The following is a 57,671-nucleotide window of genomic DNA, read 5'->3' as shown; positions in this document are numbered from 1 at the left end:
TGATGATTATTTGAAAAAGCCATTTGAGCTTTTAGAGCTTAAATATCGGATAGATACATTACTGAAACGTTCATTTTCACACACGCAGCAAGATTATATAACTTTGCCTAATGGTTTTAAATTTGGCATTCTCACGCAATTGCTCTATGATAGCACGGGTGCGATTATACCTCTTACACAAAAGGAGATTCTCCTTTTGTCTCTGCTATTACAACATAAAGGGCAGTATGTGAGTCAAGATATTATTTTTGAGACATTATGGGAGTTTAATCAAGAGCCCAGCGAGATGAGTTTGCGTGCTTATGTAAAAAACTTGCGAAAACTTTTTGGTAAAGAGAGCATTATGAATCAACGCGGATATGGCTATTGCTACAATGCAAATTAGACTTGTACATTTGGGGTAAATGATGGAAAATTCAAAAAAAGCAATTCTTAAAATTTTATGCCTTTATCTTGGCACAACAGGAATATTTTTGTGTGTTTTTTTTGGGTTTTTTTATATGAAAGAAAAGCGTCATCTTTTCGTGCAGCAGGTGAGTAATTTACGTGAGGTGAGCCTTGAAGTTTATGATATTTTGTATATGAATAAAGATGATTTGCCCACTGCACTAGAGCAAATTGAGACACATATCACCCACCCTTTGAGAATCTACAATCGTAAGGGGCAGGTTGTGTATGATACGCTTAGCACTACGCTTAGTGAGGAGGAGATAAAAAGAGGTATCGCATTTCGCGGAGATAAGGTGATTATAGAACCAGCAATGCACGAGCATTTTCCAAAATTTCAATCAAATAAAGAGGAGAAGGCACAACAAAAAAGTGAATATGACACACCTTTATCAAAGATTCACAAAAAGCCTCGCTATCAAGTATTTATACAAGATACTAGCTTAGATTCTCAATTTTTCTTTGTGCGAGTCAAACTTATTTCGTATTTTCTTTTGTCTCTTTTTGGTATAGGAATTGTCGCGTATTTTTTGGTGCGCCTTTCACTTAAGCCTATGCAAGAAAAAATCAATTCACTTAATAGTTTTATTAAAGATTCTACACACGAGATTAACACACCTTTAAGCATTATTTTAATGAGCATTGAGACTTTACAAACTGATAATCTTACCCCAAATCAGCTACAAAAAATAGAACGTATTAAACTTGCCTCAAAGAATTTGAATCGTTTGTATAGGGATTTGGTAACCTATAACTTTCCTCACGCTATAAGTGATAAAAATGAGAACCTTGCTCTTCATTCTCTTTTGCGGGAGCGTTTAGGGTATTTTACACCTTTTTTTGAGCAAAAATGTATTCAAGTTCAAAGTGAGATAGAATCTAGCCATATTGTCGCAAGTGCAGAAAAAATGAGTTGTGTGATTGATAATCTTTTAAGCAACGCAATTAAGTATAATAAAAAAGGTGGCAAGATTTGTATTGTCTTAAAAGAGGGTTATTTATGTATAAGTGATAGCGGTTGTGGTATGTCTATGGAAGAGAGCAAAAAGATTTTTGGACGTTATGTGCGGTGTAATGACTTTCAGGGTGGCTTTGGTATAGGATTGACACTTGTTAAGCGTATTTGTGATGAATATCATATTAGAATTGAAGTGAAAACTCAAGTGGGGCAGGGTAGTAGTTTTACGCTTTTATGGAATTAAAGTTTTCAAATTTAAGTGTAAGGATAATAAAAAAAAGTAAAATAGCACTTTGATTTGAAGGAGTGTGATATGCAAGAGCCTATTATTATGATTGAAAAAATTGTTCTTTCATCAATTTTTTTCTCTCCGGAAAAATTTGAAGAAATTGCCGCAGAAATTAAAGCCGATGATTTTCTCCTCCCCTCTCATCGTGATATTTTTGAAATGTGTGTTTATTTGAGTAAAAATAATCTCCCTATTGAAAGTGAGATATTATTAAGCAAAAAACCTCCACACAAAAAAATCACACAAGAAGAATTGCTTGAGATTCTCGCACTTAATCCAATCGCAAATATTGAAGCATATATAGCTGAAATTAAAGAGGCAAGCATAAAACGCGAGTTGCAGACTTTAGCAAACTTTTTGCGTGAAAAATCACTTGATAATAATCAAAATGCTACAGAAATTATTGATGAAGTGGCACGCAAACTTTCTGATGTGTCGCTTGGTAAGGCAGAAAGTAATGTGTATGGCGCAGAACAAATTGCAAGTGGTGTTATCGATTATCTCATCGAACTTAAAAATCGTGGTAATAATGTTGTGGTGGGGCTTGATACAGGTTTTAGGGAGCTTAATCGATTGACGACAGGGTTTAATAATGGGGATTTAATCATTATTGGTGCTCGACCATCAATGGGAAAAACGACTTTTGTTTTGAATCTTGCGCAGCATATTTTAGACTCACATAAGGGTGTGGTGATTTTTAGTCTTGAAATGCCTTATTTACAGCTTGGTATGAGAATGTTAAGCGCGAAAGCTTCTATTGCTTTGCAGAATTTGCGCACTGCAAATCTCACAAATGAAGAGTTAAGCAAACTTACTGAAGTAGCGGACAAAATGGCACTCCAACCACTTCATATTGTTGATGCGTCTTCTTTAAGTATTGCACAACTCAAAGGAAGTTTGCGCCGATTAAAAAGACAGCACCCTGAAATTAGTATAGCTATTATTGATTATTTGCAGTTGATGAATGGGGGCAAGGGTGAGCAGAGCAAGCAATTAGAGATTGCTGAAATTTCACGTGGGCTTAAGATGTTAGCGCGTGAGCTTGAAATGCCTATTGTTGCACTTTCCCAACTTAATCGTCTTTTGGAAAGCAGAGATGATAAACGTCCTACTCTTTCGGATTTACGAGATTCTGGGGCGATAGAGCAAGATGCCGATGTAATTTTATTTTTATATCGTGAGGATATTTATAAGAAACGTGAAGATAAAGAGCGATATGCAAGGTTAAAAAAAGAAGGCAAGGAAAAAGATTTTAAACCTGAACATCAAGAGCGTGAAATTGAACCTACTGAAGTTATTGTTGCAAAAAATCGTAATGGTGAAGTAAAAACTATTGAGATTCAATTTAATAAACGTTATACGCGTTTTGAGGATAAACCAAAAGAAGCAGAGTATGATATGAGGGAGACAAGCATTGATGGTGAGGTTTTTATGCAGCAAATGCAACAAAATAGAGAATCTGATCCACAAGTTGAAATGCCAAATATTTTTTAAATCGTGCAAGATTCTCTTAAACCCAACCATTCCCCCTTTAATGTGGAGCTTTTTAGTTCTAGGGGGCAGTGGGCTATTTTTATATGTATTTGTGCTTTTGTATTTGCAGTGAGTATTTTGCAAGAATATCGCTCTTATACGCATTTTACTGCTCCACAAAATACACAAGAGATTTACGCACAAGTGCTTGCACAATACACGAAATACAAAAATGGCAAATCTTATCAGGTGTTAAAACTTAAAACAGAGCAAGGTGAGATTTTTTACACAACAAGCAAGGAGGATATCAAAGATCTCTCTCATCGTTTTGTAAGAATCTATGGTAAGAGATTAGAATGTTCTTTTGTGAGTTATTTGCAGCATTGTTTTTTTACCTCTTATTATATGTCTTTGCTGTCAAAGCGCGATTATAGGGATTTTTTACGCAAATGGATAGAGTCTCAACATACTGAACCTTTGATTGCTTCTTTGTATAAAACACTTTTTATGGCTGATTTTCTTCCAAAGCAGTGGAGAGATTTAAGCAATAAACTAGGAATTGCACATTTAATTGCTATTAGTGGATTCCATTTAGGGATTTTAAGCTTTGCACTTGGTGGGATTTTTACCCTCATATACAGAATCTTTCATCAAAAACTAAGTTATCGCAATAAATACTTTGATATAGGATTTGTTGTGTTAGCGTGTCTTTTTGTGTATCTTTTAGTGCTTGATTTTTCACCTTCTTTTTTGCGTTCGTTTGTGATGGCAGTATGTGGATTTTTAGTCGTGTATAGCGGGATTAATCTTGTGAGCTTTCGATTGCTTTTTGTTGTTGTATGTGTATGTTTGGCACTTTTTCCACGTTTAGTTTTTAGTATAGGCTTTGGGCTTTCTGTAAGTGGCGTGTTTTTTATTTATCTTTTTGTGCGCTATATCCCTTTATATCGTGGATTTTGGCAAAAAATGGGATATGCACTTTTATTTAATACACTAATTTTTGTAGATATGCTGCCACTTGTGCATTGGTTTTTTCCTTATTTTACGCCATTGTCTGCATTAAGTATTTTGCTTAGTTTGCTTTTTGTAATATTTTTCCCTGCTATGCTTATAGCACATATTGTAGGGCTTGGTGCTTTGTGTGATAGCTTTTTACAATGGGCTATGAATCTTAATTTGCATTCCATAGAATTTTATACGCCGTGGTGGTTTCTCTGTCTTTTTGCTTTATGTGCGATTGGGGCAATTTATATAAAAAAGTTGTATTATATGCTCCATATCTTGGGGTTTGGATTTTTTACTTATATGGCAATTCTATAAAAGTGTATGTGGAGTAAGTGTGTAGTAGATGTGCTGTTCTTTGGCAAAATCTGTGCGTTTAAGCGAGAGAAATGGAGTGTGTGGCACAGCAAGAAAAATGGCATCAAATTGCTTTGCAGGTAGAGATTTGATAAGTGAAATTTGATAATGTTTTTGCACTTGTTCATAGTTAGCAATAGGGTCATAAATATTTACTTTTGCACCAAATTCTTCAAGTTCTTTTTTTACAAGCGGGACTTTAGAATTGCGTATATCAGGGCAATTTTGTTTAAAAGTTATACCAAGTATGAGTATTCGCGCATTAAGCACTTGGATATGAGATTTTATCATTAGCTTAATGATTTTTTGTGCGATAAAATGAGGCATAGTATCATTAATAAGACGCCCAGAACTAATTACTTGCGGAATGTAACCAATAGCATTCATTTTATGCGTAAGATAGTATGGATCAACGCTTATGCAATGCCCACCAACTAAGCCCGGAGTAAAGGGAAGAAAATTCCATTTTGTTTTTGCTGCCTCAAGCACTTCAAGTGCATCAATATCTAAATAATCGCAAATCATACACATTTCATTGATAAAGGCTATATTTAAATCGCGTTGTGCGTTTTCGATGATTTTTGTCATTTCTGCAGTTTTTATTGAAGAAACACAATGCGTTCCTGCGGTAATAATTGAGGCATAGAGAGAATCTACAAAATGTGCTGCCTCTAGTGTGCTACCTGAAGTAATTTTACAAATCTGTGTGAGTGTGTGTGAGTTGTCGCTAGGATTTATACGCTCGGGTGAGTAACCAAGATAAAAATCTTGATTGCAGTAGAGTGATGAGGCATTTTCAAGTATATTTTTACATTCATTTTCTGTGCAGGTAGGGTAGGTTGTAGATTCATAAATAACAACATTCCCTTTTTGCAGCACTTTACCAACAATTTCACTTGCATAAAGGAGTGCAGATAAATCAGGGACTTTATATTCATCAATGGGTGTTGGCACACAAATGATATAGACATTTGCTTCTGCAATATCACAAAGTGTGCTACTTAAAAGACATTGAGATTCTAAAATTTCATTTTTTTGGACTTGCTGTGTTTCATCAATACCATCTTTGAGGGATTCTATACGTGTGGGATTAATGTCAAAGCCAATTGTGCGGTAATGTTTGCTTAATGCTATAAGCAGAGGCAATCCAACATAACCTAAGCCAATGACGGCAATATGTGCAGATTCTAATGTGGGAAGTGATGCTATCATACTATAACTTTAGAATCTTGTTATCACATAGACGATATGTGCTGTTATCATAGCTATCATAAGCAATGTGTGAGCTATCAAATACTAAGCGATTTCCTGCTTTATCTACCCAACCTATCTGCCGAGCAGGGTTTCCTATGCAGAGGGCAAAGTCAGGGATATTCTTTGTAACTACACTTCCTGCACCAATAAAGGCATATTCACCAATTTCTACACCGCATATAATTGTGCTATTTGCCCCAATAGACGCACCGCGTTTAATGAGTGTGGGTTTGAATTCATTTTTACGTGATATGAAAGAGCGAGGATTCATTACATTTGTAAAAACAACGCTTGGTCCAAGAAAAACATCATCGCAAATTGTTACACCTTCATAAATACTGATATTATTTTGAGCTTTGAGATTATTACCAATAGTAACATTTGAGCCTACCATACAATTTTGTCCAAAAGAGCAATTCGCACCTATAATACTTCCACTAAGAATATGACAAAAATGCCAAATTTTGCTTCCTTCTCCTATGATGACATTTTCATCAATAATACTTGTTGGGTGAATGAAATATGCCATTAACATAAACCTGCATTCAGTGGATGATAATCACCTTTTACGCCAATGGGCTTAATATGGCGAATGTGATAAACAAGCTCGATTGCTGCTTTAGATTCGGTGCATTCAAAACCATTGCCACAGAGAATTTCTTTGTAGCTTTTTGTATGCAAGTCATTAAAACCATCACTAAAACTAAATTCTTCATTTTCTAAAGTAAGGGAGCGATATACTCTTTTGCCCTGTGCTTTGCACTCATCAGGCAAAAGTGTTTCATCAATAGATAGAAACCACCGCACCTTAGCGTGTTCTAGAATAAGAAGACCGCTCACACTTCTTTCATTACGGATATGAATAATACTTTCTTTACAAGCACCAAATATCCAAAGCAGCATATCAAAAAAATGTATACCAATATTTGTGGCAACTCCACCACTTTTGCTTTCATCACCCTTCCACGAATGAAAATACCATTTACCTCTAGCCGTGATATAGCTTAAATCTATATCAAAAATTTTATGAGGTTCTTTATTAAGTTGGGCTTTTACACGCTCTTTAAGGGCAATGATACTCGGGTGGAGTCGGAGTTGTAAAATCGTATATATTTTATATCCACTTTCTTCTTGTGCCTGTATGAGGGCATCAAGATTCCACGGATTAAGAACGATTGGTTTTTCACAAATTGCGCAAGAGCCATTGCGTAAGGCAAGGCGAATATGTGTATCGTGGAGGTAATTAGGAGAACAAATACTTATAAAATCAAGTGGTTTATTATTACGCTTTAATTTATCAAGGTATCGCTCAAAACGCTCAGATTCTGTAAAAAAATCAGCATTTGGAAAATAACTATCTAAAATTCCCACAGAATCGTGTTTATCGATAGCACAAATCAACTTACCATAATTATGTTTAATGGCTTGAAGGTGTCTAGGGGCAACAAAGCCACCTACGCCGATAAGTCCAAAAGTTTTATCCATAACAAGATGTTATTTTACCTCAAAATGCACAGGGTCAGCGACTAGGGTTTTGAAATTTGGTAAGTCTCTACTTGCTTCAGTGCGTGAAGAATAAGGACCAATGAGATACTTTGTAGTGGGTTGTCCATTAGATGTGCCCTCATATACGCGATAGCTATAATTGCTGATCTTCTTTAAAAATTCCTCATTTGGCTTATTTGTAAAAGAACCAACTTGCAAATAGAATCCTTTTTCTGCAATATTTCCATTTTTTGAAGTATCCATACGAGGAGTGCTAACATCTTCAAACATATTTGCAATATTATTTGTGGCTGTTGCTGGCGCAGTAGGTTTATTTGCAGATGTTGTTTTAACTGGTGGAGTATTTTCTGCTGGTTTTGTTGGATTCTGCTTTACTGGCGTAGTAGATTTGGCTGGTTGTGTAACAGGTGTGCTAGGTTTAGCTGGAAGCACGGGCTGTGTAGCAGGTTTTTTACTATCTGCGGTTGGTTGTGTAGGTTGAGCTGGTTTAGAGGTGGCTGGTGGATTTTGCACAGGTGGCATTACAGGTGGCGGCGTAGTTGTTTGTGCTACTTGAGTATTTGTATTATTTTGTTGCTCACGCTTACGAATATCGTCAAGAATCTGCTGAAAAGGGTCAGCCTCTTCATTTGCATTATCATTAAGTGGAACATTTACAAACTCATTTGGACTTTCGATGGGTGTTAAACCATTATTTGCTGCTACTTCACGCTCACCAAGCTCCTCTTCACCACGTGTGATAATAAAAATGACTGCAATTAAAATAGATAAAAAAACTAATGCCATTGCAATCATCATCATAAGTTTTTTGGTTCTGTTTTGCTTTTGTAAATCATCATCATTAATTAAAATATCATTTAACTCTCGTTTTGTTTCCATTTTTACTCCTTATTAAAGATAAGTTATAATTACATATGTCTTGCCCAAGCTGCACCACGTTCTTTTGCATAAACATCATAAGGTAAAGCTAAGATGTTAAAGTTTGGTGGCATTTCATCACTTGGAAACACTTTCCATTCTTTAGGGCAATGCTGTGCTAGTTTCAGGGAAAGAGTTTTGGCTAAACGTTTGCCTTCGTTGATTTCAGTATGTCCTTTATGTATGTAAAGATGGAGATGACCAGGTGTTTTAGAGCAAAATGCTGTAAAGTTCAAAAAACCCTCTTCACGCAAAAGGAGTTGCGCACGATGATAAAATCTCTCTGGGTTGCGCCCATTATAGTCAAATACGATATTTTCTACTTTTGCTCCTTTGGCAAGTAAAAGTGAGTGTGCAATCACAATTTCTTTGCGAAAGTGTTTGCCAATAAGCATAGAAGTAAGCATAGCATCTACTTTTTCATATTTATCATAAAGAATCCTTCCCATATGATTGATTTTTGTCCCCAATCCATTGACGCGTTTATAATAATGTGATGTATCCATTTTGATTAGCTTCAAATCCATTTCTGTCACGATTGTTCCTCCCCCTAGAAAATTGCTCTATCGTAAATCTTGAAATCTTGAGAAAAATTTTTGATTTGGGCTTTAATTTTAGCTTGCAAGTCGATATTTTGAATATCATCAAGTATATCCGCAATTCTCTCTGCAATCCATTCAAATTCCTTTTCTTTCATACCACGTGCAGTTAAGGCTGGCGAACCAATTCTAATACCGCTTGTAACAAAAGGCGAACGAGTTTCACCTGGCACTGTATTTTTATTCACTGTAATTCCTGCATTGCCCAAAGCTAAATCTGCATCTTTACCACTAAAGTTATTATTTAAGAAACTCATAAGCACAAGGTGATTATCGCTTCCACCACTTACAAGGTCATAATTTCGCTTTGTAAGCACTTTTGCAAGAGCTTGAATATTTGCTTTTATTTGTTTAGCATATAATTTCCATTCTGGTTTGAGATTCTCTTTGAATCCTATCGCTTTTCCTGCAATAACGTGCATAAGTGGTCCGCCTTGAATGCCCGGAAAAACCGCTTTGTTGATTTTGGTATATAGTTCTTCATCATTAGTAAGAATTATACCACCTCGAGGTCCGCGGAGTGTTTTATGTGTTGTGGTTGTAACAATATGACAATGTGGAAAAGGATTTGGATATTCTTCTGCGACAACAAGTCCAGCTACGTGAGCAATATCTCCCATAAGATATGCCCCTACAGAATCTGCAATTTCACGTAATCTCTTAAAATCAAGTTCTCTTGTATAGGCTGAAAAACCACATACTAAGATATTAGGTTTCACAACTTGTGCTTGTAAGGCAAGTTTATCATAATCAATGTAACCATTGAGTTCTACCCCGTAGAAAAAACTTTGGTATAATTGCCCAGAAGTGCTAACTTTAGCCCCGTGTGTGAGATGTCCACCGTGGCTTAAATCCATACCTAAAATTTTGTCATAAGGTTTAAGAAGTGCTGCATAAACAGCAGCATTGGCTTGTGAGCCTGAATGTGGCTGCACATTGGCAAAAGATGCACCAAAGAGTTTTTTTGCTCTTTCGATTGCAATTTCTTCAATTTGATCAACAAACTCACAGCCTCCATAATATCTTTTATAAGGATAACCTTCAGCATATTTGTTTGTTAAAATGCTTCCCATAGCTTCCATAACACTAGGAAATGTAAAGTTTTCACTTGCAATCATTTCAAGATGGTCATTTTGCCGCTCAAGTTCTTTTTCTATGAGTTGAAATATCTCAATATCTTGTTCTTTCATTGAGTAATTCATTAGTTCTCCTTGCTTGTTTGAGCATTAGATAATGTATCTTTAGAAAGTATTATATCAAAATTTGTTTTAGTTGGCTTTAATGCAGGAAAGAAAATTATATCTTTAATCGTTTTTGTATGAGTTAAGAGCATAACTAACCTATCAATACCTATACCTTCACCTGCTGTAGGGGGCATACCGTGGGCAAGTGCCCATACATAGTCTTCGTCCATATATTGTGCTTCTTCATCACCTGCATCTTTTGCTTTAACTTGCTCTTTAAATCGTTCAAGTTGGTCGATGGGATCGTTAAGTTCGCTAAAACCATTTGCAATCTCTTTTCCACCAATAAAGAGCTCAAATCTATCAGCAATGTTAGGATTCTCATCGTTGCGTCTAGCCAAAGGGCTAATTTCAATAGGATATTGCGTAATAAAAGTCGGATTGATGAGTTTATGCTCAACAAATTCATCAAATGCCTCACCTAAAAGCTTGCCATAGGACATTGTTTCATCTATTTTAAGATGTTTATCTTTAAGAAAAGTAAAGAGTTTGTTTTTGTCCTCAATTATATTTTTTTCTAAACCACCAATTTGAATTAATGCGTCTTGGTAACTTATAATGCACCATTGTGAGAAGTCAATATCTTGATCGTTGTGTTTTAAAATATGTGGTAGATTTAGCTTATTAAGCAGAAAAGTAAAAAGTTCCTGTGTGAGAGTGATAAGATCTTCATAAGTTTTGTAAGCCCAATAAAATTCAATCATACTAAATTCTGGATTATGTGAGTGGTCTATGCCCTCATTGCGAAAATTACGATTAAGTTCAAAAACAGCTTCAAATCCTCCCACAATAAGACGTTTAAGGTAAAGTTCTGGAGCAATACGCAAATATCTCTCTACATCGAGTGCATTATGATGAGTGATAAAAGGACGAGCATTTGCACCACCAGGGATTGGGTGAAGCATAGGTGTTTCTACTTCTAAGAATCCTTTTTGTTCAAAAAATTGCCGTATGCACGAAACAATTTGACTACGAAGTTTAAAAGTTTCTTTTACTTGCTCATTTACAATTAAATCTACATAACGTTGGCGATAACGTAGCTCAATATCGCTTAATCCGTGGAATTTCTCGGGTAGTGGCACAATGCTTTTGGTGAGAATTTGAAACTCAAGTGCGTGGATACTTAATTCTCCTGTTTTTGTTACAAAGGCATAACCTTTGACATTGATAATATCTCCAACTTCAAGTATTTTTTTGATAAGGGAAAAATCTTCTCCAATATCATTTTTTGACACATATGCTTGGAGGATACCACTTTCATCTTGAATTTTAATGAAACAAGCTTTTCCCATTAGACGGATAAAACGCACACGTCCTACAATAGATTCCATTTCTTTGTTTTGGGCAGGTGTTTCTTGTGTGGAATCTGTCGCACAATTTACAGATTCTGTTTTAAGATGATGATACTTGCTTAAAAAATCGCAATTAGTAATAGTGCGTGTAGTTTTATTTGAGTAGGGATTAAGCCCCTCTTCCCGCATAAGCTCCATTTTTTTGATACGTTGTTGAACATAAAAGTTTGAAAACATAGGATTTTACCTTATTGGTCATTTTTTTCTGGAGGAGTAAGTTGTTTTTGAATTTCTTTAGCACCGTCATCATAAAGATTCTCTACGCTGTTTGCAATTTCTTGCACTTGTTTAAAATTCATAATATGCACAGCAAGATTTTTCATCATCGGAAAAATTAAGCTATTTTGCTCAATATTTTGTGAAAAACTTTTAAGCCATCCAATTTGTGAAATACCAAATACAATAATAGAGATAAGTAAGAATGCCTTACAGAATCCAAATATTAACCCTAGTGCTCCATCAAGCACAGCAAGAGGTGAAAATTTGACTACACGCGAGATAATCTCACCAACAAGTAAAAAACTTGCCCAAATAAGTGTAATTGCAATAAGAAAGCCTACAAGTGCATTAAGGTCAGATGAATTGAAATCATAAATACTTTGTGCAAACCAATTTCCAACCTCATTGTAGTATCTTGAAGCAAAAAAAATCCCAAGTAATATTCCTAAAAAACTTGCTAAACCTCGAATAATACCTTGCCAAATGCCTTTAAGTGAAAGTAAAATAAGTAGTATCAATATCCCTATATCTATATAGCTCAATTTATCCATTTGGCTTTATCCTTTAAGACCTTTATTAAAAAATTCCCTTTTTAAGAATCTATAATATTTTTTGTAGAGAAACTTAAATCCATTTTTAGAATCGCAATATATTAAACGATTTTGCCTTATTTTGCAAGAATTTTAGCTTATTTTTTGGTAAGGTAGTCTAAAATCTTACTTTTTTACCTTAAATTTGCCTTATTAAAAGAATCAAAAATAAGGAAAGATTTAATAAAATTTTAAAACAAAAAAGGAATGGGATAAATTGATGGTTATGTTTCGATCATTGCGTAGGCAGATAAGAAATTTTAGCGACCTTGTCGCTTTTGAGCATACAATTTTTTCAAGTAGCTTTATTCTTATTGCAATAGTTGTAGCAAGTATGCAAAAATATGAGATTCCGTGGTGTGGGTGGGAGACCTTTATTCTTTGTGTGTTGGCACTTATAAGTGCGAGAAATTTTGCTATGGGCTTTAATCGTCTTAAGGATAGAGATATTGATGCCCGAAATTTACGCACAAATAAACGCCCAAGTGTCGATGGGCGCATTAGTCTAGCTGCGCTTATTGTGTTTAATGTATTTAATGCCCTTATTTTTGTGTGTGTTTCTTATTTTATTAACACACTTGCGTTTTATCTTTGCGTGCCATTTTTGATAATTTTAGCATTTTATTCCTATACAAAACGTTTTAGTGCTATGGCGCATTGGGTGCTTGGTGTATGTTTAGGATTAGCTCCTATTGCTGGAGTTATTGCTGTTATGGGCGAGATTACTTTGTGGAGTGTATTTTTGTCTGTAGGAGTGTTATTTTGGGTAGCAGGATTTGATTTATTGTATTCCATTCAAGATATAGAGTTTGACAAGGATAATCATCTGCATTCTATTCCTGCATATTTTGGGATAAACGCTACATTATGGATTTCTCGATTATGCCACTTGCTTGCAGTAGGATTTTGGGTGGGTTTTGTATATGAAGCACATTTGGGATTTGCTGCACAAATAGGTGTTGCATTAGCTGCTTGTATGTTATGTTATGAACAATATTTAGTAGGCGCGCATTTAAAAAATATACCTAAAGCTTTCTTTGTTACTAATGGTTATTTGGGTATGATATTTTTTATTTGTATTTTAGTAGATTCAATAGGGGTTATGTATGGAGATTAAAGGCATACTTGAGCAGTGTGGTATTTATACGCGTATTGTTCCTTGTGAGCTTGAGGTAGCATTTTCAAAACTCAATGAGAATAATCAAGCGGCTTTTAACAAGGAATTTGTTGCTCTATCGCATCATCGTTATGGATCTATTACGCAATGGCTTAATAAAAATAAATCAAGAAATCGCATGGAAGAAACTGACGAGGTGCTATTAGAGCTACTTGTGGAGCTTTATCGTAAAGTAGAGACTATTGAGCAAATGTTGCGTAATAAAACAACACAATACATTCCTTTAGAATCTGAAAGTATAGCAGATTTTGTAGGGCATAGTGTGCTGTGTATGCCTTCGAATGTCTTTGAAGTAGGGGAAGAATATTATTTACGCATTTTCTTACCTATTTTTCCAGAACGTTATGTTAGTATTTTTGCTTCAGCAATCCATCAAAGAATCGTCAAATTTGAACGTATGCACCATAATGATGTGGGGGATTTTGATAATTTTGTAGTTCAAATGGAACGTTTAGCAATTGTCAATGCTAAAAATTTACATAAAATAGAGGAGTAGGAGATGTTTGGGGTTTCAATGAGTAGTTTAAGTATGATTCTAGGACTCATATCTATTGGTATTGTATGTCTTGTTGCATTTTTTAATTATACCCGCAATTTTGAGATAAATAAGCGCATAAGACGTTTTGAAAAGGGTATGGAGGATATTAATAATGAGATTTTTAAGATTCACAAATGGATTAAAGATAGTGAGCTTGAAAACCAATTAAGCACGACAGCACTTCATAATAAAATCAAGACAGAAAGCATTGATGCAGTGAATAATGCACTCGTTAAAGTATATCGTCAGATAGAGATTCTTGAAGCTCAAGTCAATAAAGAGCGAGATTATATAGAGGAGAAAATTGTAAGTATAGAGGAAAAAATCCGTGAGTTTGGCTATTTTCCAAGCTCAAATACAAATATTGATGAAAAACGCATCATCGGTATGTTCCGTGATGGTTGGAGCATTGATGCGATTGCGAAAGAAATGCGTTTAAGTAAAGGTGAGATAGAATTTACACTTAAACTTGCAGATATTAAAGAATAACCCAAAATAAGGAGAAAAAATGAAAAAGACTTATGCAAAACGTGTAGAACTCTTACAAGAATCCACAACAATTGCTATTAGTTCTCTTGCACGGGAATTAAAGGCGGCAGGACAAGATATTCTTAGTTTTTCAGCTGGTGAGCCTGATTTTGATACACCTGAAATTATCAAAGATGAAGCAATTAGGGCTTTAAAGAGTGGTTTTACTAAATACACTGCAGTAGCAGGGATTCCAGACTTGCTTGATGCAATTAAGGGTAAGCTTTTGCGTGAAAATAATCTTTCTTATGAAAGCAGTGAGATACTTGTAAGTAATGGTGCAAAGCACTCACTTTTTAATGCTTTTCAAGCATTGGTAGATTCAGATGATGAGGTGATTATTCCTTCTCCTTATTGGGTTACTTATCCGGAACTTGTAACTTTTAGTGGTGGGAAATCTATTATCGTGCAGACAACACAATCAAATGATTTTAAAATTACGCCCAAACAATTAAGTAAGGCTATTACCTCTAAAACAAAGATATTTGTGCTTAATACTCCATCTAACCCTACAGGTATGGTTTATACAAAAGAAGAGCTAGAGGGACTAGCTGAAGTGCTGAAAGACACAGATATTTGGGTTATAAGTGATGAAATGTATGAAAAACTTGTCTATGGTGTGAAATTTGTATCTGTAGCGGCTATAAATGATGATATGATGCAGCGAACAATCACAATCAATGGTTTGAGTAAATCTGTGGCAATGACAGGGTGGCGCATAGGTTATCTTGCCTGCAAAGACAAAAAACTTGTTAAACTAATGAATAACCTTCAAAGTCAATGCACTTCCAATATTAATTCTATTACACAAAAGGCTTCTATTTTGCCACTAAAAGGTGAAGCGGATAATGATATAGAAGAAATGCGAAAGGCATTTGAAGAGCGTATGAATTTTGCTTGTGATGCGATTAATAATATACAGAATCTTAGTGTAAATAAACCTCAAGGTGCATTTTATTTGTTTGTTAATATTTCCGCATTGCCTCAATATGGTGCAGATTCTATGGCATTTTGCCAAGCATTGCTTAAGGAGCAGGGTGTGGCTCTTGTCCCTGGAGTAGCTTTTGGTATGGAGGGCTTTGTGCGCCTTTCTTTTGCGTGCTCATTGGAGCAGCTTAAAGAAGGTATTGGACGCATTTCACAATTTGTTAAAACACTTTTGAAGTAGAATAAATTTGCTAAAAAATGCTATTGAGACAAGTATTTTTATCGTTATACTTTGTTTAAGTGTTTGGTGGTGTCTTAAGACTGATGAGACACCCTCTACCTATCTTGATCTTTCAAAGCAGACTTTGGTGTTTCCAAAGAACAGCTACCGCCCGTTCCCCTCGTTCAATTTAGAATCTATCATCTATTTTGATGTCCCTAATTCTCAAGCTCAAGCACACGCAAGCGCGATTGTTAATGTCTCAAATGTGAGTGATAAGGATTTTATGCTGCTTTATTTTGCAGGAAGCAGAGAGGGTGCAAGAGATGTAGGGATTTATCAAAGCTTTTTTACTTTTGAGAGAGATTTTAAGAATGAAAGGCAGATTCAAAGCGTAGATTCTAATAAAATCGGGCATTGGAGTGAGCCAACGCTTCTTTTAGATGCACCAATGCTTTCAAGTTTAAGTGGCAAGTTTATTAAAAAGTTAGGGAATCCTATTACTTTTGTAGATATGCAGGGCAGAGTGCATTTGTTTGTAGTAGGCGTAAGTATGGGTGGTTGGGCTACAAGTAAAATCTATTGGCTTTTGTTAGAATCTACTTACCAAAAAGATAGCACAGATTCATACAAACAAGACAATCAAGAGCGTAATCTTCAATCTTTGCATTATATCAAAGAATTGCATTTGAGCCCTTTGCTTAATTTTTCTCATCTTGTGCGCACTCCTGCCCTGCTTAAAGATGATGGTGGATTTATTTTGCCAATTTATCACGAACTTGCGCATAAATATCCGCTTTTGCTTGATTTTAATTCATCACTTAGCCTTACTTCCATTTTACGTCCTACACAGCTTAAATCTCAACTTCAGCCAAGTTTTGTGCCTTTGGATAAGCATTCAGTGTTAGGAATTTATCGCAATCATAAAGCCTATGAAAATACGCTTTTTGTAAGTGAATGTAGCACAATATGTGCAGATTCAAAACCAAGCAATCTTAAGAATTATGATTCCTCTTCGGTGCTTTTTAATGTGCTAAATTCTATTTTTTTACTTCATAATCAAGGCAGGGAGCAGGGCAATAGACGAGAAGAATTGTGGATTTATAAACTTTTAACACAAAGTCTTGATGAGCAAGAGGTGCATTTTTCTCCCATTATGCGTGTTGATATGCTTCTTAACGATGAGGTATCCTATCCTAGCGTAGCAGAGAGTGAGGATTTCGTGCATATTGCCTATACTTATGGGCGTAAATATATTAGGACTGCTCTTGTGCCAAAATCGCTTCTTATAGAATCTGCGCAATCTCTACAAAAAGAGAATAAGTAAGGGCAGGATAATGAGTATAGCTGTATGTGTAATGATAAACCTTATCTTTTTGAGTGTTTGTGTATTTGTGTTGCAAAATCTTGCATTGCGTTATCTTGTTCCTTGTGTCTTTTTGTGCCTCTTTGCTTTTAATTTGCCTTGGTTTGGGTGGAGCACGTGTGCATATATATATGCGCTTTTTGATGTGCCAAGTTTAATACTTGTTTTTATATGTTTATGGTGGTTTGTGCGCTTTGTTTCTATAAAGATAATGAAGAAGCACAATAAATATATTGCATCAGATTCTGTATTTTTGAAGGTTCTATATTACATACAATCTCATTACTTTTTTCCATCAAATATACAATATATATGGATTATATTGGGAGTATTCATTTATATAAGTTTTTTAGGCTATGGTTTTATAGATATTTACCATTTAGAGTTTAAAATTCAAGTTTTTTTATATTTCATTCTATCTCTTGTTTCCTATTATTTTTGTAAGTTAGTAGGTTATGGATTAATCTTATCTCTTTTAGGCTATCAGTTGGGGATTCTAGGGCAGATAAGTATTATAAACTATATCATTGACCCATTTTTATGGGTGGGTTGTATTATTGCGTTGTTGTGGCGGTTTAGTGGAATATTAATAAAAATATATTGTAGAGGAATGGGGAAAAATGGAAAGAAAATGGTTTGAAAAATTACTTGTTAAATCAATTGTTTTTACTTTCTTTTTGTTTGTATTGTTTTTTGTTATCAAGCTTTGCTTTGTGCTTTATAGTGGGGTATATCATAATGCTATCGGTGAAGTAAAAAGCTTTGGTGAGTATATTGATACTTTTATTGATGGATTACGCTATGATTCTCGCAGTGTTGCAGTTTTTAGTATCCTCTATTTTCTCATTGGTTTAATATTCTTTTGGACACAATTTCGATGGACTATTTTATGGATTTATGCCTTTTTTGTAGTGCTTTTAACGCTGTTTATAGGGATTTCGGAGATTGTATTTTATGAAATTTTTGATGATGTCTTTAACGCAAATCTTTTAGGATTACTTTTTGATGACCAAAAGGCAATTTTTAAAACAGGCATAAGTGGGCAATATGGTATAAGCACAAAAGTCGTGCTATGGCTTGGGTTAAGCATTGTCTTTATGTGGTTTTACACGAGAATCTTTGGCAGAATTACGCGTGAATATGGCTATGATTCACTAAGCTCAATTCGTTCTCGCTCTACAGGCAAAGAATCGCTCATTGCTTCTGTCTTTTTTCTTGTTGTTTTTATTCTTTTAATGACATTTTCTATCAATTCCGCATTTAGCTTTCAAGGTGTAAGTTTAGACCAAATTGCTAAGCCTATAGACAATACTTTTTTGCGTAAGGTTTCTACAGGTGCTTTTAGGAATCTTTACCTTATTTATCGGGGATACACAAAAATTTCAAATTCTACATTTAGTGATTATAGTGAGCAGACACCGCTTGAAGTTGTGAAAGAATATTTTGAGCTTGAAACAGAGCAAACGCATTATGATTTACGAGAGTTACTTGCAAAAAAAGTCAGTAATATGAGTGAAAAAAAGATTGATTATATATTTTATATTGTTGCTGAATCTTTGAGTGAATGGCATTTTGATAAAGAATTTGATGAGATTGGTTTGACTTCAGGATTAAAATCTTTGCTTGAAGATGCGCACGGTGCAAAAATTGGTGTATTTTTGCAAAATGGGTCTTCAACAATCAAAAGCCTAGATGTGCAGCTGACAGGATTATTCCAAACAGAAATCCCTGTTAATTCGCTCCTTGGGGTGTTGCAACCTTTTGTTACAGCACCGGGTGTAATTATGAAAGATTTAGGCTATCAAACAAATTTTTATTATGGTGGAAGTGGGATTTGGCAAAAACTTGACAGATATACTGCAACACAAGGTTTTGACAATATGTATTATAATGTGCATATTATCGATCACGCAAAGCTTAATGGCTACCCCTCTCCATTTGAGGGCTTATGGGGAGCATACGATCATTATTTATATAGCCTTGTGCGAGATAATGTTTTTAAACACAGAAATACACCAAGCTTTAATATGATACTCACTACTTCTAATCACCCACCTTATGATGTGCCTTTAGAGCAGTTTAAAGTGCCGCTTGATGAGATTAAGAAATTTCTTGTAGATGGTAAGTATAGAAAGCAAGATGAGCAACTTTTAGGACATATATGGTATCAAGATAAGATGATAACGCGCTTTATCCAAGAAATCTCTCAAGTGCTTCCAGATTCTCTTTTTGTCATTACAGGCGACCATTATGATAGAGAATATATAAGAAATAAAGATTCCTTGAAAGTGAGAAATACGATTCCATTGATTATTTATTCTCCTGCGCTTGAGATTAAAAAACACACGAATATCGGCTCACATATTGACATTGTGCCAAGTATTGTAGAACTTGTTGCGCCTAAAGACTATGTGTATCGTAGCTTTGGCTTCCCACTTGTAGGTAATGATAGTGTCATCGCACTTAGTGAAAAAGATAGCGCATTTGGATATTTTGCTGTGGCTACTGATAGATTTATTTATACTCAAGATAATGGGATTGAATATTTTCATCAGGCTATGACTTATCATAATGATAATGAACTTGCACAATCTCTTTATAAGCGATTGCAGCAAGGTAAAGCTTTAAGCTGGTGGATTCTAAAAAATGGTTATGAGATAACAAATGATGAGACACATTGAAAGTGAAATCTAATGATTGGTTAAGGCAAAGTAGTGATGGAAGTCTAAGTGCTTATAATAAAGCATTTGATGAATGCTACCATAGTTTAAAAGATGGTGCATTGAGTGAGACACTCTATAAACATATTTATCCATCTTTAGCACATTTAGAATATGTTTTTAAATCTTTGCCAACAACAATAAACGTGCTTGATATATGCTTTGGGCTAGGTTATAATAGCTTCACTCTTCTTGCAATGTTATGCAAAAAAGGCTATGAGGGAACATTAAGAATTTATTCTCCCGAGCAAGATGAGGCGATTTTTTACGCATTACTTGACTTTGACTATCCACCTTTCTTTGCTCCTTATAAAGTATATATGGAAGAGATTCTGTTATTTTTTGCAAATGCACCAGTTTGCACAATAAATGTGTATCGTATTACTATTAATAAAATGATATGTGAGTTTTATATTTATAAGGGTGATGCGCTTGAAATGCTTAATATATTGCCACAGGAGAGTTTTGATATTATTTACCAAGATGCTTTTAGTCCAAAGAAAAATCCTGCCTTATGGAGTGAGGCATATTTTTCACTCCTTGTGTCTCTTTTGCGCTCACAAGGTATTGTTACGACATATTCTCAAAGTAGATCTATCGTGCAAAATGCGCTTAGAGCAGGGCTAAAGGTGTATAATTATGAGAGTGGCATAGTGCGGGGAGGAAGCCTAATGAGTAAGGATACGCTCAATTTCACAAGGCTTAAAGCACGATTAGCTTAACCATTTTTGCGCAATTTTAGTGAGCATAGCAGGATTCTCACTTGCATAAAATTGCAGTGATTTTAAATTGTGCCTTGATGTGAGAGAGAGGTGGGATTCTAAATATTCTACAATTGCTTCACCTGAATGGATAAGGATACTTTGGTCTTTAAAATACGCACCAAGGGCTTTAGCAATAAGTGGGAAATGTGTGCAACCCAAAATAATTGCTTTTGGTGGTGTGCTAATGGAATGAAAGTAATGTTCAAATGTGCTCTCAAGCACTGCACCTTCTAGTATTCCCTCTTCTACCATAGGCACAAAAAGCCCTGTCGCTAGACTTTTAAGATTCCAAAAGCCAATTTTACGTAATCTCATTTCATACTCGCCGGAGTTAATAGTTGCGCGTGTAGCAATGATGAGGATTTGAGAATCTGTATTTTTTAGTTTATTTTGCACAGCTAAAACACCTGGTTCAATCACGCCAACAATGGGAATCTTACTCTTTGCTTGCATTTCTTTGAGGGCATAAGCACTCACGGTATTGCACGCAACGATGAGAATATCAATATTGTGTGGTGCGAAAAAATCAAGGGCTTCAAGTGAAAAACGCACGATAGTTTGCTTGTCTTTCACACCATAAGGCACACGCGCGGTATCGCCATAATAAATAATTTCTTCAAAAAACTTCGCATTAATGAGACTTTTAAGCACACTTAATCCACCAACACCACTATCAAAAACACCTGCTCGCATTATAAACCCTTGCTTATTCTTGCATCATATTTAAAAATTCTTCATTGTTCTTTGTTTGCTTCATTTTAGAATAAATGAAGGTTAATGCCTCGACATCGTCCATTGTGTGCATTACATTGCGAAGCATCCATACTTTGGTAAGATTGTTTTTACCAAGCAAAAGGTCATCTTTGCGTGTTCCACTTTTAAGCACATCAAATGCAGGATAGATTCTGCGGTCGGCGATTGAACGTGCAAGGACAATTTCACTATTGCCTGTGCCTTTAAATTCTTCAAAAATCACTTCGTCCATTCGTGAGCCTGTCTCAATTAAAGCAGTAGCGATAATAGTAAGACTTCCACCTTGCTCAATATTGCGTGCTGCACCAAAGAAACGTTTAGGCTTGTGTAAGGCATTTGCATCAACTCCTCCGCTTAGGACTTTACCACTTGAAGGTGTAGCAGCGTTATATGCACGCGCTAAACGCGTAATAGAATCAAGGAGTATGACCACATCTTTACCCATTTCTACTTTGCGTTTTGCGCTTTCTATAACCAAATCAGCTACGCGGATATGGTTTGTCGCAGGCATATCAAAAGTAGAGCTAAATACTTGCCCTTTAACGCTACGCTCCATATCAGTTACTTCTTCTGGACGTTCATCGACTAAAAGCACCATAAGTTCTACTTCTGGGTGATTGTGTGCGATACCGTGTGCTAATTCTTTCATAAGTTCTGTTTTTCCTGTGCGTGGAGGAGCGACAATGAGTGCGCGTTGTCCCTTGCCGATAGGGCTAAATAAATCTAGCATTCTGCCAGTTACTTTGTTTTGGTCGTATTCTAGTTTAAGCTGTGTTTGTGGAAAAAGAGGAGTGAGGTTATCAAAAAGTGGGCGATTTTTTATTTCCTCAAGCGACATATAGTTAATTGCTTCAATCCTTAGCAAAGCATAATAACGTTCTTGGTCTTTTGGTGCGCGCACTTGCCCGGTTACAATATCGCCATTACGCAAAGCAAAGCGGCGAATTTGTGATTGTGAGATGTAAGTATCATTTTGACTATCAGCGAGACTTTCTGTGAGTGCGCGTAAGAATCCGTGTCCTTCATTCGTGATTTCTAAAATACCTGAAAAGAGTATGTAACCACCTTGATTGACTTGAGCTTTGAGAATCTCAAAAATAAGATCTTGTCTGCGATAATCGCTAGGGTTTTCTACCCCTACTTCTTCAGCAATACCAATAAGTTGTTTGATGCTTTTTGTGCGTAATTCTTCTAGCTGATAACCTTCTACGGGAGTATGAGTTCGTTTATTGTCTGCCATAAGATTCCTTAGTGAAGTTTAAGAAGTATAGAGTATTTAAGTCTCTTAAATACTCTAAATGAAGTCTCTTTGCAAAGAGATAAAATAAAATGCTGATTTTATATAAAACTTTCTTGCGTGTCAAGAGTTTGCACACTTTTAGGGTGTATCCTTTTTGATGTTTTTGCTTAAATCGGGGTGGATTTTATAGACTTTATTCTTGATTTTGATAAGAATCCCTGTATCAATAAGTTGCTTGAAAGTTTTAACAATGGTGGGTTTGCTGACATTTAAATGCTCAATAATATTTTCATAAGAGCCATAGAAAATATTGTCTTCATCGCAATGCTCTAAAAGAAATTGAATAATTGCAATTTTTTTACCACCTACAAAGGTAGCAATCGCATTAATAAGAAGATTTTTTGAAGCAATTTCATCAGCTTGCAAAAAGGGTAATATTGCTTTGTGTAATATATGAAATAATTCCTCGATATTAATTGGTTTTAAGATGTAGCCATCTACACGTAATCTAATTGCATCAAGGAGGTATTTTGTCTCTGTGTGTGCAGTGGTAATCACTACGGGAACATCGGGGTGTATGCTTGAATGACGTATTGCATCAATGAGTTCAATACCATTCATTTTAGGCATAAGAATATCTGTAAGGACTAAATCAACTTTATGAAGCCTAAAAAGATTGAGTGCTTCTTGTCCGTTTTTTGCAACAAGCAAACGTCCTACGTAATCTCCAAGCACCATAGTTGTGAGATTTGCCGTATCAATGTCATCTTCAGCATACAAAATAGTGAGTTTATCTAATGTCTCAGGCGGTGTCATTATTTCTCCTTGTATATTGGTATATGGATTGTAAATTCTGCTCCAAAATATGAATCTCCCCATTGTGTGTTTGATACGCTGATATCACCATTGAATTGACGTTCAATGATTTGCTCTGCCATATAGAGTCCAATGCCTGTGCCTACAGATTTGTGCTTAGTAGTAAAATAAGGCTCAAACACTTTTGATTTATCCTCTAAAGCAATTCCGCCAGCATTATCTCTCACACAAATGACAATATTATATCCTACCTTGCTTAATAAGATTTCTATACGTGGATCTGTAAAATTTTCTTCATTTTGTGCTTTGAGTTTGAGCGCATCAATAGCATTGTTGATAAGGACTAAAATCACTTGCTTAAACGAGTTTTGGTAGCTATCAATACTTAAACCTTTCTTTTTAATCACCACATCAATATGAATTGAATTTTCCTTTAAACGTTCTTTGAGAAGGATAATAGCATCTTCAATACTTTCAGCAAAGGCAAAGGATTCTGTATTTGTCTCTGGGAGAAAGAAATTGCGAAAATTTTCAATCACATTTGACATTTCTGTGGCGATTTTCATACCATATTCTGTTTGCTGTAGCACAAAGTCATTATCAAGCTTGTTTTGCATAGCTTTGCTTTTAAAGCTTTGTATGAGCATTGTCAAGGAATTAAGCGGTTGTCGCCATTGATGAGCAATATTTTGTATCATTTCACCCATAGAGGCAAGTCTTGCTTGTTGATACATTACCAAGTCCTTTTTACGATTCTGCTCGACTTCGTAATGAATTGATTCTTGCAGTTTTGCATTAATCTCTTGTAATTGTTTTGTTTTAGAATCTACAAGTCGCTCTAAAAGGAGATGGTTTGCATCAATTGAGCGGCGAATGGATAGTGTTAGCATCATAATTGTTGCAATTACAATAAATATAAAAATTGTGAGAATAATAAAAGTATGATGATAAAGAGAATCTGTAATTTTTTTGTCATAAAAGGCAATATCAAAAGAAAGGATAAGCTGCTCTTTTAGCAAAGAGGAAATAGTGAATGTGTCATTTTGTGCAAAAGCTTTATCAATAGATTCTCCAATAAAATGTTCTCTATGGAGTAAATTCCGAATTTGATTGTATTGTTCAAGCATAAAAGTTTGTGCATACCAATCACGCAAATGTATGCTTAAAGAATCAACATTTTTATTTGTATTATAAAGTGCGTATTGCTCCCATATATGTCGGAGATTTGGGAGCTCATTTTCATTATATGTATCACTTTTAGCTAAAGGCATTAGCATATGAATATTGTGATTTTGAAACGAGCTTATGTCAAATTCACTTTTTAATCCAATAAGCGCGAGTAGTCCTACACCTATGATAAGTGCAAAACCTATGCTGATAATCCACATTAAAATGGTTGTTTTTGTTTGAAAGGAGATTTTATCAATAAATAAAAGCACAATATTTTTCATACAAGTTCCTTTCCATTAGCGATAGCATCAGCTAAAGCGCGTAAGAGTAAATCATATTGCAAGAAGCAATCTTTATTTTTTTTGAGCGCATAACTTACTTGTTCTTGTAGTTTTTCTTGCGATGAGAGATATGTGATATGTTCTTCATTGAGGGCATTGATATTCTTTTGTAATTTTTCAATATCTGTAAGTATTTGAGATTTATCAAGTATGATTGTATTAATTTCTTTACTCAAAGTGTCAATTTTATCTTTTGGGGATTTTTTATCCACGAGCAAACGCAATGTTTTGTTTTTAGCTTCTAAGCTATTGTTACAAGATTCTAATTTTGTTGTATTGAGTTTAAGTGCGATTTCATCTTGAGTCATAGTGCTTGAGATATGATGAATGCGTTGCTGGAGATTATCAATTTGTTTTTGTATATTTTGTATGTCAAATTCTACATTTCTCTTATGATAAAGTATTTCTTGAATATTAGGCAAAGTCCAAGGATTTCCATTTTTATCGATAATAAGCGGTTTTGTATAAACATTCCCACCAAGCTCGATTGAGCTACCATTGTAAAAATGAATAAAAGCAATCGCATTTTTATCTTCTTGCATACATAGGTCTAAAAGCTCTTTTGCTACAACTTCAAATATAACCCACGCATATTGCTGTATTAAGTTCATACAATACATTGTTTTTGAAGCAGAATCGATATGTTCTAATGGCAAAGTTTCAAGAAAAACTCGTAATTTTCTTACTGAAAAAAAATAAAATTGCTGATTAAATTGAATATTATCAATCTGTGTTAAATGAATATCATCTTGCAAAATCTGTAAGGTGTTTTGCATAATAAGAGATTGAATATTGATAGATTCAAGTGCCTTATCAATGCGTTTTTTGCCCTCAACGCTTAAGACATTCATATGCATTTTGTTATTCATATCGCGTATTTCGTGATTGGTTTGCACCATTTCATAGTCAAATTTTTTAAGTGTAATATTGCCATCTTTAAAAAACAAACCATCTCGTGGTTGTATCCTAAAAACATTTCTTATAGCAACTTTAATAATATCTTTTTTAGTGTTTTGGCATTGTATATCAAGTGTAGAATCTACAAAATCAAAAAAATTTTTCAAATCCTCTTTTGATGGTTCTTTTTCATAAAGTGTATTTTTATGTTTTTTGAGAAAATTACAAATTCTCTGCACATAAATGTTGTATGTATGGTTTTTGATACGCGTAATGATTTGAAGTTGATTTTTATCATAATGCACAAAACAGCCTAAACCACATTGGTCGTAAAAATGCAAAATTGCAAGGCGAATATCATTTTCTGAATCTGGATTTGATTGTAAAAGTGTAAATAACGCATTTTGACTTTGTTCTTTTGCATTTTTAAGCGATTCATTTTTGGCGAAGCACTCTTGTAGAATCTGTAAAGCCTTATCATAAAGAGAATGTGAATTCATATAGATTCTTTAGGTGTGGATTGTTTTTTAAGCACGGCATTAATCTCCTCTTGCGGAGCATTTTGGAGATTACTAAAAGAGCCAAAATATTCTAAAAGTCGTTTAATTTGTGCTTTGCTATATTGATTGTTTCCCATAATTTGCACTTTATTTGTGTCTTTTGTTTTTTTATGGCGATGGTAACTAATCGCATATCGATGTGCTTCATCGCGTAATTTTTGGCATAATTGTAGTCTTTTATCATTTGTTTTTAGTTTAAATTCTGATTCTTTAGTGCGTAATATATCAAGTGCCTTACCCTTTGCACGATAAGCTTTTGCATTATGTTTCATTTTGGCAATGGCTATGACATCGACATTTGCTCCCACACTTTGAAGAATCTCAAGTGCAATATGAATCTGTGCGCTCCCGCCATCAAGTAACCATAAATCAGGCGGAGGATTAGATTCAAATTTTGCTGCCCTACGCTCAAGCATTTCCCTCATTTGTGTATATTCATCGCTTCCACTTAATTCATATCGGCGATATTGCGAAGAGCAAAAGGTATTATCTTCATACACAATCATACCGCCCACATTATGCACACCGCTATGATGAGAAGTATCAAAAACCTCGATTCTATAAGGTATTCTTGTAAGAGTGCATAACTCTTTAAGTGCAAAAAGTGTAGAATCTTCATTTTGTTCTTGCTTGTGAAGACGCAAGATTTCAAGAGCATTTTTTAGTCCAAGTGTAAGCACATCTTTTTTCTTGCCTTTTTGTGGCTGAATGATTTTTACATTGCTTTGTGTTTGGACTTGTAGGAGGGTTTCTAAAGAAGATAAATCCGTAAAAGGAAAATAAGGTATAAGAATCTCTTTGGGCATAAGAGGCAAAGCGGTTTTATAAGTGTTTAAAAGTGCCTGTGTGTAAAGGTTAGGCAGACTTTCATCTTGTATGTCATCGTGTAAAAGCGAAAAATCACTTGAAACAATGCGTCCGTTTCGTATAAAAAGTGTCATTAAAATATGTGTATGAGAGTTATCTTGTGTATCTTTTGCAAGGACAAAGGCATCATAATCTCCACTTCGCATATCGATAATAGATTGATTTTTCATTTGTGAAATTTTACGGATTCTATCACGCATTTTGGCAGCTTCTTCAAATTGCAATGATTGGGAGAGGGTATGCATTTTAGATTCTAGAATCTGTATAAGTTCTTTTTTGTTTTCAAGTAAAGCAATACCTTGTGTGATAAGCTTGGCATATTCTTGCTTAGAAATTTTAGATTCACATGGGGCTAGACATTTATGAATCTCAAAAAATAAACACGCTTTTTTGCCTTTAACACAGGATTTTTTCTGCACAAGCGGTAGCACATCATAGAGGCTTTCTAGCAAATCTCTTGCACCATTAACAAAAGGTCCAAAATACTGAATCTTTGGTGATTTAAGCACTTGACGCGTTGTTTCAAATCGTGGAAATGGCAAAGAAGTATCGATATAGATATAGGGATAAGTTTTATCATCACGTAGGAGAATGTTGTATTTTGGCTTAAGACTTTTAATGAGTGAATTTTCAAGAATAAGTGCATCTTGCTCACTATCTGTCAAAAGTGTATGAATCTGTGCAATTTGGGATACCATAAGTGTGATTCTTGGGCTTAAGTTTGACTTTGGTGCAATACATTCATTTTGGATACTAAAATAGCTTCTAATGCGATTTTTAAGATTCTTTGCTTTACCTACATAGAGGAGATTTCCCGCATTGTCAAAATACTGATAGATACCTGATTGTGTAGGCAAGTGAGTGAGGGTAAAAAGCAAGTTTGGGTTATGCGTATTTGTATTATGTGGCATTTTGGGCTTCCCATATTCGTTTAATGCTTAAACGAAGAGATTCAAATTTATCATAGATGTATTTATTTTTGGCTCGATTTTCAAATTCTCCATCAGAATGTTCATAAAAGCGGATAGGTGGAGATGGTGGGAGTGGCGGAGTGAGAATATGGTTTGGCACATAAGCGTATATTTTTTGAATAGAGCTCAATGTAGGGAAGAGTTCTTTGTGTTGTTTTAAACTCTCTATTATGTGTTTATGCTTATAATGATTAAATTCTATGCACAGAGATTTATGTTTGAAGGCAAAGAGAAGCTGGTCATTTTTAGGAAAAATAAAGAGAATCTGTTCTCTTTCAAGAGGTGTAAGAAAGATATTTTTGAAGCGCGCAATATCGCTTTGTTGCTGTAATTTGTGAGCAAGAGCAGGGGATTCCTGCTTGAGATTGGAGAGTATATGACGCATAGTAATTATTTTCATAAAGTAATTTTAGCACAATTAGCATTTATTTTTGTGTTGATGTGCGCTGGTTGTGGTTATAAAACAAAACCATTTTATAAGCAAGATTCCAAAAATGAAAGCTTTATTGCCCCAAAATCACAAACAAATGAGCAAAGAATGCTGTTTCAGGGTATAGATTCTAAGCCATCACCAAGCTATGAAGAATATGAGGAATAATATTATGGGACAATATGATGTGATTATTATTGGTGCAGGAGTAGCAGGGCTATATTGTGCTGCTGCCCTTCCTCCTCACCTTAAGGTATTGATTTTATGTAAGGCACAGCCGTGGGAATGCAATACTTTTTATGCACAAGGCGGTATAAGCATAGCAAAAGATAAAAATGATGTGCCTTTACATACACAAGATACACTTTCAGCAGGGGCAAATCTCAATAATATAGAATGTGTAGAGTTGCTTACAAATAATAGTCTAGTTGTGCTTGATGAGCTTATACAAAGCGATTTTATGTTTGATAAAGATGAAAATGGTGCATTGCTCTATGCACAGGAGGGAGGGCATAGCAAGGCGCGTATTGTGCATTCAGGAGGTGATGCTACTGGGCGGAATCTCCATACTCATCTTATTGGCAGACTTCGTGCAACATTATGGAAAAATGCAGAAGTGGTAGATCTACTTATTGAAGAGGATAAATGCTATGGTGTATGTGTGCAGACAAAATCTGGATTGCATAATCTCTATGCACATCATATAGTTATTGCAAGTGGGGGTGTTGGGGGATTATTTAAATATCATACAAATGCCTATACAATCAGTAGCGACATACACGGCATTATTTTAGAGCATAATCTTGCTTTGCAAGATATGGAGATGCTCCAATTTCACCCAACTGCATATGTGCAGAATCCTCAAGCAAGAAAATATCTTATTTCTGAAGCAGTGCGAGGTGAGGGTGGAGTGATTATAGATAGGGAAGGTAAAAGATTCTTATTTGATTATGACAAGCGAGGGGAGCTTGCTCCACGTGATATTGTAGCACGAGGGATTATGGATTATTGTTTAAAGCATAGCCAAGAAGCTTTTTTGGATTTAAGTGCATTTACTTTTGAGGGTTTTAAAGCGCGTTTTCCTAATATATATCGTGATTTAAGCACCTTTTTAGATATTCCACATAAGCCTATTCCTATTTCTCCTGCCTTTCATTACTCAATGGGAGGCATTGCGGTAGATTCAAATGGGCAGCTCAAAGGTATGAGTAATCTGTATGCAGTGGGAGAATGTGCGTGTAATGGACTGCACGGAGCTAATCGTCTAGCTTCAAACTCGCTTCTTGAGGGACTTGTCTTTGGTAAGAGGGTTGCTCAACATATTGTAGAGAATCCTACACGCACGCGTATCGCACATTTTCCACTTTGTAATGAGGTGCTTGAAAAAGAAGGCGATAGTAAGCTTAAAAATGTTTTGCGTAATATTATGTGGGATAAAGTAGGAATTATCCGCTCTCAAAGTGGATTAGATTCTGCACTTGGTGGGATTGAAGTGATGTTAGAATCTCATATCGGGCGTATGTTGCGATTGCGATTGCTTGTAGCAAAAAAGATTGTGCAATCTGCATTAAAACGCAAACAAAGTCTAGGAGCTCACTTTAGGGTGGATTGATGCTTTTGTTACTTCAGATAGAAGTGCTTTATTTTCTGCCAAATGTAAATGATGCAAAAAAAGCTATGCTAGGCTATATCCACAAAAGTCAAGTTGATTTAAAATAGTAACTAGTGAATACAATGGCTTACAAATTTTGAGTAATTATCAATGATAAGCCCACCTTTACGGAATCCTAAGCCACAAGATTCATAAGCAAAAAAGACATTTGGTTGATAAAATGCACCATTGTGAGTATTTAGCTCATAAAAGGCTTGATACACAGGCTTGTGATTACCATAAATGCCACTTTTAGATTCTATACTTTGCCCTTGTGCATTGAAAATCTCTATATTTGCACCCTCACGCCCAAATGCCCTTTTGCATACCTGTTTGATATTTTGCAGAGGTGAGAAATCAGCAGGAAGTAGCAAAGGGTGATTAGGAAATAAATCCCATAGAATCTTTAACATTCTTTTACTTTGAAAAAGCAATGTGTAAGCAGGATTAAGAAAAATTGTATTATGATTTTGCATCATTTCGCTTATTAAAAGTGCGAGTTCAGGCTCGTCAATAGCGATGTTCTCCCACGGAATGAGTTTAAAAAGGAATTCATAATTTATACCATTATGGCTTAAACCCTCTGTGGGGGAAAAATGAACTTCATCTATGGGTGCAAATCCACAAGCAAAGCCAGATTCTTTAGCGATATACTCTAAAAAGCGCGTAGTTGTAATGTCCTCATAAGAATCTGAAATGCAAGAAAATAGAATTTTCCAACCCTCATATAGCTCCTCAAAGCGAGAAGTATCATCTTCAAGGGTGATTAATCGCTTAAAGTTTTCACTCAAAGCATTATGGATATTATTAAATTGTGCCTCTTCATCAAGCCCATTATGCTTAAGTAATGCCCATTGCATAAGTGCGCTTTCATAGAGCATAGTGGGTGTATCTGCATTAAATTCTAAAAGTTTAATCGGTGTGCCATCAAGCCCGCCAGCCAAATCAAACCGCCCATATAAATGCCAATGTATATCTTCTTCCCAGCTTTGTTTTATCGCACCAATAAGGCTTGGTGGAATGTCTAGCTCAAAGAATAAGTCGTTTTTTATCACATACTCTCCAGCTTCTATAAACATATCATAAAGCTCATTTCCTGCTTCATAAAATAACTCTGCCTCTCCCTCGCTAATATGTATAAGTTCATCACTAAGATATGAGGTATTGTCCATATCTGTATGCCAAGTAAGCCCCATAGATTCTAAAACATTTTTATCAGGAAGTGAAATATTAGTAATTGTCATATTAACTCCCCATACTGCCTGCATTTCTGTTTGTGCTTGTTGATTGAGAGCTATTGCCCCCCCCAAAGAATCCACTTTTGCCACCACTTGCCTTGTTTGCGCTACTTGCACCTGCTTTAGTATTGTTGAAACTATTTTTGCTTCGTTCATAGGCTTGAGGCGATTTGTAATTGCGTTGAGAATTTGCTTGATAGTTAGGATTATTGAAGAGTTTATTACCGATATAGCTACCAAGAATTGCTCCTGCAGCACTTGCAAGTATTGCTCCGCCTAAACCTAAGCCACCGCCATTTGGATTTGTAAGCTGACTTTGTCCTGAATCAATAGCAACTTCTTCTTGTTTGATAAGTTCATCAATTTCTTCTTGTGAGAGGAGTCGTTCTTGTCCATTTTTATCTTTAAGCATTACACGTGTTTGTTCACTTGGATATTCTTCAAGCACCTTATAGCTTCCGTCATTTTGCTCTTCAATGATAACAAATGCACCATTTTTTTGGCTATTTTGCAAGGTGCTATTAAGCTCATTTGAATTGTTTTGCTCACAGGCATTAAGAGCAAAAATAGCCATAACGCTTAATCCCCCAACCATCGCATAATTTTTAATCTTATGAATATGCTTCATAGAATCTCCTTATGTTTTTAAGAAATATGAGATTATACCAAAACTTATGCCATTTTTTTATGATGCAAATGGATATATAAATGCAAAACATCAAGGCTTGCAGGTGTGATACCACTAATCTCACTTGCTTCAAATAAGCTTTTGGGAGTGAATTTTTTTAATTTTTCAATAACTTCAAGACTAAGTCCGGGAATATTATCAAAGGTAAAATCTCTAGGAATCTCCACTTGCAACATTTGCTCCATTTGTCCTATTTGTTCTTTTTGTTTGTGTATATAATCAAAATATTTAGATTCTATAAAAATTTGCTCAAGTGCGCTTTCACTTATAGAATCTATATTTTCTACACCACAATGTGTCAAAAGCTTTCGTAGGCGAGGAAAATCTAATTCCTCACGACCAATAATATGGATAAGTAGTGTTTTATCAGCAATAGGAGAAAGCCCGAGTGAAGTGAGCATAGCAAGATTGCTTGATGAAGGTGTGAGATGATGAGTTTGTAGATATTCCATTGTGCGTTCAATATGAGATTTATCCGTCATTGTTTGTGTATAACGCACTTCATCTATCAAACCAAATTCATACGCATAAGATCCAAGACGCAAATACGCATTGTCTTCTCGCAGCAAAAGACGATATTCAGCACGTGAAGTAAAAACACGATAAGGCTCTTTTGTGCCTTTTGTTACCAAATCATCAATCATTACACCAATATAAGCCTCATTTCGCGCAAGAGTAAAAGATTTATTTTGCAAAGAAAGTGCAGCATTAATCCCTGCCATAATACCTTGTGCAGCAGCTTCTTCATAACCTGTTGTGCCATTAATTTGTCCTGCAAGAAAAAGATTTGCACATTTTTTTGTTTCAAGTGTATGATAAAGTTCAGTAGGTTCAACATAATCATACTCAATCGCATAACCATAGCGCGTAATATGTGCGTTTTCTAAACCTTTAATGCTATGAATCACCGCTTCTTGCACATCAATAGGAAGTGAAGTAGAAAGTCCATTAATGTAGTATTCTACTGCTTCTTGTGTTTGTGGTTCTAAAAAGAGTTGATGACGATTTTTATCAGCAAAGCGATTGACTTTATCTTCAATACTTGGACAATAACGGGGTCCTACACCCTCAATTTGCCCTGTAAAAAGTGGCGCACGATGAAAGTTTTCTCGAATAATGCGATGTGTATTTTCATTTGTGTAAGTTACATAGCAGGGAAGTTGTGTAGGATTAAAATTTGTTGTCTTGTAGCTAAAATGAGGTGGATTCATATCGCCATTATGCACCTCAAGCTGACTAAAATCAATACTTCTCCCATCGATTCTTGCACAAGTGCCAGTTTTTAATCGTCCTAGTGTTAGTCCCATATCTTGTAATGAGTTGCTAAGATTCTGTGGGCTCATTTCACCAAATCGCCCATTTTGTAGCTTTGTCTCTCCAATATGCACAAGCCCTCGTAAAAAAGTCCCAGTAGTAAGGATAATTCTTTTAGCATAATAGGTTTTTCCTATATTTGTTTTTATACCTTTGGCAACATAGCGTCCTTGAGAATCTTTTTCATAAATGAGGGATTCTGCACTTTCTTGAGAGATTGTTAGATTAGGAGTATGAAGAGCTATTTCTTTAGCAAAAATACTATATCTATCCATATCAATTTGTGCTCTTGTGCCACGCACTGCTGGACCTTTAGAGGAATTTAAGATTCTAAATTGTATGCCACATTTATCAGTAATCTCACCCATAACACCACCAAGCGCATCTATTTCTTTGACTAAGTGTCCTTTTCCTAATCCGCCTACTGCAGGATTGCAACTTGCAAGGGCGAGATTCTGTATGAGAAGCGTAATAAGGTGAGTTTTTGCCCCCATTTTTGCACTCGCAATACTTGCTTCTAATCCCGCGTGTCCGCCACCAATTACCAAAACATCATATTCCATAATATGATACTCCTTTAATCTAAAATAACTGAATCTAAAAAATGAACGCATTTTATTATTATTTGGTTACTTTTGCTACTATCTGTGATAATTAAAAGGTTAGTATAAGGGTAAATGAATGAAAAAGAGGGCTTTAAAACTTGTTTTTGCGCAGATGAGTGAGAAAAGTTTAGAATCTTTGGAGGCTATTACAAAATTACATTATGTAGAAAAAAATGGTATTTTGCACTATGAAGGTGAGATTATTGATTATGCGTGTTTTCTTGCGCGAGGCAAGGTAGAAATCTATAAAATGGATAAAAATGATAATGAGTTGTTTCTTTGCTATGTAGATTGTCTTTCACAGGGGAAAAGACTTATTAATGCTTTTGGGGATTTTGTGTCTTATGAAACAAATGCAAATGTAAAGGGTGCAGAACCAAGTGAAATTGTAATGATTGAGCTTGATAAGCTTTCTGTGCTTGTGCAAAAGAATCTTGAGATAAGTAATGCCATAATGCGTGAATTTATGGATAAAACGATTGTATTTAAGAATTTTGTTAATTTTCAAACAATATATGATAGTGCTTCACGTGTAGCGTATTTTCTCTATACAAGGATTGATTATTTTAATCAAACCCAACGTCAAATTATTGCACGAGAGTTAAATATTCAAATCGAGACATTAAGTAGAATCTTGCAAAAAATGTTTCAACAAGGACTTATTGCAAAAGATGAGCACAATGATATTTATATTAAAGACACTACGCTCTTTACAAAAATATTTGGCAATATGAAGAAAATAGATTAGATGTGATTGTGATTTTAAGGTTTTCGCACCTTAATCTTGTAAGATTCTAATGCTCCCAAGATTCTAATGCTTTTTTAACAACTTCAATAACACTATCCATACCACCTGCTAAAGAAAATAACCAATACTTATGCGCATAAATAAGTTCAGCTTGTTTGATAAGTTTTGTTTCTTCGTTATTTGCAGGCATTACTAATATCTTTGCTATATCCATTTCTTGATGAAAAATATAAGATTGAAGTGCGTCCATAAAACACTCACGGAATCTTTTATCATCAAAGAGTTCTTTTACTTCTTGGATTCTGTCTATACATTTTTGTAATTCTTCGCTTTTAAGTTCATTTAAACGATTAGCTTGATTCAGTTCTTCAAATCGTTCTGTAAGTGCTGCTACCTCTAAAAATACTTCTTCTACAAAAGCTTTATCTTTTAAACCCAAATCAATCCATTCTTGTGTTTTTTGCCGCACTTTAGCAAGATTCGCACTTGATTTTTCTGCAGTTGGATAGGTTAGGGTAATAAGTGATTTTTTCTTTGAAGTATCGATGAGTTTGATAGCTTCAGAAAAAGGCATCTCTTTTGTGCCATGTATTCGCGCTCCTCCCTCTGTGGCATTAATAACCTCAATGGGATAGGGTGTATTTGCAATATCACGTTCATAGAATGTTAAAAAGAGCTTCCAAATTTTGGTAGATTCTACCATACCGCCGCCTCCGTATTTTTCCACCATAATTTTTTGTCCCTTTTTTTCCATAGCTTCGGGGCTAATCTCATTTGTTCCATATACTGCATCTTTTGCGTGAGAAGTGCCATCTTCACCAAAGGCTAAATCCTGTCCAATAATAATACATCTTTTGAATCTTGAATGCACGACAAGTTCGTATGCCATATTTGCTGCACTCATACCAATGCCTAAATAGCCATATTCTGGAATATCAAAATAGTTTGTATAACCAAAAGGACGTAAAGAATATTGCACTATGTCGCCTTTAAGCGATTCTTTGAGACGTTTATGCACAATGGAAGTAATGGCAAAGATAACATCTTTATGAGCCTCTTTGGGTGTGTCTTCGTAGAATCTTGCTGTAAGATCCACGCGTTCAAGTGAAAAGACAACATCAGGTTTAATACCCTCTTTGGCGAGAATAGGAAAGGAAGCGTCAATACAAAAGATTGTAGCATAGTCTTGAATCTGTTTTAAATATGGAAGTTGTTTGCTTAGACTAGGACCTGTGGCAACAATAATGGCAGTATCTTTGCCTTTAAGGTGAGCAAGGAGTTCAATCAAAGTGGGTGATTTCACAACATCAGGAAGATTCTGTATATGATGTGAAATACCAATAATAGAATCTCTACTATCATTTCCTACGCTAATGACACTATGTTCAATAGCGTGAATGAAAAGCTTATTGATTTTAAGATAAAGGTCAGCATATAATTCATAATACGTGTTAAAAAGGTGCAAATCATAAGTTTTTGAGTAGATTTTAGCATCGCGATTTGTGGCAAAAAGTGCGTCAATATGCGTGAAATCGCACTTCCCAGCCTCCAAAAATACAATACGTTTCTCTAGAATTTCCTTGCTAAAGTCCATAAAATGCAGAGCGATAAAGAGGAGTTCAAACTCGGGCTCAAGCACGACAACGCGCTTTAAAAGTTCATTTTGTAAGAGAATCTTATACAGCACACCATTCCCTACACCAAAAAAATACAAATATGGATAGTGGGAATACCCGCTAAGATCGCGGATCTTCTCATTGATTTCATCAAGAGGATTACGTGTAAAGAGCGGGGTATTACTCCGTTTATCGATAATATTGATATTTAAAGGATCGTTACCGACAAAGACCTCATAGTGTAGATTTGGCTTAAACTCATTTAGTCGTAATGCAAGGGCAGGTGAGCGCACCGCCAATGCAGAGAGATTAAGGCTAAAAAAATCTTGCATAGTTTTATAATCTTTATTATGTTTAGATTACGCACTTTGTCTATTGGAGCAATCGAAGTACGTTTTGTTGCACTGCATTTGCTTGTGCCATTGCAAAGCTACCGCTTTGAGCCAAAACATTATGTTTAGAGAATGTTGCAGATTCTGAAGCAAAATCCACATCGCGGATTTGAGATTCTGCAGCCTTAACATTAACTTGTGTAACAGAGACATTGTTGATTGTTGCAACAAGCTGCATTTGTGCCGAACCAAGATCTGCACGAAGTTTATCAAGCTGAATCCTTGCAGATTCTGCCATATCCATAACAACCATTGCACCTCTAAGGCTTGTAACACCAGCACCGATACCATCAAAATGAAGATTAGCTTGTGCAACATTTGGATTAGCTCCGCAAGCTGATGCAATATTTGAATCCATTTCACCACGCACATAGCGGAGATTTGCAGTATATTCAGCAATACCCTGTGCAGAGTGAAATCCTATATGGCTATAATTTATCCCACTCACTATAATATCTCTTGCATCTGTTCTAATGAGTGTTAAACGTCCTATAATAGCGTGGTCTGTGCCAGAAATCCCAGCAAAGTTTCCACCACCGAAAACTTTTCCGCTATCACCTTCAGTTTGGATAGAAATTGCGCGTCCATCAAGACTACGCACATTCATACGTCCTGTAATATCCGTATAAGCTTCAACTCCTGTGCGCTCTTTGATGGTATTAATAGCATTCAACAATCGTCCATCAGAGTCATTTTTGCGCACATCATTGACATTTCCTATTGTTACGCCATTTATTACTAAGCCTCTCACTGTTCCAGAAAGCACAGGCACATCACCTGTTGCCATAACTTGCCACGCTGCACGCACTCCGAGTGTATCGGAATATTTGTTAATAACTTCGGTTAAAACACCTATACCTGTTCCTGCAGATGTAGAAATCTTGACAGTTTCGGTTTCGTAATCGTGCTTTCCATCAACTTGTCGAAATTTTAACATTACTTCTGTGAGGTTTGAAGCTGCACCAGAAGCAAGCATACCTATACCACCAAATGAACCACTTTCCATACGAACATGTCCAATTTTGTCTGAACTTGTAGGACCAATAGAGGCTTTAACGGTAGTGTTTGAATATGCTCCGATTTGAAATTCTTTATTAGAAAATGCACCAGAAAGCATTTGTTGCCCATTATAGCTTGTCGTATTAGCGATATTATCAAGTTCTTCAAGTAAGCGAATAATATCACTCTGCAATGCTTTTCTTGTTTCATTGCTTTGCCCATCTTGAGCTGCTTGAATAGCTTTTGTCTTAATAGTATCTAAGATTTTAAGCTGCTCGTCCATTGCTTTATCTGCAACTTGTATTATACCAATGGCATCATTGGCATTGCGCACAGCTTGTCCCAAACCTTCACTTTGGCTTCTCAAACTATCGGCAATTGCCATACCTGAAGCATCATCAGCTGCTTTGTTTAAGCGCAAACCAGAACTTAGCTTTTCAAGAGAGTTATGGAGACTTCTGTTGTTTTGCACACCAATGGTGTGGGCAGTAAGGGCGGAAATGTTTGTGTTTATCCTAAAACTCATTTTTGCATCCTTTGCTAAACTTTTTTTTGTTTGTGTCGATTAAGCAAAATGTATTCCATAAAATAATCTTTCATTTTTGAGTGATGTTTTAGAAAAAAAGGACATAACAAAATGATGAAAATATTTAGAATCTGTGCTAAAATCCAGCTTTTAAAATATGAGAGATAGCTAAAAGGGTTTAGTTATGAAAGATTTAATCATTGTAGAATCGCCAGCTAAAGCAAAGACAATTAAGAATTTTTTAGGAAGTAAATATGAAGTTATTGCCTCTAAGGGTCATATCCGAGATTTACCAAAATACGCCTTTGGTATAGAGATAAAAGATAAGTCTTTTCAACCCCAATATAACATTGATAAAGACCATACAGATATTGTTAATAAAATTAAGGCAGCGAGTAAAAAAGCAAAGACAACTTATATTGCAACCGATGAGGATAGAGAGGGTGAGGCTATAGGCTTTCATATCACTCAAGCTTTAGAAATGCCTTATGAGAATTTTCCACGCATTGTATTTCACGAAATTACAAAAAATGCCATTACTCATTCTTTAGAGAATCCGCGTCAAATTGATATGGCAAAGGTGAATGCTCAACAAGCACGGCGATTACTTGATAGAATCGTGGGTTTTAAACTTTCTCAACTTATTACTTCTAAGATTCAGCGAGGGCTTTCTGCAGGACGTGTGCAAAGCTCCGCACTTAAAATTATTGTAGATAGAGAGCGTGAAATACAAGCCTTTAAACCTACAATTTATTTTCTTATTAATGCCACTTTTCAGACAAGTAAAGGTAAGCAAAAAAGCGTAAATAATAGCATTGAAGCTGAATTAATCACTTATGATAAAAAGTTAGAAAAACTTTCTTTACAAGATTCACAAGTCGTGGAAGCAATGCTTGAATATATTCAAAAACAGCAGTTTTATATTAAAGAAATCATTACAAAAAGTAAAAAAACACCTACACCACCGCCATTTATGACATCTACCTTACAGCAGAGTGCTTCAAGTTTGCTTGGGTTTTCTCCTTCTCGCACGATGAGTATCGCACAACGTCTTTATGAGGGGGTAGAGACGAGTTTTGGGACTATGGGGATCATCACTTATATGAGAACAGATAGTCTTAATATTGCCAAAGAAGCCCAAGATACTGCAAGGAAGATTCTAAAACAGACTTATGGAGAGCAATATGTCCCTAAAAAACCTAAAAATTATACTACGAAATCTAAAAGCGCACAAGAAGCTCACGAAGCTATACGTCCAACAAATCTTGATTTTACACCAGAAATGGCAAAGTCTTATCTTAAGCCCGAAGAATATAGGCTCTATACATTGATTTATAATCGTTTTTTGGCTTCACAGAGTGAAGATGCTCTGTTTGAGACACAAAATATTATTTTTACAACTCACGATAAAGCACATTTGATTGAATTTAAAGCAAGTGGGCGTAAGTTAATTTTTGATGGATTCTATAAGATTATGGGAAGTGATGATAAAGATAAGCTTTTGCCTGAATGCGAAGAGGGAAAAGACGTTGCATTAAGCAATATAGAATCAGTGCAAAAATCTACTGAAGCCCCATCACGTTATTCTGAAGCAAGTATCATCAAAAGTATGGAATCTTTAGGTATTGGGCGTCCTTCTACTTATGCACCTACGATTGGATTACTTATAGCGCGAGAATATGTAAAGGTAGAAAAAAAGCAGCTTGTTCCACAAGAAAGTGCATTTAAAGTTATACAAATGCTTGAAACTTATTTTAATGAAATAGTAGATTCTCATTTTACTGCAGGATTAGAGGATAAACTTGATGAAATTGCATCGGATAAAATAAATTGGGAAGCTGTATTATGGGAATTTTATGAGCCTTTTATGAAAAAAATAGAATCAGGTAAAAAAGATATTGTTTCACAGAAAGTTACCATTCCCACAGGTGAAATGTGTCCAAAATGTGGCAAAGAACTCGTGCAACGTAATGGTAAATATGGTGAATTTATTGCTTGTAGTGGCTATCCAAAATGCAAATATATTAAGCCTACAGAGCAAGATTCACAAGAAGCACAAGAATATGGAGTATGTGAAAAATGTGGCAAACCTATGGTAAAAAAAGTCGGTAGGAATGGTGAATTTATTGCTTGTAGTGGTTATCCAGAATGTAAAAATACAAAATCTCTTACAAATAAAACACAAGCTCAAAGTGTTGAAAATGTGGCTTGTCCAGAATGTGGAGGAGAGATTGTGCAGCGATTTAGTCGCAGAGGTGCTTTTTTTGGCTGTAAAAATTATCCTAAATGCACTTTTATCTCAAAATTTCAGCCTATTCAAGAGAAATGTCCAGAATGTGGAGGAGTAAGTATAGAGCGAGAATATCGTAAAAAACAAGTGCGTGAATGTCTTAAATGTAAGCATAGAATTGAATTGTAATTTTGAAGATTCTTAAATAAGATTTTTAGCTTTAAAAATATGAAATAAAGCTTTATTTTAGAGAATTTGGTTAAGTGAAATATAACTATAACAGAGTTACTTTTTGTAATATGAAAAATAAAAATCAACTCCAACCTTTTGCTTTTAAGCAAAAATCGGGGGGGGGGGGGGGCTAAAATTGAAACTGCATTTAATGCAAATTTATTCTCATAAAGGTGGTTTCAATGAAAAAGTTGTTGATAAGTTCAGTTGTAGCTTTAGGATTATCAATCTCTGCTTCTTTGGCTGAAGAGAGTGGTGTGTTTGTGGGGGTAGGTGCAGGCTATGGTGTCGCTAATATCAAAGAGCAGATTCTAATATCGTCTAGTAGCGAAAGTCGTGTCGATTCTCAAGATAAGGGTGCAGCTTATGAAATCCTCGCTGGATATAAGCACTTTATCACTCCTCATCTTGGATTTCGTTTATTTGCAAACTTTATCTACACCGATGCAAAACACAAAGATAGCCAGAGCGGAGAAAGTAGAAGGGCAAATGTAATGAGCTATATGATTAATTTTGACGCACTCTATAATTTTATCGCAAGTAGCAACACAAACTTTGGTGTATTTGTAGGAATAGGTGCGGGTGCAAATACTTGGGGTGGAAAGGCATTTGATGAGATTCCAAGTAGTATAATGACTAAAACGAGCTTTGATTTTGCTCTCAATTTTGGCTTAAGAAGTGTGATTGCTAGACATCACGGCATAGAGATTGCCGCTCGTATGCCTTTTGAAGAGCAATATATTGTGAATGATACTATACCAGGGTCAAATATTTATATGAATCTAAGAGGAGCATATAAATATAGTGTCAGTGCGCGCTATATTTATAACTTCTAAAGATTTCAAAAGATTAGAATCTCATAACCCTAAATACTATTCTTTAGGGTTATTTATACCTCTATTGATTTTATACTTCTGTGGTGCTAATACCATATTTTTCTTCAAGTTTTTTGCCAAAATTTGTTCCAAATCCTTCACAGAAACGCATTCCATAGAGTATAACAAACCACGAAATATAAATCCATAGCATAAGAAAAAGAAAAATGGAGATAGAGCCATATACGCTTTTATAAGTTTGATTATAAAATACATAATACACAAAGCCCCATTTTGTGAGAAGCCATATAATCGTAGTAAGCATACTCGCACTTAGGAGTGATAAGAGCTTTAAGGGCTTATTTGCAGAGAGTTTAAAGAGCAGGAAAAATATAGCCCAAGTGAGGATATAGGGTATCAAGTCAAATAAAAGATTCAAATTTGCTGTTCCTTTAAGTGTCTTTTGCACTTCACCGCTAAAATAAATCGAAAAGGCAAGTGCTACAGGAAAGAGTGTAATCATTGTCCAATACATTAGAAGAGAATCAAAAAATTTACGAGGCGTTGAGTTAAACATTTTTGCCGCGATGTATTCATAATTGCGAAAAAACATAACAGAAGCTATAAGCACATAGCCGAGTCCCATCATACCAAGTGAAGAGCTATTTTGCATAAAAGTATCAAGGTATTGTGAGATAACTTCTGTGTGTGTAGGTAAGATATTTGAAAGGATAAGGTCGCGAATTTGTGCGATTTGAGACTGAAAATTAGGCAGGTTAATAAAGATAGAAAATATAATAAGTAAAAGTGGCACAATAGCAAAAATTGTGTAAAAACTAAGCGAAGCTGCATAAAAGCTTAGTTCCTTATCGGCTACAAAATCCCAAATACTTTTTATTTTATTCCATAGGATAAAAAATGTTGTGCGACTTTTGATTAAAAAGATTCTAAGAAATTGCTCTTTATTGTGAGAACTCATAGCAATCCCTAATGGCAGTTTGTTGCAGGCACATAGCCATAAGATTCTATCATTGCTACATCATCTTTTGGTGCTTTGCCATCTGTTGTGAGATAATCACCTAAGACTACGCCATTAATACCTGCTTCAAAGAGGGGTTTTTGATTATCGCCAAAAACAGCCTCTCTCCCTCCTGCAATCATTAAACGCGTATTTGGGAGATATTCACGCGCAAGAGTTACACATTCTAGTGCTTCTTCTTGTGTAAGTGTCTGCATAGGTAAGGGCAAAGATTCATTAGCAATATAAAAATTAAGAGGAGTAGTATGTGGAGTGAGAATCTGTAAGTGTTTAAGTAGCTCTATTCTGTCTCCCCAGCTTTCTCCTAAGCCAAAAATCCCTCCAGAAAGTAATCCCAACTCTGCTTTAAGAGTATTTTCACAAGTTTCAAATCGTTCTTTCCAAGTATGTGTGGTGCAGATATTTGGAAAAAATTCTTTAGAGGTCTCTAAATTGTGATTATAGCTATCTACGCCATTAGCTTTAAGGTATTTAAGAGAATCTACATCTGCACTTCCACAACACGCGATAATATGCAAGCCTAGATTCTCATTTTTAATTGCAGTAGCAGCTTTAGCGATATATTCGCATTTATCACTTTCTAAACCGCGTCCTGCTGTTACAAGGCAAAATCCTAAAGCACCATATTCTTTTAATGTCCGTGCTTCTTGCACAATTTTATCAATACTTTTATTTTTGTATCTTTGAATCTGTGTGCCATAATGTGCGCTTTGAGTGCAGTATTTGCAATCTTCTGGACAATCTCCAGAGCTAACATTACAAATAGAGCAGAGGAATATTTCATTACTCATCTTTTGCATAAACTTACCTTATTGTGTTGAAATAGATTATGCTATTGTAGCAAAAAGTCTTTAAAAGTTCTAATATGATAAAATCCGTATCTTTGTGTCATTTTTAATTTGAAGGGGAAAAATGAGGGCTTTAGCAGTAAGTGAGCTTAATGCGCAGATTAAAAGTATTTTAGAATCTACTTTTATAGATATTTGTGTGCAGGGTGAAATAAGTAGTGTCAAGATTCATACAAGTGGGCATATTTATCTTACGCTTAAAGATGAAGATTCAAGTGTGCGTTGTGTAATGTTTAAAGGCAATACACGCACTTTAAAGATTAAGCTTGAAGTAGGGCAGAGCGTTCTTATAATGGGTGCGCTTAGTGTTTATGCGCCCAAAGGAGAATATCAAATTTTATGTAAGAGCATTACACTTGCAGGATTAGGTGAGTTATCCAAAGCATACGAAGCATTGAAAAGTAAGCTTAGCACAAAGGGTTATTTTGAATCTACACATAAAAAGCCACTGCCACAATTTCCTAAACGTATTGCTTTGCTTACTTCTGCCACAGGTGCAGCAAAAGAGGATATGCTAAAGGTTGCCAAAAAACGATGGGAGAATATCCATATTACACTTTTTAATACACTTGTTCAGGGTGAGGGAGCAAAAGATTCTATTGTGGCAAATTTGCAAAGGGCTGATAGTTTTTTTGGTAGCCCTCAAGCTTTTGATGTCATTATTCTTGCAAGAGGTGGAGGAAGCATAGAGGATATGTGGGCGTTCAATGAAGAATGCGTAGCTGATGCGATTTTTAAAGCGCACACACCTATTATTTCTGCTGTGGGACACGAGGTTGATGTATTTATAAGTGATTTTGTCGCTGATGTGCGTGCTCCTACACCTTCGGCAGCTATGGAGATACTTTTGCCAGATAAAAATGAGTATTTGCGCACGATAGATGAGATGATGAATGCGCTTATTTTTGCGCTTAAAACCCATATCACACATAAAGAAAAGATTTTGCAACAAATGTTTGAGTATTTTTATCATTATAATTTTCAATCTCAATATAGTGCCAAAAAAGAACAGATTCATAATCTTAGAATGATGATAAAGCAACATATCTTGCGAGTTTTGGAGGATAAAGCCTTGCAATGTGAGAATCTACGCACCCCGCTTACACATTCCTTACATTCTCAAATCCGCACCGCGTCAAGCAAATATGAGCGTCTTTATGAGGCATTAAATGCGCTTAATCCTCGCAAATTGTGTGAGCATAGCTACGCACAAGTAAGCAAGGATAATATGCTTATTACTCTTGCAGATTTAAATAATGGCGATGAGTTTTATCTTACAGATTTGCAGTGTAGCATTAAGGCTTTGTGTGTGGAGAATGAAGTGAAACAATAGAGTAGATTCTAAGATATTTATAAATTATAAGGAGAAATAAGGGTGAAAAAAAGCAAAGATTTAGGCGTGTATGATGTGGCAATTATTGGCTTAGGTGTGGCAGGAAGTAATTTAGCAGCAAACCTTAAACCTCATCTCAAAGTCATTGCCATTGACAAAAAAGATAAAGAGGGCGATTGCTTTGATGATAATTTTCATAAACCTTGTGGTGGGTTGCTTTCAGAGGGAGGACAAAAGGCTTTGGCAAAGCAGGGATTAAATCTCCCTAATGAAGTTTTGGTTAATCCACAAATTTTTGCGATTAATACCATTGATTTTGGATTCAAACACGCTTCATATATACAAAAAGGCTATGTGAATATGGAGCGGCACAAGTTTGATTTGTGGCTCAAAGGACTTATTCCCTCGCATATTCATAGTTTTCACTGCGCATATTTTAAATCCATCAAAAAAGATGGAACATTGTATCAAGTGTATTTTAAGCAAGAGCAAGGCAATGTAGAATCTAACACGCAATATTATACTTGTAAAGCGCGTATAGTGGTGGGTGCAGATGGGGCAAAAAGCCATATCCGCCGATTTCTCTACCCACATCTGCAAACACAAAGCCTCGTGTGTATTCAGCAATGGTATAAAGAGCATAATAAACCTATGCTTTCGTGTATTTTTGACAAAACACTCACGCCAAGTTACAGCTGGAGTATGTCAAAAGATGGTTATTTTATTTTTGGAGGGGCGTATCCTCACGCACATTGCAAAACTGCATTTAATACGCAAAAAGCGCGTTTGGAGGGATTAGGATTTACATTTACAGAGGTGCTAAAGCAAGAGGCGTGTTTAGTGCTACAGCCTCAAAGGTGGCGTGATTTTGTGCGTGGGAGAAGTGGCATATTTTTGATAGGAGAGGCAGCGGGATTTATTAATGCAAGCACACTAGAGGGTATTAGTGGAGCATTACATAGCTCAAGGATTTTAAGTGAGGTGCTTAATGGCATAAAGTCTTGCAATAAAGGAGAAAGTAGTGTGGAGTTAGATTCTAAAACTTTAGAGAATCTGCATAGTGCCTATTCAAAACGCACACGATTACTCGTGCTAAAAACACTTTTTAGGCATTATGTGCGCTATCCTTTTATGTTTATCACACCTTTAAGACGCATAATACTTTTTTGCGGTATTTTGCGCGTCCGTCCGGGAATGATGCGAGATAAAATTATTTAAAAAAAGATTTGATATAATATTATTTTTGGGGCATTGAAATGAGAAAGTATATTTTTATATTTGTAGCTTTAGCAAATCTGCTTAATGCTGGAGAAAGCGGGGTATTTATAGGCGGTAGCTTAAGTCTTAACAATACTTCTTATAATGGTGTGTATAGCACATTAGAAAATAATATTACTACTAATTATCCGCATAGCAATTACTCTCATAATGCTTTTGGTGCGTCTGCACGAATAGGCTATCAAAAATTTAGCTCTGATGCGCGATTTGGCGGGAGATTCTATTTGGAATATGATAATAATGGCTATGCAACATACAGAGATGAAAGTGGCACAAAGCGCAAAATGGACGCTTATGGCTTTGCTTTAAATGCTGATGTATTATTTGATATTAAGCAATTTCAAAGTGCTGTGTTTGGGATATTTGCTGGTGGTGGTTTGGTATTTAATGCACACAAATTTCCAAAGTCAGGATATAGCATTTATAAAGATTTTGACAATAGCCCTGCTGCATTAAAAGGCTATGGTCTTTGCGCACAAGCTGGGCTTTCACTCACATTTTTGCAAAAGCATAGGGTGGAGCTTGAGGTTAAATATGCTAATTTTGTAAGTGATTATGATTCAGATTATATTCATTTAGGCACAAAAGCAGAATCTTTAAAGCTAGAAGCGCAAGGATTCTTAAACTATCGACTTAATTATGCTTATGTCTTTTAGGAGGCTATGATATGTTTAAAAAGTCTTTGCTGTTTATGTTTGCGATAAGCACACTTTTGGGTAATGAAAAAAGCGGCGCATTTTTTGCTATAGGAGGAGGATACACACCCAAGATTCCATATCAAGTGAGCGCACCAGATAATAGCACAGCCATATCGAGTGTGCCACTTTATGCAGGTGGTATTAAGTATGGTGCTAGGCATTATTTTAATAATAATTGGGGTTTGCGTTTATATTTGCCTATACAAGGTGGATTTAGTCAATTTGATGAGGGATATAGCCCTGCAAAAGCACGATTTGTATCCGCTGGTATGGGAGGCGATATACTCTTTGACATCGGCTCATCAAAAAGTAGTGTGGGGATTTTTGCAGGAGGTGAGGTGAATTACGCGTATTATTGGCTAGATAGCACAGATTCTAAGGGCATACAAACTGAAGTGCATTTTGGTTTGGCTCTAAATTTTACTCCGCGCTTTAGCATTAATATAGGAATGAAGCAATACATCAATCGCCCCACACAAGAAAAGACACCACTTAGCTCATCTCTACGCGATTATGGTGGATTTGTCGATTTTATCTTCGCACTTGATAATAGCAATATCTCCTCAAGTTCGCGTGCTCAAGATAAAGTGAGACAAGAAGCAGAGACAAATTCTAATTCTAACACAAATAGTAGTTATGATAGAACATATAATGGAGGAAGCTCAAGTAGGGGCAATGGCTTTATGGGTGGCTTCTTTGGTGGATTGGTAGGAGGTTTATTATTTGGCAACTCCGGTGGTGGCTATGGCTATATGTATGCCCCACAAAATACGCAACCTAGCCTAAAATTCCGCTAATGCAGGATTTTGATATTACATTTGCTCTTCCGCAAGATGTGCTTTTTATCTTGGATACTTTACATAGTGCAGGATATGAGGCGTATATTGTAGGCGGTTGTGTGCGTGATATGATTTTATGTGAGTTGCATAATACTTACAAGCCCCCAAATGATTATGATATAGCGACTTCAGCCTTGCCCAATGATGTGATGAGACTCTTTCCACACTCTATCCCCACGGGCGTAAAATATGGCACAATAAGCGTGATTATAGAAACTACGCCCTATGAGATAACAACCTTTAGGTTTGATGGGGCTTATAGTAATGCGCGTAAGCCTGATAGCGTGAGATTCACAACCTCTATAAGTGAGGATATAAAAAGAAGAGATTTTAGTATGAATGCCCTTGCGTATGCGCCGCATACTGGACTTATTGATGAGGTTGGGGGAGTGGAGGACATCATCAATAAGCGTATAGTGTGTGTGGGTGAGGCAAAAGTGCGATTTAGCGAGGATTCTTTACGCATTTTACGCGCCTTGCGTTTTAGTGCTACTCTTGGATTTAGTATAGAATCTCATACACAAGAGGCGATATATACGAATGCACCTTTGCTTTTATCTGTGGCGAGAGAGAGGGTGTGTATAGAGATTGATAAATTACTTAGTGGAATGTATGTAGAGTGTGTGCTTAGTGCGTTTTTGCCTATTATTCGTGTAGTCATTCCACAACTACCTATACAATGTGATTTTAGGGTATTCAAAGCATTAAGAGATGCTACACAATATGTTCGGTGGGCGTGTTTTTTGTATCCCTGTAAAACTTATGCGAGGGAGATTCTAGAATCTTTAAAATTTGATAATAAAAGCAAAGAGCGCATTCTTACTTTGCTTGAGTATTATGATATGCCTTTGTGTGTGGGGGAAGTGGAGCTAAGACATATTGTTGTGAATCTTGGTGGGCGCGAGAGGGCACAAAGCATATTTGAAGATATAGTGCATATCAAAGAGGCACATATCAAGGCAAGGATACAAAAAGCGGAGGCACAGAATCTCAAAGCCTTTCACTGCACTTTGCAGAATGTATTAGGACAGAGCATACCCTTAAGCCTTAAAGAATTATGTATAAATGGTGAAGATTTAAAGCACTTAGGTATAAAAGAAGGAAAGCAAATAGGAGCGACATTAGCATATCTTTTAAACCAAGTATTAGAGGAGAAGCTCCCGCATACGCGTGAAGATTTACTCCAAGCAGCGTGCGATAAACTACAAGAAATCAAATAAGGTATAAAGTATAACGCGTTTTTAAGCGTTAGGATTTTCTTTTACAATGGTAAGTTTTGCAATTTTTTCAATAAATCGCTTAATTTTACTTTTGAAAGATAAGATTCTAAGGCAATTTGTGCTTCTTCAAAAGATGAATCCAAAATAAGATGAATGTTTTTACCCAAAGGGCAAAGCGTATTAGGATTAGCGTGAAACTTAAAAAGCCGATTTTTGCCATTAGTTTCTTTGCCACCCATAGACTGCACAGCATTAAAAATATCTAAAAGGCTTATTTCTTGTGGTTTTTTACTTAATACACTTCCGCCACTGCCTCGTGCTACATTTATTAACCCCGCAGATTTAAGTTGAGCAAGGATATTGCGGATAATCACGCTATTCACTCCCACAGAATCCGCTAAAGCCTCGCTTGTCATCTTTTTACAATGCGTTTTGTTGGTATTTGCGTTAAATTCTGAATCCTCATTGAAAAACTCTAAACACAAACAGATATGGATAGCGATACTAAAGCGTGAGGGGATTTGCATAAGATTCCTTTGAATGATTTGTGGTATTGTAGCATAAGATTGTATTGTAATACTTGACATTATAACAAAACTGCGTTACACTTCTTTAGTTGTAATATTATTTATTACATTAAAAAAGGTAAAAATCAAGGAATCCCAATGAATCTCATTCTTTTTACTATTCTACTTGCTGTATTTGTCGTGCCTAGCTCTATTTCTGGCACAGCTATTGCCTTACCCTATATCGCAGAGGATATTGGAAGTGATACCACGCTCTTACAATGGGTTGTGAATAGCTTTAATCTATTTTTTGCGTGTTTTACGCTCATTTGGGGTGCTATAAGTGATAGATTAGGTGCAAAAACTTGTCTTATTGCTGGGGTGGCAACCTATCTTTTAGGCTCAATACTCTCATTTCTCGCTCCTAGCCTACTTTGGCTTGATGTGGGTAGAGCCTTAGCGGGGATTGGCGGGGCAAGTGTTTTTGCGTGTGGAAGTGCTATTTTAATCCGCACTTTTGAAGACAAGGAACGAGTGAAAGCCTTTGCATTTTTTGGCACAACCGCAGGGCTTGGCATTACCTTAGGACCCACATTAAGTGGATTCCTTATTGACCTTTTTGCGTGGAGGGCGATTTTTGTCTTTCATTTTCTCACACTTGGGGCTGTTTTGCTCCTTTCACCTATGTTGCCAAAAGACCCACAAAAACAACAAAAAGCCTTTAAGTTTGATAAAATAGGTGCGCTTCTCTTTATTGCTTTTATGTCAAGCTTTATGCTTTTTATTACCAAAATCCACGCTTTCAAAGAGCCTCAAACACTTGGAATATTAGCCTTTTGTCTCATTGTAGGGATAATTTTTGGGGTGCAAGAGAGAAATTTGCACCATAAAAACATTACACCAAATCCTACCCTACACATTCCTCAACCGCTTTTAGACTTTGAAGTGCTTAAAAATGCTTCATTTTTCGGATTTAGCCTTGTAGCAGTGATTGCTGGATTTAGCTTTGTCGTATTACTCACTTATTTTCCTACTTTTCTCTCTATAAACTTTGGATTCTCTGCCTCTTTTTCTGGGCTTTTTATGCTCTCTCTCACTACGCCTATGCTATTTTGTCCCATTCTTGCAGGAAAAATGCTAAACAAAGGGGTGGATTCTAAAGCTCTTGCCCTTGCGATGTCTTTGATGATGAGCCTAGGAATCTTTGCACTTTTAATCATCTTGCATACTCTAAGCGGTGTTACGTTGCAGCTAATGACGCTTTTAGTGCTTTTTGTTATCGGCTGTGGTATGGGATTACACGCAGGGGCGATTGATGGATTGGCTCTTGGGAGTGTAGAATCTGCTAAAAGTGGCTTAGGTGCAGGAGTGCTTAATTCCTTGCGTTTAGGCTCTGAAGCGGTGGGAGTGAGCCTCTATGGCGCACTTATGGTGGTGTTTATTACTGCAAATCTCTCCTATCTTTTGGATAGTAAAGATTCTGTGTATCCCATTGTGGAAAGTATCGCAAGTGGAAATCTTAGTGCGGTTGAGAATCCGCTGATTATAGCAAATGCACCCTCTATTTATCTGCAATCTTTTTCTTACACTTTAGGAATATTGGGGCTTATAAGCCTTGCTTTAAGCTTAGGTGTTTGGAGACTGCTTAGGAGGGGAGGCAAAGCTTAAGGCTTAGGCTTCTTTTTTGTTTCTATAAGCTCATAAGTGGGGAGATTTTCTAAAATATCCATTGTCTGCACACTCATTTCTATTACACTTAAAAGTAGTTTTAATACATATTTTCCACCTTTTAGCCCCTTTAACGCACCTTCCTCGCTTTCATAACAATTTGGGTCATTGACTATCCCACTATCTTTATCAACTTTCACTTGATATCTATCTATTACCCACTCTATGGGGCTTTTGCCATTTACTTTATATTCATAAGCTTTTAAAGGGATATTGACAATGGCAATTTTGTCATTCAATCTAAGAGTGTCTTTCACGCCTTTAATATGAAATTTTATTTTATCTATCCTCAAGTCATTTTCACTTAAAAGTGCAATATCTGTCGCTGCTTTGTCTCTCAAATCCTTAGCAAATAGTCCATTGGCAGTTTGTTTAGATTCTTTTATATCTTTTACCAAACACGCAAAAGCTGTGCTTTCTTTAGTATCACTAAAATTTTCATAGTTTAAATGCAAGCTTGCAAGTTTGCGCCCATTTTCCACAAATCCCCAAAAATCTTTCATAAAAGGGATACGAGGAAGCATTTTGCTTAGATTATCTGCATATTTTGCTTGGTATGTGGGGTGATTTAAAAGCGCGTAGATATAATAGAAAATATCCTCTTTGCTTATTATTGTATTTTCTGATAAGGGGGAGGTAATTTAGACGCAGTGTGCTTTTTTGATAACTTTGCTTATTATTGTATTTTCTGATAAGGGGGAGGGGCTTGAATTAGGCGAAGTCGCTCCCTCCCCCTTATCAATCCCCCACCCCGACAACGCCTTTAAGGTAGCACTATCGTGTGATTTTATTTTATCGCAGTGAGGATATACCTCACAGCTGGATTTGTTTGCAAATTGTGGATTTTGCTCCCAAAATGTGCTATACACTTCTTGAAATTTTGCTAATGCCTCATCTCTTATCGCGTCTTTTCTTTTATAATAGGCTACATTGTCATCAAAATCAATCGTATGAGCCTCACTCAAAGTGTTATTATCTGTATCCATAACACTCTGTTCTCCTTGTGTGTCTTGAGATTCTATTTTTTCATAGTAGTAGAGAGGGAAAGCTTGGACTTTTGTAAGAAATTCAATATCGACTATATAATTACTTATTAATGAGCTAAAGTTTTTTGCTTGATTTGTAGTAAAAATAAAAATATTTTTTTGATTTTGTGGCATAAATTTTTCATTGCCTTTTCTGTGTATAAAAATAGGATTATTGAAAAAATTTATTTTTGAAAATGGTCTTATTTGAATCTCTATTATTTCACTACTTTTTTGTGCCTTTATTTTTCTAAAACATTTGCTGTATAAAGAGCTATTCCAGCGGATTTGTTTTGTATCTTTTATAGCTTGTATCTCAAATTCCTCTTGATTTTTGCAATGCAACCTATTTGCCTCATTATTGTAAATATCAATAGTTTGATTCATAGTTTCTTTTAATGAAGTTTTTGAAAAATTATATTGCCAATCATAAGAAATTACTTGAATACCTTTTGATTTACATTCAAAAATCTCATTAATATCTAAATATTGCATAAATCCATAATCTCTCTGATTTATCCAATCATAGTCTTTATTTGACTCTATTTTCTGCCATAAACCTTGCTTTTCTATTCCCTCTATGCTTTTAAAATTACTAATGATGTTAAGCTTTTGCTCTCTGCTTAGATAATCGCCTATATCATAGTAAAGAATTTGTGCTTTCTTATCGGGTGATTTTGCAGAATCTGTGCATTTTATTAATAAAGTAATTGCCACAGGAGTGCGTGAGCCTGAATCAAAAAACCCTGCTCCCTCTTTTTGTCTAAATTCGCCTTGTGTGCGTGCATTCCCCCTTAAATTAAAGATATAAATATAATCAAATTCTTGCTCCAAACACGCGCGTAAGCCACTATCACTATTACCATCTATAAAGCTGCCATTAGTGATAAACCCGATTATCCCGCCATTATCGCCGATTCTATCACTGCAATAGCGAATTGCCATTTTGTAAGAATCATAATTGCTTCCTTTGTTTGTGGCTTTTGTCTTTGCCACATAAGTCTCTGCTATGCGAGATTCTAAAAATGGATAGCTTGTATTTTTATTGTTATCATTAGCGTTTTTTTGTCCTGTGGAATAAGGCGGATTAGCGATAAAAATTTTAAAATCTGTGTTTTTAAATTCTTGGATTTTGGCGAGATTTTTGGCAAAGTATTCACTCTCAAGTTGCATACTTTGTCTTTTGGTAAAAGGCACTTTAAATCCCTTAGAATCAGGCGTATAAGTATTAAAGGTATCGGTGAATAGGAGATTGTCAAAGAGCGTGAAAGCGTTATTGTTGTGTTTTTCTGATAAGGGGGAGGGGCTTGAATTAGGCGAAGTCGCTCCCTCCCCCTTATCAATCCCCCGCCCCGACAACGCCTCTGGAGTATGTGCTATCGCACTACTATTTGATGTAATAGCAGTAGAAAATATATCTCTACTGCTGGATTCTCTATTACTTAGAGAATCTAAGTATTTAAGTTTTAAAAGGCGGTCGTGGTAGGTGGTGGTGATATTAATTTGCGCAATATAATAGCCCAAAAGCGTAATCTCATTTGCCCATAGCTCATTTTTATATTTGGATTCTAGATTAGAATCCAAATAGCCACTTTGGAGGAGGCGCGTGATGAATGTGCCTGTGCCTGTGAAAGGGTCGCAAATATGGATATTATCATCACTTAGATTTTTATTAAAATGCTTTTTTAACGCATAGGCAACAGAATGGATAACAAAATCTACACCTTGTATTGGTGTATAAACAATACCTAACTTTTCTTGTGTCTTTTTAAATGCTTCTTTGAAAAGTGTATCATAGAGATTTTTGATAAGGTTTTGTTTGCTTTTATCGCTTTTGGCATATTCTGCATTACTCCTTACACTGATATAAAATTTCTCTAGCTCCTTAGTTTCAGTACCTAATCCATAGTTTAATAATTTTTTATACAGCTTTTCTAGCTCGGCAGAGACTTTATCAAATGTAGCAAAATTAAGATTTGAAAAAATGCACTCAAAAATTGGCTTTGTGATGATATGCTGAGCTATTAAAGCAATAGCATCATCTGTATCAAAGCTTACATTTAAGTTACCCCTTAAGGCTTTACAAAATCCCTCAAAAAGTGATTTGATTTTAGCATTTTGGGCATTGAGAGTTTGGATTCTAAGCATTAGGTTGTGCATTATTGACCCAACTTTTGAAGCATAATGCTCCCAATATTGCAAGTCGCCTAAGTTTTTAGGCACAGCATTTTTGATTTCATTAAAGAGTTCATCAAGTGTAAAAAGTGTCGCTTCGGGGAGTTCTTTTATCTCGCTTGAATCTGTCAAAAATGACACAACTTCAGCAATTCTCGCCTCATCTATGAGTCTTTCATCGTGGCTTCTTAGGGCTTTGAGCGTCTCCCATACGATTTTAAACTTATCACTCTTTAAAGTCTTATTATAATCTTTAATCTCTTCATCGGTAAGCACAAGTGGCAAAATAATATAGCCATACTTTTTGCCCTCACTCTTACGAATAGTGCGTCCTACTGCTTGGACTATATCCACAATAGAATCTCTTTTATCAAAAAAGCACACTGCGTCTAAATTAGGCACATCAATACCCTCTGTTAAACATTTTGCGTTGCTTAGCACTCTGCATTTACCCTCTTCTTCCTCGCTTAGCCAAGAGAGTTTTTCTGCTTTTTGATATGCGTTGTGTGTGCCATCTATATGGTCTAACAGGATAGTTGCGCTGATTTTAGAAAACTGCTCTGTGGCAAATTTGGAATTTCTAATACTAGAGTGAAAGCACACTGCTCTTTTCATTGGCTCTTTATCTTCTTTGAAAGCTTCGTGTATGCCACTTTCATCAACAAAACTCATATTGATTTTTCTTAAAGCATTCGCAAAAGAAATCATTTTCCCTGCTGATTCTATGCTAAGTTTTGAATTTTCTTGAGCTTTGGTGAGTTTGCCTAAATATTCAGCGACTACTTCTTCACGACAATAGCTTATAATCACTCTAAAATCACTTAAGAGATTCTCACTTATTGCCTTACCAAAGTTAAGACTATAAATTTCCTTGCCAAACAAAGATTCATCGTCCATTGAAAAAAGCATTAAATCCTTGCCTTGAGCCTTTTTGCTTAACCCTTCTTTTGCTTTAGGAGAGTAGATTCTAGGAGTGGCTGTGAGATAAAGTCGGAATCTTGCATTAAGCAAAGCATTATCGTGAGTTCTTTGCCACACGCTTATATCTCTTTTTTCGCCCTCACTATCAAGTTTTTGCACACCTGCTGTGCGATGGGCTTCATCATTAATGATAAGTTTAATTTGAGATTTAAAGAGTTTTTGTGCTTCTATAACAACATCTATACTTTGATAGGTAGAGAAAATAATAATTTTTGGGAGTTTGGGAGTATTTACATCTTGTGATGATAATGATGTGGTTTGTTTATGCCCCCCCCCCCATTGCTTTAAAAGCAGAATCTAAAGGCGTATGAAGCAAGGCATTTATGCTTTTAGCCAAAATGATTGGAGATGTGGTAGCAGGGATACAGAGCTCATTTGATGTAATATCACTTACATCATCTTTATTTTTATCTTTTGGAGCAATTGAAGAACCAACCTTGCTATCAGAGCATACTGCAAAAACTTTGTAATCTTTGCTCACAGATTGTGCGAAAAATTCTTTTATCATTTGATTTGTAAGTGCTAAACTTGGAGTAAGGAATACAGCAATTTCTCCATTTTCTACCATACTATCTATGGTGCGGATAGCAAGGAGGCTTTTGCCTGTGCCACACGCCATAATGACTTTACCTCGCTCATTATTTTGCTCTACAAAATGCTTTTTGATTGCCTTAAAAGCTTCATTTTGATGAGGACGCAGTGATTTTTTATCTTTTGATTTTGTCGTGGTGGCAATGGCATTTAAATCAAGGCTTTGGTAGTCAATTTCTAAATTTTTAAGCTCATTATAACCAAAAGCTATTGCCTTAAGCTTACCCTCGTTTGCATTTTGTTCTAATGCCATTTCAACTTCAGTGCTTATTTTTTTACAAGTATGAAAAAGTAGAGATTGTGAAATTTTGGCATATTCTTTTCCTGCATTATCTATAATAGTGTTAATCCCTAAAAATCCCTTTAAATCCCCAATTACTAAAGTATGCATTGGCTTAAAAGCTTTACATTGCACTGCGATAATTTCATCTTGCATTGTGATGAGAATTATGTCTATGCCAAAATCGTGGCGGTTTATATGAAATTTATCGCTAAATTCATTCCATAAATACACTTCTTTAATATCAAATTCTTTTTGCAAAAAACAATCAACTTGCAGGATTTTTTTAATTAAAATTTCAAATTTTTTGCCTTGTTCGGTATTTGTTTGCGTTTCTTGGATTAGTTGCTCTATAATTGCATTAAATTTCATATTTTCCCCTTAAAGCTAAGATTTTAAGCTTTAGAATCTTAGCTCTTATATTATGCCTTTTGTCTTTGTTTGGTCTTAACCAATGCGTGAAATTTCATCTTGAAGAAAGTTTTTCCATTTTTGGGAAGCAAGGGCTTTTGTAGTGATGAAAATATCTTTATCACCGCGTCCTGAAATATTGACAATAATTTTTTTGCCTTTTACCTTTTTGCATAGTGCTAATACTCCAGCAAGGGCGTGGCTAGATTCTAAAGCAGGGATAATACCCTCATTTTTACTAAAAAAGCTAAAGGCTTCAAGTGCTTCTTTATCTGTAGCCGAGCTAAAATCTACGCGTCCTATCTCGTATAAATGCGCTAATTGTGGTCCAATTCCCGCATAATCAAGCCCTGCCGAAATAGAATGTGTGAGACTAAGCTGCCCATCATTATCTTGTAAAAACAGGCTTTTGTAGCCCTGTGCGATACCTGCACTCGCATTTGGGTTATGAATCCTTTTGGCATTTTCTCCGGGATTATCTCCTGTGCCACCTGCTTCTATGGCGATTAAGCGCACCTTTTTTTCATTGAGATAATGTGTGAAAAAACCCATTGCATTGCTTCCACCACCCACACACGCTACCATAATATCGGGTAATCCACTAAAATAAGCTTTTGTTTGTTTTTTAATTTCTTTGCTTATCACGCTTTGTAATTCACGCACAATATCAGGATATGGATAGGGTCCAAGTGCGCTTCCTAGCACATAGAAAGTATCATCGCTGCGTCTGCTCCATTCTCGCAATGTTTCATTTACCGCATCTTTAAGTGTTTTGCTCCCACTACCCACACTATGAACCTTTGCGCCCAAAAGCTCCATATTGAAGACATTAGGATATTGCCTTGCCATATCGATTTCACCCATAAAAATCTCACACTCTAGCCCTAATCGCGCACACGCTGCTGCTGTGGCTAAGCCGTGTTGTCCTGCGCCTGTTTCTGCTATCACGCGTTTTTTACCCATATATTTTGCTAAAAGCACTTGTCCTAGAGCGTTATTAATTTTATGTGCGCCTGTATTTGCCAAACCTTCAAATTTTAAATAAATATCATTTTTGAGAATCTTAGAGCTATTTTCTGCATAAATAAGGGGAGTAGGGCGACCAACAAAGTTTTTAAATAAAAATTTTAATTCTTTTTTATATGCTTTGCTTTTAAAAATATTACTATATGC

Annotated in this window: 50 protein-coding genes (2 of these 50 cut by a window edge); 23 read left to right on the top strand and 27 right to left on the bottom strand. The window is 35.7% G+C overall.

Going from position 1 to position 57,671, the window contains the following annotated elements:
- The 4 genes from LS65_RS04525 to LS65_RS04510 all read left to right on the top strand — a co-directional run.
- Positions 1–385, top strand: the 3' portion of a protein-coding gene (locus tag LS65_RS04525) for a response regulator transcription factor (RefSeq protein WP_034362537.1). The gene continues 290 nt to the left of window position 1, outside the view; the window shows 385 of its 675 coding nt (coding positions 291–675); its start codon lies off the left edge, out of view; it ends in the stop codon at positions 383–385.
- Positions 386–407: 22 nt separating this feature from the next.
- Positions 408–1,649, top strand: a complete 1,242-nt coding sequence (locus tag LS65_RS04520) for a sensor histidine kinase (RefSeq protein WP_034362539.1) — start codon at positions 408–410, stop codon at positions 1,647–1,649.
- A gap of 69 nt (positions 1,650–1,718) precedes the next feature.
- Positions 1,719–3,188: a replicative DNA helicase gene (locus LS65_RS04515; protein ID WP_034362541.1), complete on the top strand. Its 1,470-nt coding sequence runs from the start codon at positions 1,719–1,721 to the stop codon at positions 3,186–3,188.
- Between the two features lie 42 nt (positions 3,189–3,230).
- A complete protein-coding gene (locus LS65_RS04510; RefSeq protein ID WP_236096626.1) occupies positions 3,231–4,487 on the top strand; it encodes a ComEC/Rec2 family competence protein in 1,257 nt (418 codons plus the stop codon).
- Here LS65_RS04510 and LS65_RS04505 read toward each other — a convergent pair.
- Genes LS65_RS04505 through LS65_RS04470 form a run of 8 tightly spaced genes read right to left on the bottom strand, consistent with a single transcriptional unit; the run spans position 4,482 to position 12,169 of the window.
- Complete coding sequence (locus LS65_RS04505; protein ID WP_034362544.1) at positions 4,482–5,738, bottom strand: nucleotide sugar dehydrogenase; 1,257 nt, start codon at positions 5,736–5,738, stop codon at positions 4,482–4,484. The two genes, LS65_RS04510 and LS65_RS04505, sit on opposite strands and share 6 nt — an antisense overlap.
- A 1-nt stretch (position 5,739) precedes the next feature.
- The gene (locus tag LS65_RS04500) at positions 5,740–6,309 is read right to left on the bottom strand and encodes an acyltransferase (RefSeq protein ID WP_034363328.1); all 570 of its coding nucleotides are present in this window, start codon (positions 6,307–6,309) and stop codon (positions 5,740–5,742) included.
- On the bottom strand, positions 6,309–7,265 hold the full coding sequence (locus tag LS65_RS04495; protein WP_034362546.1) for a Gfo/Idh/MocA family oxidoreductase: 957 nt from the start codon (positions 7,263–7,265) through the stop codon (positions 6,309–6,311). The genes LS65_RS04500 and LS65_RS04495 overlap by 1 nt, the downstream gene beginning before the upstream one ends.
- Positions 7,266–7,274: 9 nt before the next feature.
- On the bottom strand, positions 7,275–8,165 hold the full coding sequence (locus LS65_RS04490; protein ID WP_034362548.1) for an SPOR domain-containing protein: 891 nt from the start codon (positions 8,163–8,165) through the stop codon (positions 7,275–7,277).
- Positions 8,166–8,194: 29 nt separating this feature from the next.
- A complete protein-coding gene (locus LS65_RS04485) occupies positions 8,195–8,740 on the bottom strand; it encodes a DUF1882 domain-containing protein (RefSeq protein ID WP_034362550.1) in 546 nt (181 codons plus the stop codon).
- Positions 8,741–8,754: 14 nt separating this feature from the next.
- Positions 8,755–10,005, bottom strand: coding sequence for a serine hydroxymethyltransferase (locus LS65_RS04480; protein ID WP_034362552.1), 1,251 nt, complete (start codon positions 10,003–10,005; stop codon positions 8,755–8,757).
- Positions 10,005–11,576 (bottom strand): lysine--tRNA ligase, encoded by a 1,572-nt coding sequence (gene lysS, locus LS65_RS04475; RefSeq protein ID WP_034362555.1) that lies wholly within the window; start codon positions 11,574–11,576, stop codon positions 10,005–10,007. Before lysS ends, LS65_RS04480 begins: the two co-directional genes overlap by 1 nt.
- Positions 11,577–11,587: 11 nt before the next feature.
- Positions 11,588–12,169, bottom strand: a complete 582-nt coding sequence (locus LS65_RS04470) for a CvpA family protein (RefSeq protein ID WP_034362558.1) — start codon at positions 12,167–12,169, stop codon at positions 11,588–11,590.
- 265 nt (positions 12,170–12,434) lie between these two features.
- On the opposite strand from LS65_RS04470, the gene mqnP reads away from it, so the two are divergent.
- Genes mqnP through LS65_RS04430 form a run of 8 tightly spaced genes read left to right on the top strand, consistent with a single transcriptional unit; the run spans position 12,435 to position 20,406 of the window.
- Entirely contained in the window at positions 12,435–13,325 is an 891-nt protein-coding gene (mqnP, locus tag LS65_RS04465; protein ID WP_034363330.1) for a menaquinone biosynthesis prenyltransferase MqnP, read from the top strand.
- Entirely contained in the window at positions 13,315–13,881 is a 567-nt protein-coding gene (locus LS65_RS04460) for a hypothetical protein (protein WP_034362560.1), read from the top strand. The genes mqnP and LS65_RS04460 overlap by 11 nt, the downstream gene beginning before the upstream one ends.
- 3 nt (positions 13,882–13,884) lie before the next feature.
- On the top strand, positions 13,885–14,412 hold the full coding sequence (locus tag LS65_RS04455) for a hypothetical protein (protein WP_034362563.1): 528 nt from the start codon (positions 13,885–13,887) through the stop codon (positions 14,410–14,412).
- A gap of 19 nt (positions 14,413–14,431) precedes the next feature.
- Entirely contained in the window at positions 14,432–15,619 is a 1,188-nt protein-coding gene (locus LS65_RS04450) for a pyridoxal phosphate-dependent aminotransferase (RefSeq protein ID WP_034362566.1), read from the top strand.
- Positions 15,620–15,626: 7 nt separating this feature from the next.
- Positions 15,627–16,925: a sialidase family protein gene (locus LS65_RS04445; RefSeq protein ID WP_236096625.1), complete on the top strand. Its 1,299-nt coding sequence runs from the start codon at positions 15,627–15,629 to the stop codon at positions 16,923–16,925.
- Positions 16,926–16,935: 10 nt separating this feature from the next.
- A complete protein-coding gene (locus tag LS65_RS04440) occupies positions 16,936–17,604 on the top strand; it encodes a hypothetical protein (RefSeq protein ID WP_034362568.1) in 669 nt (222 codons plus the stop codon).
- Positions 17,585–19,645 carry an LTA synthase family protein gene (locus LS65_RS04435; RefSeq protein ID WP_236096624.1) on the top strand — a complete coding sequence of 687 codons (2,061 nt, stop codon included), beginning with the start codon at positions 17,585–17,587 and terminating at the stop codon, positions 19,643–19,645. The genes LS65_RS04440 and LS65_RS04435 overlap by 20 nt, the downstream gene beginning before the upstream one ends.
- A 2-nt stretch (positions 19,646–19,647) precedes the next feature.
- Complete coding sequence (locus tag LS65_RS04430; RefSeq protein ID WP_034363337.1) at positions 19,648–20,406, top strand: MnmC family methyltransferase; 759 nt, start codon at positions 19,648–19,650, stop codon at positions 20,404–20,406.
- Here the strand turns inward: LS65_RS04430 and murI are convergent.
- From murI to LS65_RS04395, 7 genes are all read right to left on the bottom strand, one after another.
- Positions 20,398–21,141, bottom strand: a complete 744-nt coding sequence (gene murI / locus LS65_RS04425; protein WP_034362571.1) for a glutamate racemase — start codon at positions 21,139–21,141, stop codon at positions 20,398–20,400. The genes LS65_RS04430 and murI overlap by 9 nt on opposite strands.
- Before the next feature lie 13 nt (positions 21,142–21,154).
- Complete coding sequence (rho, locus tag LS65_RS04420) at positions 21,155–22,441, bottom strand: transcription termination factor Rho (RefSeq protein WP_034362573.1); 1,287 nt, start codon at positions 22,439–22,441, stop codon at positions 21,155–21,157.
- 138 nt (positions 22,442–22,579) lie between these two features.
- Positions 22,580–23,257 (bottom strand): response regulator, encoded by a 678-nt coding sequence (locus tag LS65_RS04415; RefSeq protein ID WP_034362576.1) that lies wholly within the window; start codon positions 23,255–23,257, stop codon positions 22,580–22,582.
- A complete protein-coding gene (locus LS65_RS04410) occupies positions 23,257–24,708 on the bottom strand; it encodes a sensor histidine kinase (RefSeq protein WP_034362578.1) in 1,452 nt (483 codons plus the stop codon). The genes LS65_RS04415 and LS65_RS04410 overlap by 1 nt, the downstream gene beginning before the upstream one ends.
- The gene (locus LS65_RS04405; RefSeq protein WP_034362580.1) at positions 24,705–26,165 is read right to left on the bottom strand and encodes a hypothetical protein; all 1,461 of its coding nucleotides are present in this window, start codon (positions 26,163–26,165) and stop codon (positions 24,705–24,707) included. The genes LS65_RS04410 and LS65_RS04405 overlap by 4 nt, the downstream gene beginning before the upstream one ends.
- A complete protein-coding gene (uvrC, locus tag LS65_RS04400; protein WP_034362583.1) occupies positions 26,162–28,003 on the bottom strand; it encodes an excinuclease ABC subunit UvrC in 1,842 nt (613 codons plus the stop codon). The genes LS65_RS04405 and uvrC overlap by 4 nt, the downstream gene beginning before the upstream one ends.
- Positions 27,993–28,448 carry a hypothetical protein gene (locus LS65_RS04395; RefSeq protein WP_201274329.1) on the bottom strand — a complete coding sequence of 152 codons (456 nt, stop codon included), beginning with the start codon at positions 28,446–28,448 and terminating at the stop codon, positions 27,993–27,995. The genes uvrC and LS65_RS04395 overlap by 11 nt, the downstream gene beginning before the upstream one ends.
- Between LS65_RS04395 and LS65_RS04390 the strand changes: the two genes are divergently transcribed.
- Positions 28,440–28,661 carry a hypothetical protein gene (locus LS65_RS04390; RefSeq protein ID WP_034362588.1) on the top strand — a complete coding sequence of 74 codons (222 nt, stop codon included), beginning with the start codon at positions 28,440–28,442 and terminating at the stop codon, positions 28,659–28,661. The genes LS65_RS04395 and LS65_RS04390 overlap by 9 nt on opposite strands.
- 4 nt (positions 28,662–28,665) lie before the next feature.
- On the top strand, positions 28,666–30,105 hold the full coding sequence (gene nadB / locus LS65_RS04385) for an L-aspartate oxidase (RefSeq protein ID WP_034362589.1): 1,440 nt from the start codon (positions 28,666–28,668) through the stop codon (positions 30,103–30,105).
- Between the two features lie 110 nt (positions 30,106–30,215).
- Here nadB and LS65_RS04380 read toward each other — a convergent pair whose 3' ends face one another.
- From LS65_RS04380 to mnmG, 3 genes are read right to left on the bottom strand one after another with little or no spacing between them, the layout of a single operon-like run.
- Complete coding sequence (locus LS65_RS04380; RefSeq protein ID WP_034362591.1) at positions 30,216–31,388, bottom strand: glutathionylspermidine synthase family protein; 1,173 nt, start codon at positions 31,386–31,388, stop codon at positions 30,216–30,218.
- 1 nt (position 31,389) lies between these two features.
- On the bottom strand, positions 31,390–32,010 hold the full coding sequence (locus tag LS65_RS04375) for a UPF0323 family lipoprotein (RefSeq protein ID WP_034362592.1): 621 nt from the start codon (positions 32,008–32,010) through the stop codon (positions 31,390–31,392).
- Positions 32,011–32,054: 44 nt separating this feature from the next.
- Complete coding sequence (mnmG, locus tag LS65_RS04370; RefSeq protein ID WP_034362594.1) at positions 32,055–33,947, bottom strand: tRNA uridine-5-carboxymethylaminomethyl(34) synthesis enzyme MnmG; 1,893 nt, start codon at positions 33,945–33,947, stop codon at positions 32,055–32,057.
- Between the two features lie 118 nt (positions 33,948–34,065).
- On the opposite strand from mnmG, the gene LS65_RS04365 reads away from it, so the two are divergent.
- Positions 34,066–34,737: a Crp/Fnr family transcriptional regulator gene (locus LS65_RS04365; RefSeq protein WP_034362595.1), complete on the top strand. Its 672-nt coding sequence runs from the start codon at positions 34,066–34,068 to the stop codon at positions 34,735–34,737.
- A 46-nt stretch (positions 34,738–34,783) separates the two neighbouring features.
- On the opposite strand, the gene LS65_RS04360 is transcribed toward LS65_RS04365, so the two are convergent.
- Both LS65_RS04360 and LS65_RS04355 read right to left on the bottom strand, forming a co-directional pair.
- Positions 34,784–36,685 carry a motility associated factor glycosyltransferase family protein gene (locus LS65_RS04360; protein WP_034362596.1) on the bottom strand — a complete coding sequence of 634 codons (1,902 nt, stop codon included), beginning with the start codon at positions 36,683–36,685 and terminating at the stop codon, positions 34,784–34,786.
- Positions 36,686–36,725: 40 nt separating this feature from the next.
- Complete coding sequence (locus LS65_RS04355; protein WP_138129772.1) at positions 36,726–38,270, bottom strand: flagellin B; 1,545 nt, start codon at positions 38,268–38,270, stop codon at positions 36,726–36,728.
- Positions 38,271–38,454: 184 nt separating this feature from the next.
- On the opposite strand from LS65_RS04355, the gene topA reads away from it, so the two are divergent.
- Entirely contained in the window at positions 38,455–40,689 is a 2,235-nt protein-coding gene (topA, locus tag LS65_RS04350; protein ID WP_034363738.1) for a type I DNA topoisomerase, read from the top strand.
- Between the two features lie 224 nt (positions 40,690–40,913).
- Positions 40,914–41,567, top strand: coding sequence for an outer membrane beta-barrel protein (locus tag LS65_RS04345; protein WP_138129771.1), 654 nt, complete (start codon positions 40,914–40,916; stop codon positions 41,565–41,567).
- Positions 41,568–41,637: 70 nt separating this feature from the next.
- Here LS65_RS04345 and LS65_RS04340 read toward each other — a convergent pair whose 3' ends face one another.
- On the bottom strand, positions 41,638–42,525 hold the full coding sequence (locus tag LS65_RS04340; RefSeq protein ID WP_034360813.1) for a YihY family inner membrane protein: 888 nt from the start codon (positions 42,523–42,525) through the stop codon (positions 41,638–41,640).
- Between the two features lie 8 nt (positions 42,526–42,533).
- Entirely contained in the window at positions 42,534–43,385 is an 852-nt protein-coding gene (locus tag LS65_RS04335; RefSeq protein ID WP_084707877.1) for a biotin synthase, read from the bottom strand.
- A gap of 112 nt (positions 43,386–43,497) precedes the next feature.
- Here LS65_RS04335 and xseA point away from each other — a divergent pair, with 112 nt between their 5' ends.
- Genes xseA through LS65_RS04310 form a run of 5 tightly spaced genes read left to right on the top strand, consistent with a single transcriptional unit; the run spans position 43,498 to position 48,801 of the window.
- Positions 43,498–44,766, top strand: a complete 1,269-nt coding sequence (xseA, locus tag LS65_RS04330; protein ID WP_034360815.1) for an exodeoxyribonuclease VII large subunit — start codon at positions 43,498–43,500, stop codon at positions 44,764–44,766.
- A 42-nt stretch (positions 44,767–44,808) separates the two neighbouring features.
- On the top strand, positions 44,809–45,984 hold the full coding sequence (locus LS65_RS04325) for an FAD-binding protein (protein WP_034360818.1): 1,176 nt from the start codon (positions 44,809–44,811) through the stop codon (positions 45,982–45,984).
- A 38-nt stretch (positions 45,985–46,022) separates the two neighbouring features.
- Complete coding sequence (locus LS65_RS04320; protein ID WP_034360820.1) at positions 46,023–46,700, top strand: outer membrane beta-barrel protein; 678 nt, start codon at positions 46,023–46,025, stop codon at positions 46,698–46,700.
- Positions 46,701–46,711: 11 nt separating this feature from the next.
- The gene (locus tag LS65_RS04315) at positions 46,712–47,539 is read left to right on the top strand and encodes an outer membrane beta-barrel protein (protein ID WP_034360822.1); all 828 of its coding nucleotides are present in this window, start codon (positions 46,712–46,714) and stop codon (positions 47,537–47,539) included.
- Entirely contained in the window at positions 47,539–48,801 is a 1,263-nt protein-coding gene (locus LS65_RS04310; protein ID WP_034360824.1) for a CCA tRNA nucleotidyltransferase, read from the top strand. The genes LS65_RS04315 and LS65_RS04310 overlap by 1 nt, the downstream gene beginning before the upstream one ends.
- Positions 48,802–48,842: 41 nt before the next feature.
- On the opposite strand, the gene LS65_RS04305 is transcribed toward LS65_RS04310, so the two are convergent.
- The gene (locus LS65_RS04305) at positions 48,843–49,328 is read right to left on the bottom strand and encodes an Rrf2 family transcriptional regulator (protein WP_034360825.1); all 486 of its coding nucleotides are present in this window, start codon (positions 49,326–49,328) and stop codon (positions 48,843–48,845) included.
- A 138-nt stretch (positions 49,329–49,466) separates the two neighbouring features.
- On the opposite strand from LS65_RS04305, the gene LS65_RS04300 reads away from it, so the two are divergent.
- Entirely contained in the window at positions 49,467–50,975 is a 1,509-nt protein-coding gene (locus LS65_RS04300) for an MFS transporter (RefSeq protein WP_138129770.1), read from the top strand.
- On the opposite strand, the gene LS65_RS04295 is transcribed toward LS65_RS04300, so the two are convergent.
- From LS65_RS04295 to trpB, 4 genes are all read right to left on the bottom strand, one after another.
- The gene (locus LS65_RS04295; protein ID WP_268903702.1) at positions 50,972–51,646 is read right to left on the bottom strand and encodes a type ISP restriction/modification enzyme; all 675 of its coding nucleotides are present in this window, start codon (positions 51,644–51,646) and stop codon (positions 50,972–50,974) included. The genes LS65_RS04300 and LS65_RS04295 overlap by 4 nt on opposite strands.
- A 30-nt stretch (positions 51,647–51,676) precedes the next feature.
- A complete protein-coding gene (locus LS65_RS10145) occupies positions 51,677–55,510 on the bottom strand; it encodes a type ISP restriction/modification enzyme (protein ID WP_338323592.1) in 3,834 nt (1,277 codons plus the stop codon).
- Positions 55,479–56,459 (bottom strand): restriction endonuclease, encoded by a 981-nt coding sequence (locus LS65_RS04285; RefSeq protein WP_034361224.1) that lies wholly within the window; start codon positions 56,457–56,459, stop codon positions 55,479–55,481. The genes LS65_RS10145 and LS65_RS04285 overlap by 32 nt, the downstream gene beginning before the upstream one ends.
- 75 nt (positions 56,460–56,534) lie before the next feature.
- Positions 56,535–57,671, bottom strand: the 3' portion of a protein-coding gene (trpB, locus tag LS65_RS04280; protein WP_034361225.1) for a tryptophan synthase subunit beta. 123 nt of this gene lie beyond the right edge of the window; only the last 1,137 of its 1,260 coding nucleotides appear in the window; the start codon falls outside the window, past its right edge; it ends in the stop codon at positions 56,535–56,537.

It is taken from the genome of Helicobacter japonicus, assembly GCF_000762845.2.
Lineage (GTDB): Bacteria > Campylobacterota > Campylobacteria > Campylobacterales > Helicobacteraceae > Helicobacter_C > Helicobacter_C japonicus.
This window is presented reverse-complemented; position numbering and strand designations above follow the sequence as displayed.

Coding starts and splice junctions, on each gene's coding strand:
- LS65_RS04520 (WP_034362539.1), top strand. CDS start 408: ATGGAAAATTCAAAAAAAGCAATTCTTAAAATTTTATGCCTTTATCTT.
- LS65_RS04515 (WP_034362541.1), top strand. CDS start 1,719: ATGCAAGAGCCTATTATTATGATTGAAAAAATTGTTCTTTCATCAATT.
- LS65_RS04505 (WP_034362544.1), bottom strand. CDS start 5,738: ATGATAGCATCACTTCCCACATTAGAATCTGCACATATTGCCGTCATT.
- LS65_RS04500 (WP_034363328.1), bottom strand. CDS start 6,309: ATGGCATATTTCATTCACCCAACAAGTATTATTGATGAAAATGTCATC.
- LS65_RS04495 (WP_034362546.1), bottom strand. CDS start 7,265: ATGGATAAAACTTTTGGACTTATCGGCGTAGGTGGCTTTGTTGCCCCT.
- LS65_RS04490 (WP_034362548.1), bottom strand. CDS start 8,165: ATGGAAACAAAACGAGAGTTAAATGATATTTTAATTAATGATGATGAT.
- LS65_RS04480 (WP_034362552.1), bottom strand. CDS start 10,005: ATGAATTACTCAATGAAAGAACAAGATATTGAGATATTTCAACTCATA.
- lysS (WP_034362555.1), bottom strand. CDS start 11,576: ATGTTTTCAAACTTTTATGTTCAACAACGTATCAAAAAAATGGAGCTT.
- LS65_RS04470 (WP_034362558.1), bottom strand. CDS start 12,169: ATGGATAAATTGAGCTATATAGATATAGGGATATTGATACTACTTATT.
- mqnP (WP_034363330.1), top strand. CDS start 12,435: ATGTTTCGATCATTGCGTAGGCAGATAAGAAATTTTAGCGACCTTGTC.
- LS65_RS04460 (WP_034362560.1), top strand. CDS start 13,315: ATGGAGATTAAAGGCATACTTGAGCAGTGTGGTATTTATACGCGTATT.
- LS65_RS04455 (WP_034362563.1), top strand. CDS start 13,885: ATGTTTGGGGTTTCAATGAGTAGTTTAAGTATGATTCTAGGACTCATA.
- LS65_RS04450 (WP_034362566.1), top strand. CDS start 14,432: ATGAAAAAGACTTATGCAAAACGTGTAGAACTCTTACAAGAATCCACA.
- LS65_RS04440 (WP_034362568.1), top strand. CDS start 16,936: ATGAGTATAGCTGTATGTGTAATGATAAACCTTATCTTTTTGAGTGTT.
- LS65_RS04435 (WP_236096624.1), top strand. CDS start 17,585: ATGGAAAGAAAATGGTTTGAAAAATTACTTGTTAAATCAATTGTTTTT.
- murI (WP_034362571.1), bottom strand. CDS start 21,141: ATGCGAGCAGGTGTTTTTGATAGTGGTGTTGGTGGATTAAGTGTGCTT.
- rho (WP_034362573.1), bottom strand. CDS start 22,441: ATGGCAGACAATAAACGAACTCATACTCCCGTAGAAGGTTATCAGCTA.
- LS65_RS04415 (WP_034362576.1), bottom strand. CDS start 23,257: ATGACACCGCCTGAGACATTAGATAAACTCACTATTTTGTATGCTGAA.
- LS65_RS04410 (WP_034362578.1), bottom strand. CDS start 24,708: ATGAAAAATATTGTGCTTTTATTTATTGATAAAATCTCCTTTCAAACA.
- LS65_RS04405 (WP_034362580.1), bottom strand. CDS start 26,165: ATGAATTCACATTCTCTTTATGATAAGGCTTTACAGATTCTACAAGAG.
- uvrC (WP_034362583.1), bottom strand. CDS start 28,003: ATGCCACATAATACAAATACGCATAACCCAAACTTGCTTTTTACCCTC.
- LS65_RS04390 (WP_034362588.1), top strand. CDS start 28,440: ATGACGCATAGTAATTATTTTCATAAAGTAATTTTAGCACAATTAGCA.
- LS65_RS04395 (WP_201274329.1), bottom strand. CDS start 28,448: ATGCGTCATATACTCTCCAATCTCAAGCAGGAATCCCCTGCTCTTGCT.
- nadB (WP_034362589.1), top strand. CDS start 28,666: ATGGGACAATATGATGTGATTATTATTGGTGCAGGAGTAGCAGGGCTA.
- LS65_RS04380 (WP_034362591.1), bottom strand. CDS start 31,388: ATGACAATTACTAATATTTCACTTCCTGATAAAAATGTTTTAGAATCT.
- LS65_RS04375 (WP_034362592.1), bottom strand. CDS start 32,010: ATGAAGCATATTCATAAGATTAAAAATTATGCGATGGTTGGGGGATTA.
- mnmG (WP_034362594.1), bottom strand. CDS start 33,947: ATGGAATATGATGTTTTGGTAATTGGTGGCGGACACGCGGGATTAGAA.
- LS65_RS04365 (WP_034362595.1), top strand. CDS start 34,066: ATGAAAAAGAGGGCTTTAAAACTTGTTTTTGCGCAGATGAGTGAGAAA.
- LS65_RS04360 (WP_034362596.1), bottom strand. CDS start 36,685: ATGCAAGATTTTTTTAGCCTTAATCTCTCTGCATTGGCGGTGCGCTCA.
- LS65_RS04355 (WP_138129772.1), bottom strand. CDS start 38,270: ATGAGTTTTAGGATAAACACAAACATTTCCGCCCTTACTGCCCACACC.
- topA (WP_034363738.1), top strand. CDS start 38,455: ATGAAAGATTTAATCATTGTAGAATCGCCAGCTAAAGCAAAGACAATT.
- LS65_RS04345 (WP_138129771.1), top strand. CDS start 40,914: ATGAAAAAGTTGTTGATAAGTTCAGTTGTAGCTTTAGGATTATCAATC.
- LS65_RS04340 (WP_034360813.1), bottom strand. CDS start 42,525: ATGAGTTCTCACAATAAAGAGCAATTTCTTAGAATCTTTTTAATCAAA.
- LS65_RS04335 (WP_084707877.1), bottom strand. CDS start 43,385: ATGCAAAAGATGAGTAATGAAATATTCCTCTGCTCTATTTGTAATGTT.
- xseA (WP_034360815.1), top strand. CDS start 43,498: ATGAGGGCTTTAGCAGTAAGTGAGCTTAATGCGCAGATTAAAAGTATT.
- LS65_RS04320 (WP_034360820.1), top strand. CDS start 46,023: ATGAGAAAGTATATTTTTATATTTGTAGCTTTAGCAAATCTGCTTAAT.
- LS65_RS04315 (WP_034360822.1), top strand. CDS start 46,712: ATGTTTAAAAAGTCTTTGCTGTTTATGTTTGCGATAAGCACACTTTTG.
- LS65_RS04310 (WP_034360824.1), top strand. CDS start 47,539: ATGCAGGATTTTGATATTACATTTGCTCTTCCGCAAGATGTGCTTTTT.
- LS65_RS04305 (WP_034360825.1), bottom strand. CDS start 49,328: ATGCAAATCCCCTCACGCTTTAGTATCGCTATCCATATCTGTTTGTGT.
- LS65_RS04300 (WP_138129770.1), top strand. CDS start 49,467: ATGAATCTCATTCTTTTTACTATTCTACTTGCTGTATTTGTCGTGCCT.
- LS65_RS04285 (WP_034361224.1), bottom strand. CDS start 56,459: ATGAAATTTAATGCAATTATAGAGCAACTAATCCAAGAAACGCAAACA.